41 protein-coding genes and 1 tRNA gene (1 of these 42 running past the window's edge) are annotated in these 54,133 nt (G+C 58.4%); 24 read left to right on the plus strand and 18 right to left on the minus strand.

Annotation, left to right across the window (positions count from 1 at the left end; genetic code table 11):
• The 3 genes in view from ABIQ96_RS18070 to thiS are tightly spaced (at most 21 nt apart) and all read left to right on the plus strand, a layout consistent with a single transcriptional unit that may run on beyond the window.
• Nucleotides 1-1,065 carry the 3' portion of a TIGR03790 family protein gene (locus ABIQ96_RS18070; protein ID WP_348216028.1) on the plus strand. The gene continues 513 nt to the left of window position 1, outside the view, so the window shows 1,065 of its 1,578 coding nt (coding positions 514-1,578); its start codon lies off the left edge, out of view; the stop codon is at nt 1,063-1,065.
• A 21-nt stretch (nt 1,066-1,086) separates the two neighbouring features.
• Nucleotides 1,087-2,460, plus strand: coding sequence for a DUF2851 family protein (locus ABIQ96_RS18075; protein WP_348216029.1), 1,374 nt, complete (start codon nt 1,087-1,089; stop codon nt 2,458-2,460).
• A gap of 12 nt (nt 2,461-2,472) precedes the next feature.
• A complete protein-coding gene (thiS, locus tag ABIQ96_RS18080) occupies nt 2,473-2,673 on the plus strand; it encodes a sulfur carrier protein ThiS (protein ID WP_348216030.1) in 201 nt (66 codons plus the stop codon).
• Here thiS and ABIQ96_RS18085 read toward each other — a convergent pair.
• The 3 genes from ABIQ96_RS18085 to ABIQ96_RS18095 are packed head-to-tail and all read right to left on the minus strand — an operon-like array spanning nt 2,670 to nt 5,764.
• The gene (locus tag ABIQ96_RS18085; RefSeq protein ID WP_348216031.1) at nt 2,670-3,242 is read right to left on the minus strand and encodes a nuclear transport factor 2 family protein; all 573 of its coding nucleotides are present in this window, start codon (nt 3,240-3,242) and stop codon (nt 2,670-2,672) included. The two genes, thiS and ABIQ96_RS18085, sit on opposite strands and share 4 nt — an antisense overlap.
• Before the next feature lie 31 nt (nt 3,243-3,273).
• Nucleotides 3,274-4,647, minus strand: coding sequence for a cytochrome P450 (locus ABIQ96_RS18090; protein ID WP_348216032.1), 1,374 nt, complete (start codon nt 4,645-4,647; stop codon nt 3,274-3,276).
• A 1-nt stretch (nt 4,648) separates the two neighbouring features.
• A complete protein-coding gene (locus tag ABIQ96_RS18095) occupies nt 4,649-5,764 on the minus strand; it encodes a sulfotransferase (RefSeq protein WP_348216033.1) in 1,116 nt (371 codons plus the stop codon).
• Nucleotides 5,765-5,935: 171 nt separating this feature from the next.
• Between ABIQ96_RS18095 and ABIQ96_RS18100 the strand changes: the two genes are divergently transcribed.
• Nucleotides 5,936-6,010 (plus strand) — tRNA-Asn (locus tag ABIQ96_RS18100).
• An 859-nt stretch (nt 6,011-6,869) separates the two neighbouring features.
• Here the strand turns inward: ABIQ96_RS18100 and ABIQ96_RS18105 are convergent.
• The 5 genes from ABIQ96_RS18105 to ABIQ96_RS18125 all read right to left on the minus strand — a co-directional run bounded on the left by ABIQ96_RS18105 (nt 6,870) and on the right by ABIQ96_RS18125 (nt 15,596).
• On the minus strand, nt 6,870-8,324 hold the full coding sequence (locus ABIQ96_RS18105) for a glycoside hydrolase family 125 protein (RefSeq protein ID WP_348216034.1): 1,455 nt from the start codon (nt 8,322-8,324) through the stop codon (nt 6,870-6,872).
• A 96-nt stretch (nt 8,325-8,420) separates the two neighbouring features.
• Nucleotides 8,421-10,715, minus strand: a complete 2,295-nt coding sequence (locus ABIQ96_RS18110; protein WP_348216035.1) for a GH92 family glycosyl hydrolase — start codon at nt 10,713-10,715, stop codon at nt 8,421-8,423.
• The gene (locus ABIQ96_RS18115; RefSeq protein WP_348216036.1) at nt 10,712-13,015 is read right to left on the minus strand and encodes a GH92 family glycosyl hydrolase; all 2,304 of its coding nucleotides are present in this window, start codon (nt 13,013-13,015) and stop codon (nt 10,712-10,714) included. The genes ABIQ96_RS18110 and ABIQ96_RS18115 overlap by 4 nt, the downstream gene beginning before the upstream one ends.
• A gap of 7 nt (nt 13,016-13,022) precedes the next feature.
• A complete protein-coding gene (locus tag ABIQ96_RS18120) occupies nt 13,023-14,129 on the minus strand; it encodes an ROK family protein (protein ID WP_348216037.1) in 1,107 nt (368 codons plus the stop codon).
• A 24-nt stretch (nt 14,130-14,153) separates the two neighbouring features.
• Nucleotides 14,154-15,596 carry a sugar MFS transporter gene (locus tag ABIQ96_RS18125; RefSeq protein ID WP_348216038.1) on the minus strand — a complete coding sequence of 481 codons (1,443 nt, stop codon included), beginning with the start codon at nt 15,594-15,596 and terminating at the stop codon, nt 14,154-14,156.
• A 396-nt stretch (nt 15,597-15,992) separates the two neighbouring features.
• Between ABIQ96_RS18125 and ABIQ96_RS18130 the strand changes: the two genes are divergently transcribed.
• Nucleotides 15,993-18,584, plus strand: coding sequence for a DUF4965 domain-containing protein (locus ABIQ96_RS18130; RefSeq protein ID WP_348216039.1), 2,592 nt, complete (start codon nt 15,993-15,995; stop codon nt 18,582-18,584).
• A gap of 54 nt (nt 18,585-18,638) precedes the next feature.
• Here ABIQ96_RS18130 and ABIQ96_RS18135 read toward each other — a convergent pair whose 3' ends face one another.
• Nucleotides 18,639-21,338: a glycosyl hydrolase gene (locus ABIQ96_RS18135; RefSeq protein WP_348216040.1), complete on the minus strand. Its 2,700-nt coding sequence runs from the start codon at nt 21,336-21,338 to the stop codon at nt 18,639-18,641.
• A gap of 136 nt (nt 21,339-21,474) precedes the next feature.
• Between ABIQ96_RS18135 and rhaM the strand changes: the two genes are divergently transcribed.
• The 13 genes from rhaM (at nt 21,475) to ABIQ96_RS18200 (ending at nt 34,480) form a co-directional block, all read left to right on the plus strand.
• The gene (rhaM, locus tag ABIQ96_RS18140; protein WP_348216041.1) at nt 21,475-21,789 is read left to right on the plus strand and encodes an L-rhamnose mutarotase; all 315 of its coding nucleotides are present in this window, start codon (nt 21,475-21,477) and stop codon (nt 21,787-21,789) included.
• A gap of 7 nt (nt 21,790-21,796) precedes the next feature.
• On the plus strand, nt 21,797-23,248 hold the full coding sequence (locus tag ABIQ96_RS18145) for a sulfatase (protein WP_348216042.1): 1,452 nt from the start codon (nt 21,797-21,799) through the stop codon (nt 23,246-23,248).
• A 25-nt stretch (nt 23,249-23,273) separates the two neighbouring features.
• A complete protein-coding gene (locus tag ABIQ96_RS18150; RefSeq protein ID WP_348216043.1) occupies nt 23,274-24,641 on the plus strand; it encodes a glycosyl hydrolase family 28 protein in 1,368 nt (455 codons plus the stop codon).
• A gap of 95 nt (nt 24,642-24,736) precedes the next feature.
• On the plus strand, nt 24,737-26,635 hold the full coding sequence (locus tag ABIQ96_RS18155) for a polysaccharide lyase family protein (RefSeq protein ID WP_348216044.1): 1,899 nt from the start codon (nt 24,737-24,739) through the stop codon (nt 26,633-26,635).
• Nucleotides 26,636-26,910: 275 nt separating this feature from the next.
• Nucleotides 26,911-27,798 (plus strand): NAD(P)-dependent oxidoreductase, encoded by an 888-nt coding sequence (locus ABIQ96_RS18160; protein WP_348216045.1) that lies wholly within the window; start codon nt 26,911-26,913, stop codon nt 27,796-27,798.
• Nucleotides 27,799-27,810: 12 nt separating this feature from the next.
• A complete protein-coding gene (locus ABIQ96_RS18165) occupies nt 27,811-28,542 on the plus strand; it encodes an alpha/beta fold hydrolase (protein WP_348216046.1) in 732 nt (243 codons plus the stop codon).
• 302 nt (nt 28,543-28,844) lie between these two features.
• Nucleotides 28,845-29,981: an ABC transporter substrate-binding protein gene (locus tag ABIQ96_RS18170; protein WP_348216047.1), complete on the plus strand. Its 1,137-nt coding sequence runs from the start codon at nt 28,845-28,847 to the stop codon at nt 29,979-29,981.
• 111 nt (nt 29,982-30,092) lie between these two features.
• A complete protein-coding gene (locus ABIQ96_RS18175) occupies nt 30,093-31,001 on the plus strand; it encodes a branched-chain amino acid ABC transporter permease (protein ID WP_348216048.1) in 909 nt (302 codons plus the stop codon).
• Nucleotides 31,001-31,924: a branched-chain amino acid ABC transporter permease gene (locus ABIQ96_RS18180; protein WP_348216049.1), complete on the plus strand. Its 924-nt coding sequence runs from the start codon at nt 31,001-31,003 to the stop codon at nt 31,922-31,924. Before ABIQ96_RS18175 ends, ABIQ96_RS18180 begins: the two co-directional genes overlap by 1 nt.
• Nucleotides 31,921-32,694: an ABC transporter ATP-binding protein gene (locus ABIQ96_RS18185; protein ID WP_348216050.1), complete on the plus strand. Its 774-nt coding sequence runs from the start codon at nt 31,921-31,923 to the stop codon at nt 32,692-32,694. The genes ABIQ96_RS18180 and ABIQ96_RS18185 overlap by 4 nt, the downstream gene beginning before the upstream one ends.
• A gap of 156 nt (nt 32,695-32,850) precedes the next feature.
• Nucleotides 32,851-33,258: a GxxExxY protein gene (locus tag ABIQ96_RS18190; protein WP_348216051.1), complete on the plus strand. Its 408-nt coding sequence runs from the start codon at nt 32,851-32,853 to the stop codon at nt 33,256-33,258.
• Between the two features lie 34 nt (nt 33,259-33,292).
• Nucleotides 33,293-33,997, plus strand: coding sequence for an ABC transporter ATP-binding protein (locus ABIQ96_RS18195; RefSeq protein ID WP_348216052.1), 705 nt, complete (start codon nt 33,293-33,295; stop codon nt 33,995-33,997).
• Between the two features lie 84 nt (nt 33,998-34,081).
• On the plus strand, nt 34,082-34,480 hold the full coding sequence (locus ABIQ96_RS18200) for a hypothetical protein (RefSeq protein ID WP_348216053.1): 399 nt from the start codon (nt 34,082-34,084) through the stop codon (nt 34,478-34,480).
• 8 nt (nt 34,481-34,488) lie between these two features.
• Here ABIQ96_RS18200 and ABIQ96_RS18205 read toward each other — a convergent pair whose 3' ends face one another.
• Both ABIQ96_RS18205 and ABIQ96_RS18210 read right to left on the minus strand, forming a co-directional pair.
• Entirely contained in the window at nt 34,489-36,864 is a 2,376-nt protein-coding gene (locus ABIQ96_RS18205) for an MMPL family transporter (protein WP_348216054.1), read from the minus strand.
• Nucleotides 36,865-37,019: 155 nt separating this feature from the next.
• Nucleotides 37,020-38,084 carry a TerC family protein gene (locus tag ABIQ96_RS18210; protein ID WP_348216055.1) on the minus strand — a complete coding sequence of 355 codons (1,065 nt, stop codon included), beginning with the start codon at nt 38,082-38,084 and terminating at the stop codon, nt 37,020-37,022.
• Between the two features lie 171 nt (nt 38,085-38,255).
• Between ABIQ96_RS18210 and ABIQ96_RS18215 the strand changes: the two genes are divergently transcribed.
• Nucleotides 38,256-40,298: an ATP-dependent helicase gene (locus ABIQ96_RS18215; protein ID WP_348216056.1), complete on the plus strand. Its 2,043-nt coding sequence runs from the start codon at nt 38,256-38,258 to the stop codon at nt 40,296-40,298.
• Between the two features lie 50 nt (nt 40,299-40,348).
• Here the strand turns inward: ABIQ96_RS18215 and ABIQ96_RS18220 are convergent, their stop codons facing one another.
• The 6 genes from ABIQ96_RS18220 to ABIQ96_RS18245 all read right to left on the minus strand — a co-directional run bounded on the left by ABIQ96_RS18220 (nt 40,349) and on the right by ABIQ96_RS18245 (nt 43,670).
• Nucleotides 40,349-40,651, minus strand: a complete 303-nt coding sequence (locus ABIQ96_RS18220) for a type II toxin-antitoxin system RelE/ParE family toxin (RefSeq protein ID WP_348216057.1) — start codon at nt 40,649-40,651, stop codon at nt 40,349-40,351.
• A complete protein-coding gene (locus ABIQ96_RS18225) occupies nt 40,648-40,872 on the minus strand; it encodes an addiction module protein (RefSeq protein WP_348216058.1) in 225 nt (74 codons plus the stop codon). Before ABIQ96_RS18225 ends, ABIQ96_RS18220 begins: the two co-directional genes overlap by 4 nt.
• Nucleotides 40,873-40,954: 82 nt before the next feature.
• Nucleotides 40,955-41,350, minus strand: a complete 396-nt coding sequence (locus ABIQ96_RS18230) for a hypothetical protein (RefSeq protein ID WP_348216059.1) — start codon at nt 41,348-41,350, stop codon at nt 40,955-40,957.
• A gap of 290 nt (nt 41,351-41,640) precedes the next feature.
• Complete coding sequence (locus ABIQ96_RS18235; RefSeq protein WP_348216060.1) at nt 41,641-42,612, minus strand: hypothetical protein; 972 nt, start codon at nt 42,610-42,612, stop codon at nt 41,641-41,643.
• A 189-nt stretch (nt 42,613-42,801) separates the two neighbouring features.
• Nucleotides 42,802-43,371 (minus strand): PEP-CTERM sorting domain-containing protein, encoded by a 570-nt coding sequence (locus ABIQ96_RS18240; RefSeq protein ID WP_348216061.1) that lies wholly within the window; start codon nt 43,369-43,371, stop codon nt 42,802-42,804.
• A 95-nt stretch (nt 43,372-43,466) separates the two neighbouring features.
• Nucleotides 43,467-43,670: a PEP-CTERM sorting domain-containing protein gene (locus tag ABIQ96_RS18245; protein ID WP_348216062.1), complete on the minus strand. Its 204-nt coding sequence runs from the start codon at nt 43,668-43,670 to the stop codon at nt 43,467-43,469.
• A 181-nt stretch (nt 43,671-43,851) separates the two neighbouring features.
• On the opposite strand from ABIQ96_RS18245, the gene ABIQ96_RS18250 reads away from it, so the two are divergent.
• From ABIQ96_RS18250 to ABIQ96_RS18260, 3 genes are all read left to right on the plus strand, one after another.
• The gene (locus tag ABIQ96_RS18250; RefSeq protein ID WP_348216063.1) at nt 43,852-44,562 is read left to right on the plus strand and encodes a DUF1080 domain-containing protein; all 711 of its coding nucleotides are present in this window, start codon (nt 43,852-43,854) and stop codon (nt 44,560-44,562) included.
• Nucleotides 44,563-44,567: 5 nt separating this feature from the next.
• Nucleotides 44,568-45,620 carry a pectate lyase gene (gene pelA, locus ABIQ96_RS18255; protein ID WP_348216064.1) on the plus strand — a complete coding sequence of 351 codons (1,053 nt, stop codon included), beginning with the start codon at nt 44,568-44,570 and terminating at the stop codon, nt 45,618-45,620.
• Nucleotides 45,621-45,684: 64 nt separating this feature from the next.
• Complete coding sequence (locus ABIQ96_RS18260; RefSeq protein ID WP_348216065.1) at nt 45,685-46,743, plus strand: choice-of-anchor D domain-containing protein; 1,059 nt, start codon at nt 45,685-45,687, stop codon at nt 46,741-46,743.
• A 13-nt stretch (nt 46,744-46,756) separates the two neighbouring features.
• On the opposite strand, the gene ABIQ96_RS18265 is transcribed toward ABIQ96_RS18260, so the two are convergent.
• Nucleotides 46,757-48,901, minus strand: coding sequence for a UvrD-helicase domain-containing protein (locus tag ABIQ96_RS18265; protein ID WP_348216066.1), 2,145 nt, complete (start codon nt 48,899-48,901; stop codon nt 46,757-46,759).
• A 151-nt stretch (nt 48,902-49,052) separates the two neighbouring features.
• Between ABIQ96_RS18265 and ABIQ96_RS18270 the strand changes: the two genes are divergently transcribed.
• Complete coding sequence (locus ABIQ96_RS18270; protein ID WP_348216067.1) at nt 49,053-53,603, plus strand: autotransporter-associated beta strand repeat-containing protein; 4,551 nt, start codon at nt 49,053-49,055, stop codon at nt 53,601-53,603.
• A gap of 237 nt (nt 53,604-53,840) precedes the next feature.
• On the plus strand, nt 53,841-54,053 hold the full coding sequence (gene rpmI, locus ABIQ96_RS18275) for a 50S ribosomal protein L35 (protein WP_348216068.1): 213 nt from the start codon (nt 53,841-53,843) through the stop codon (nt 54,051-54,053).
• The last annotated feature ends 80 nt before the right edge of the window (nt 54,054-54,133 follow it).

Here is a 54,133-nt window from a genome sequence, read left to right on the forward strand (position 1 = left end):
GACAAGCCGATCGCCGATGCAAACGTGCCGTTCCTTGTGCTGACGGCGCGGATCGACGCGCCAACAGTGGCGATCTGCGAGCGGATGATCCGCGATGCGGTGGATGTGGAAAGCACGGGGCTGTGGGGCAGGGCGTATGTGGACATCGCCAACAAGTTTCCGCAGGGCGACCAGTGGCTGGAGGACGTGGTGAAGGCGGATCTCAATGCGGGAATTCCGACGGTCGTGGACCGTTTCAACGAGACCTATCCGCCGAACTATCCGATGACGGATTGCTCGATCTACTACGGCTGGTATGACTGGAATATCAGCGGGCCGTTTCTCAATACGAAGTTCCAGTTCCGCAAGGGAGCGGTGGCGATGCACCTGCATTCGTTCAGTGCGGAGCAGCTAACGGATGGATCGAAGAACTGGTCCGGCGGTCTGCTGGCGCGTGGTGCCGCGGTGACGATAGGGAATGTTTATGAGCCGTATCTGCACCTGACGCACGACTTCGGCATCATCCAACAGAAGCTGCTGGCGGGCTACACCTGGGGTGAGGCCTGCTGGATGGCGATGCCGGTGACGTCGTGGCAGGGAGTGGTGTTAGGCGATCCGCTTTACCGGCCGTTCCGCTGTTTGGATGGCGGCGGCATGAAGCAGGAGTCGGACATCGATTTCCGCGCGCTGCGGGCGGCGGCGGTGGAATGGAAGGAAAGTCCGGGGGAACGGCAACGGCAGGTGGAAAAGGCATCGGAGCGGATGAAGAGCGGTATTTTGGCGGAAGCGCTGGGGCTTGAAATGGTAGAGAGTAAGGATCCCATCGGCGCGGCGAACCTTTTCCGCACGGCGAAGACGCTCTATGTGAAACAAGAGGACCAACTGCGCCAGGATCTGAATCTCATTTCGCTGGAGCGCACGGCGAATCACAAGGACATCGCGATCCGCTCGCTGCATGACGCGGAGCTGCACTATGGATCGATGCCGGAAGCGGAAGCGCTGAAGGCGTTGCTGGTTCTGTTGGACCCGCCGCCACCCGCGCCAGCGCCTGTGGGAGAGCCGGGGAAAAAGCCGGTGAAGAACTAACGGAATCATCGGGACACAGTAATGACTTACGGATTTCTATTGGAATCGATCTGGCATCCGCCGCTGGCATTTGAGGAGACCTCGGCGATGGCGCTGCCGCCGGAGCTGGAGTTGCAGGCGTTGTGGTTCGCCGGGGCGTTCGGCAGGAATTTTCGCACGACGACGGGGAAATCCGTTAGCATCGTGCAGTTCGGCGAGTGGAACCGCGGGGCGGGACCGGATTTCATCCAGACGGCGGTGGAGATCGACGGCGAATTGCGGACAGGACCGCTGGAATTGGATCCGTGCGCGGGGGATTGGGAGGCGCATGGCCATGCGGAGAACCCGGCGTTCCGCGAGGTGGTGTTGCATGTGGTGTTTCAACCGGATGCCCGCCGGATTTTCACGCGGGCGCTGGACCATCAGGAAATCCCGCAGGTGGTCATTTCGGAAATGCAGCTCTCGGACGCGCTCAACCGCCCGCAACGCGAGGTGGCGATCGCCCATCCGGGCCGCTGCGTGAACCCGCTGCGGAACCTTCCGGCAGGAGCGATCGGACGGCTGCTAGAAGAAGCGGCGCTCCACCGGGCGGGTGCGAAAGCAGCACGCTGGCTGCGCATGGCGGACGCCCACGGGCGTGATGCTGCGCTGTTCCAATCGACCGCGGAGACGCTGGGCTACCGGGGAAACGCGCTGGCGATGCGGTTGCTGGCACAACGCGCGCCGCTGTCGCTGCTCAAGGCGGAAGGGGAGGCCGCAGAGTCGATTCTTTTCGGCACGGCGGGATTTCTATCAGCCGATCAGCACGAGCTGGCTCCTTCCGATACGAAGGACTATCTCCGCAGCTTGTGGGATAACTGGTGGAAGAACCGGGCGCGCTTCGAGACCGCGGACGACCGGCGGATTCCGTGGAAGACCCATGGCCAGCGGCCGGCGAACCATCCTCATCGGCGGACAGGAGCGCTCGCGGTGTTAGCCGATGTGTGGCCGCAATACCGGAAGCTGGCGTTGGCGCGGCCGTTTGCTGCGAAGCCGCTGATCGATTTTCTGCAATCTTTGGAGCACGAGTTCTGGTCGCACCGGCACACGCTGGAGTCCTCGCCGTCGTCGCAGCGGATCGCGCTGTTTGGTCGGTCGCAGGCGCTGGAGCTCGTCGCAAACCATCTCGCACCGCTGGCGATGCATGAAGACGGGATGTCCTGGAAGGCTTACCATCAGCTACGGAACTCGGCACCGAACGACAAGGTGAAGCGCTGCTCCTTGCGGCTCTTCGGATCCATCCAGGCGGCGCAGCCGTGGCTCCGGCGGGTGGCTCATCATCAGGCTTTGCTGCAGATCTATCACGATTTCTGTCTGGAGGATTTCTCGGACTGCAAGGACTGTCCGTTTCCCGAACAACTCGCGCAGTGGCGCTGACTTTTCTCCATCATGAACATCCAGCTCAATGGCACTCTCCACGAAATCGCCGCCGCCATGTCGGTGGCGGACCTGCTCGCCAGCATCGGTCTCGGAGGCAAGCCGGTGGTGGTGGAACTTGATGAACAGGCGGTGTTTCCGCGCGACTATCCGCAGCTCATGGTCGGCGAGGGAGCACGTGTCGAGGTGGTGATGCTGGCGGCGGGTGGTTAGGCATTCCTGCGTTTGCCAAGGATGACGCCGATGGCGATGCCGACAGCCAGCGCGATGCCGGCGGCGGCGTAGAGCGCGTTTTTCGCGGTGTTCAACAGGGGATTATCGAGGACGTTCATGGAAATGTGATAGGCGGCGAGCAGCCATTTCCCATCCACTTTCACCAGGGTGGCCGTCCAACGGCTTTTCAGCTCGTAGTCTTTTCCGAGGAGCTTGTAGTTGGCCACCGTCTCGCCGAAGGAAATGCCGGTGTCGCCGCCATGCAGGATGGTTAGTTCGTCCGGTGTTGGCGGGACCTTGTAGCCTTTGAAGGAATCCCGGCCGGTTTTTTCGAAGAAGTCCTTCAATCCCTGGCGACCGCGGCAGACTTCGGAGTTTTGCCACGTCACCACGACGTCCGGGTGGACGTGCTGGATCACGCTGTCGATGTCGCCCTTGACGATGGCGTCGATGACTTCCGTCCTGAGAGCCCGCAGTTCCGCATGCGCCAGATCTTCCGCCGCGCGCGCGGTGGACAACGCGAGAAGCCCGGCGAGGATGACAAACATCCGGTGGAGGTGTGGGATCATGATCGGATTGTTTGGAAAATCAGCGGGCGCATCAAGAGGGAAGATCGGAGTTTCGCCGCGGATGGAGGGTCATCATCATGCCGTGCCGTGACCGCAGGGTGATGTCGGGCATGGGCTCGACGGGATGGCCTGGCACCATGCGCAGTTGGTAGGCCTGCATGACCATGACGGTGATCAACCGGGCCTCTAACATGGCGAATTCATGCCCGATGCAAAACCTCGGACCAGCGCCGAAGGGAATGTAGGCCTCGGGCGGGGGACTCTCGAATCTCGATGGATCGAAATCCTCGGGGCGCTCCCAAAAAGCGGGATGCCGGTGGAGCGCATAGGGCGAAATGACGACGGACGACCCGGCGGGGATGTGGAATCCGCCGATTTCATCCTCGTCGATGGCATGGCGCTCGATGATCCAGATCGGCGGATAGAGGCGCATGGACTCCTGGATCACGCGCTTGGTGTAGGTGAGTTTCGGCATGTCTTCGAGGACGGGTGTTCGGTCGCCGAGAACGCTGCGAATTTCATCTATCAGCTGGCGTTCGACCTCGGGGTGTTGGGAAAGAAGATGGAATGTCCAGGTGAGCGCGTTGGCGGTGGTCTCATGGCCGGCGAGCAGGAAGGTGATGGTTTCGTTACGAAGCTGAGTGTCGCTCAGGGCGGCTTCGGTTTCGGGATCGCGGGCCTGGATCAGCATGGCCAGCAGGTCGTTATCCGGCGTGCCGTTCTCCATTGCCTCGCGATGGCGGGCGATGATTTGATAGACGACACGATCCACTTCCGCCAGCGACTTGCGGAACCTGCGGTTTGCCGGGCTGGGAAACCAATCGGGGACTTGGACGATATGACCGAGGCGTTTGAAAACATGGGGCAGCATGACCCACATCGCTTGTTCGATTACTTCGGCGTCGGTGCCCGTGTCGAAGCTGAACAAGGTCCGGCCGACGATGGAATAAGTCAGCCGCGACATTTCAGAGGCGATGTCGATGGCGGATCCGGGTGGGGAATGGTTCTGCCAGCGGTCTAACATGTTTTCCGCCGCGTCCGTCATCTTGCGGGTGAATCCGGCGATCTGTTGATGGTGGAAAGCCGGCTGATCCATCCGCCGCTGCCGTTTCCAGAACTCGCCACTGGCCGTGAGCAGGCTTTCCCCGGAGATGGAACGGATGGTGTCCGAGCTGCGGGTCTGTTTGTCGTAGTTGGCGGAACGGCGCTGGAGCACGTGTTCGACGTGGTCCGGGTGATTGAGCAGGTGGATGACGTTCGGTCCCAGCCGACAGCGGACGATATCGCCGTATTCGGCGGCGGATTTCATGACCAGTCCGAGCACGTCGCTGCGGAAATCGCGCAGATTTCCTAGCAGGAAATTTCCGGGCGGGCCGGGTGCCTTTCGTTTCGATGGAGCTGACATGTCAGGTCGGATAGTGCCATTCATCAAAGCCGCGCTTCCAAGCGGCGGCGATCTTTTCCCGGGTGGGTTCGTCCAATGGATCGAAATGGTTTTTTCGATAGGATGAAATCGATTTGAGGTAGTGCCGGAGCTTCGTTTTGTATTCGGGGAAATGTCCCAAATGGAGCTTGCGGTAGAGTTTCCGCATCTCGTTGACGGGCTCGCGTTCGAGATCGTCGAAGCTGATTTCGTGAAAGCGGTCTTCAGGGATGAGTTCGCGTTCCTGAAAATAGGAATCATACATCTGCCGGTAGCGGCGGATGATCCCATCGTCGATGCCGGAAGGGTCGGGACGCTGCAGGTAGCTGTACCACGTCGCGGTGTCGTAGTAGTGACGGCACGATTGAAATACCTGATAGGGATTCCGGTGGATGTGGACGAAGCGAGCGTCGGGGAACATTTCCAACAGCAACCGGATTCGCGCGGTGTGGGGAGGGGACTTGAGAATCAGCGGCCGCTGGTATTTTAAAGTGACTTTCTTGAGAAACCAGATCAGCGCGCTTTTCCACTCGTCGATTTCATCCTGCGGGACGTTTTTGAATGTGAGGTAGCGCGAGTAGGCCTCGTCGTTGCGGGGAAAGCTGATGCCGAGGTAAAGCGAGCGCAAGCTCATCAGGCAGGGCGCGAATTCGTCTTCCTGGGGAGCTTGGAAATTCAACGCCATTTCGTCCATAGGCCTCGTCTTCGGGACCATCCAGGCGAAGCGGCGCGAGTTGACCTCTTCGGTGCAGAGAAACGTGTGGGGATTGACGGTCTGATAGGTATTCGGAAAAGCGAACCGCTCCGTGTCTTGGGCGAGAAGATTGTGCAGATGGGTCGTCCCCGAGCGCCAATGACCGAGGATGAAAAGCGGCGGACGAATGCGCGTGGCGGCGATTTGGTCGTGAAACTGGGACTCCTCCCTGCGCCGGTAGAACGAGTTGATGCCGCTGAGCAGCGTGACGAACGCCGCACGGTGCCAGTAGGCCGGATCCACCCCGAAGCGATTCTCACGAAGCAACCGGAGCCAGTCCCCGGTGGTAATGCCCGCGAGATAGTTGTTCCCGATGCTCCAGCGGTGTTTCAGTTCTGCGGGCATACGTTTCGGAACGCTGTCAAATCCGGCTTCCGGGCGCAATCCCGTGTCGTGAATTGGTTCCGCTGCTTGAAATTCCAGCGACAGCGTCATTTTTAGCGCAACGAAGTATTTTTCCCTTGCCACGGGACGGTCTGGAATCCCAAGGTCCGCCCGCGTCCGAAAGGAAGCAAATCCGGCGTAGCTCAGCGGCAGAGCGGGTGACTGTTAATCACTAGGTCCGTGGTTCGATCCCACGCGCCGGAGCCATTTTAAATCAGCAGGTTATGACTGAAGATGTCATGTAAAAGAACCAGGCTGAACACTTTTCAAGGTCTGCTCGCAACGGAACGGTTTCGACTCTGGCTCCGTCCCGCGGGGAGCGCCAGCCGACTGGGAAAGGAAACGGGGGAAGGCCGAGGTTCAGCTACGGGCGGAGAAATGCGGCATTGAACCGGACATCATGCGACACGGGCGATCGATTTTTCAGGGCGAAGGCTGAGCGGAGCCCCATGAGCAATTCATAGAAATCGAATTGATGCCCTGAATTGACTCGGGTTATTCTCCACCGACTTCCAAAAATGATGAAACCCCTATCCGTTGCGATCCTGGCCATCCTGCCATTCATATTTTCCGCCTGTTGCTCCAATGCTCAACCCAGGTTCTGGAAGGTCTGTGACACCACCGGAGGAGGTATGGCCTATACGGTTGACACGGTTGCAGTTCCCGCCAGTTCGCTCGTGCCACGTGACATCAGGTATGTGGATGCAGCGGGTAAATACGTCAACGTCCAGAACCCTAAGCTGGTTCGTGAGATGTCGGAGCAAGAGTGGAAGGATGCAACTTCCGGTGCGGGATACTCGCTCTTCTATTGTGGCCATAGAAGCGCTTGCTGGGCAAAAACCAAAGCGCGCTAGCTGCAGGGCGCTGTTCCATCAACGAAGCTGGAAGCTGGCTAGGTTTCCCTTTTTAAAATCGCGTGAAGCCCTGATTTCAGCGGAACTCGACGTTTTGTATCCGAGAAGACCGATAAGCAAAAAAACTGCCCGCGAAACTTTCTTAGCCCCCGGTTGGAGCGTCGGAAATACGGACGTCTGTTGTCCTTGATGTCAAATGTATCGGGATGGCCTCAATCCAGCAGCTTCGGATTCTTCTGATAGGTTGTCCAAAGCAGCTCGCCGAAGATGGTGTTCGCCCAAGCGAACCAGGAACGGGTGAACTTCTTCGGATCATCCTTGTGGAACGCCTCGTGCATGAAACCGGTGCCCGCGTGGTTTTTGCGGAGCGTCTCGATGCAGCCCTTCAGTTCGGCATCGTCGGTGGCGGTGAGCGCCTGCACGATCACCCCGAGCGGCCAAATCATATCAACGCCGACGTGCGGTCCGCCGAGGCCGTTCGCTGCCTTGCCGATGCACCAGTAAGGATTCTCGGCGGAAAGCAGCATCTTGCGGGTGTTTTGATAGATCGCGTCGCTGCTCTTCACCGCGCCGAGGTAGGGCAGTGAGAGAAGGTTCGGGATGTTGCCGTCGTCGGTGCAATAGTAGTTGCCGAAAGCATCGACCTCGAAGGCATAGACCTTGCCGGCCTTGGGATGATTGACGATAGCGTACTCGGTGAGGGCCTTTTCGACTTCATCGGCGAGGGCCCGGCACCCGGTGGCGAGTTCCGTGTCCTTGGAGATGGTTTCCACCATCTCCGCCGCCTGGCGCAGGCTGACAACCGCGAAAAAGTTAGATGGAACCAGAAAAGGGAAGATCGTGGCGTCATCACTGGGACGGAACATTGAGTGAATCAACCCGACCGGTTTGGCGGGGTTGCCGTAGCCCTTGCCTGGAACGGAATCCGTCGCCCACTCGGTTTTTCGCATGAAGTGATAGGGCCCTTTGCCGTCCTTCCGCTGCTGCTCACGGAAGGTTTTCAAAGTCAGCTTGATGGCGTCATGCCATTTCTCATCAAATGGAGAAACGTCGCCGCAGGTTTTCCAATACTCATGGGCCAGACGGATCGGATAACAGAGGGAATCGATTTCCCACTTCCGCTCGTGGATGCCCGGCTTCATGTCGGTGATGTCGTCCTTCCAGTCTCCCACTTTAGTGTCGTCGCCGTAGAAAGCGTTCGCATAGGGATCCTTGAGAACGCAGCGGGTTTGGCGGTTGATGACCCCGGCGATGAGTTGCTGGAGCGGCTTGTCCTCCTTGATGAAATGGAGATATGGATAGACCTGCGCCGAGCTGTCACGCAGCCACATCGCGTCGATGTCGCCGGTGATGACGTAGGTGTCGGGTCTGCCGTCAACCATCTTGAACTCGACGGTAGTATCCAGCGTGTTAGGGAAACAGTTTTCAAACAACCAGCCGAGTTCCTTGTTGCCGACCGAGGACTTGAACTTTTCGATCGCGGCATCGATGGCCGCGCTCTTGAACTTGCGCTTGTCAACCGGCGTGCGGACCACGGGGAATGCCGCATCAGCGGCATGGGCCGATGGAGCCAAGGCCAGTGCGGATGCCGCCAATGCGGTTCTCTGCATAAAATTCCGGCGGTTCCATGTGGATTGCTGACTGTCAGGTTGCGTGTCTGGATTCATTTCGATAAGGTTTTTTAAATGTGATTTGTGAAACGGCCAGGGGAATGGCCAATTTCAGGGAGCCGTAAAAACTCCCCATTTGCGGAGTTGATCGGGCTATTTAGCAGGCTTTGCGAGTTCTGTCATTCCGCCGGTCGGCAAACCTTCCGGCGCGGTCGCCCACTTATGGTCGGTGGTGGAACGCATGTCGAAGGTCAGCTCGCCTCCTTTAACAATTTCCTCGTGCTTCAGATAGGTGCGGTCGAACGATTTGCCGTTGAGCAATCCATCGCCGATGTATGGCCGCTGCGGGCCGTTGTTCTTGGTGTTGATGACGAATTTCTTGCCATCTGGCAGCGTGATCGTCGCCTTGTCAAACAGCGGGCTGCCGATCAGATACTCGTCGGTACCCGGGCACATCGGATAGAAGCCCATCGCGCTGAAGACATACCAGGCGGACATCTGCCCGGTGTCCTCGTCGCCGCAGAAACCGTCGGGCGTGGACTGATAGAGCCGGGCCATCACCTCGCGGGCGCGGGCTTGGGTCTTCCATGGCTGGCCGACGTAGTTGTAGAGATAGATCATGTGCTGGATCGGCTGGTTGCCGTGAGCATATTGGCCCATGTTTGCGGAGACCATTTCGGTCATTTCGTGGATCATCTGGCCGTAGGTGCCGACCTTCACGTCCGGTGGCGTGTAGAAGACTCCATCGAGCTTTTCACCAAACGCCTTGTCGCCGCCGAGTTTCTTGACCAGGCCGGGAATGTCTTGAAAAACACTCCAGGTCCAATGCCACGAATTGCCTTCGGTGAAGGGCCCGCCCCATTCGGTTGGATCGAAGTTATCACACCATCCGCCATCCGACTTTCGTCCGCGGACGAAGCCGATTTTCTCATCGAGCACGTTGGTGTAGTTCATTGCGCTCTTGGCAAACGCTGCCTGTTCGGTGGTTTTGCCGAGGCTCTTGGCCATCACTGCCGCGCAGAAATCGTCGTAGGCATACTCCAGTGTTTTGGCGGTCGATTCCTTGATCTCCGGATAGGGAGCATAACCGATTTTCTTGTAGAACTCCGCACCGTCGCGGCCGATCGCCTTACAATTTTCCGGAGCTTGCGTGTTCGCATCGTGGACCATCGCTGCCAGCGCCTTTTCACCGTCGAAATTCCGGATACCCTTCACCCACGCGTCGGCTAACAGCGAGAAAGCGTGATTGCCAATCATGCAATCGCGGTGTCCCGGGCTCAACCACGACGGCAGGTAGCCGCTCTGATCATAGGCATTGAGAATGCCCTGCATGATCTGCCCGCTGATTTCGGGGAAGAGAAGATTATACAACGGATGCGAAGCGCGGAAGGTGTCCCAATACCCAGTGTCCGTGTAGAAGTAGCCTTCGTGCACCTTGCCATCGAACGGACTGAAATAAACCGGCTTGTTCTTCGCATCATATTCAAAGAACCGGTGCGGGAAAATCACGCTGCGGTAGAAGGCGCTGTAGAATGTCCGCTGTTGTTCGAGCGTTCCGCCTTCCACCTTGATGCGGTTTAAAGTCTCGTTCCACTTGGCCGCGGCCTGTTTGTGGACTGTATCGAAATCCGCCTGGCCGATCTCGCGGTCGAGTGTGAGCAGGGCCTGCTCCGGGCTGATGTAGGAGGATGCCACCTTGCAGCTAACCGACTTGCTGCCGCTGGTGTCGAATTTCAGATAGGCTCCGACGTGCTTGTCCGCCAGCTTGGCTTCTCCTTCGTGAGTGGCCTCCGGTGTCCAGGTGCCGTAGGTGGTGAATGGCCGGTCGAAGACGATCACGAAGTGGTTCGCGAAATTCTCAGGCACGCCGCCGTTGTTGTTGCGGCAGATTCCGACAATCTTGTTTTCGGAGGGAATGATTTCCACCGATGAATTGTTAGCGAATGCGTCTAGGACGACATACGAGTCGCCGGCTTCATCGAAGGTGAATCGGAAGCTCGCACCACGCTCGGTGGGAGTGACTTCGGCAGTGGCCTTCGCGGTATCGAGATGGACGCTGTAGTAACCCGGATTGGCGATTTCCGCTTCATGTCGGAATGTCGATGCCCGGTCATCTTCCTTCACCGCGAGTTTGCCGGAAACAGGCATCAGCGAGAAGTTTGCATAGTCAGCGATCCACGGGCTCGGCTGGTGCGTCTGGCGGATGCCGCGGATCTTGTTCTGGCGGTAGTTGTAGTAGAACGGGTTCTTCGCCGGTTCGGTGTAGGGAGCCCAGACGTTCATCGGAAACGGCAGGGCGATGGCGGGGAACGTGTTGCCGTGCGAGTAGCCTCCGGTGGAATCGGTGCCTTGCAACGGGTTGGCAAGATCGACCACGGCGGGTTCCGCCGCCGATGCGGCGATCATGCCGCAGAGCGAGAGGGCGGATAAGATCAGGGTGGGTTTCATGGTTTGGTGGAGTTATCGATTAGAGTGCTTGCAGTGCCCCAGGATTTGTTGGGCTGCGGACCCATGGTGAAGACGATGCTTCCACCATCGGCGATTTCGCGGTGGGGGAGGAATACGCTGTTCCATGGTTTTTCATTCACGAGAACGGATTGGATATAGACATTTTCGTCGGCGAAGTTTTCCGATTTGATCGTCAGTTCCTTGCCATTTGAGAGTCGCATGACGGCATGTTTCACGGCAGGGCTGCCGATAACATAATAGTCGCTACCCGGGCAGACCGGATAGAATCCGAGTGAGGTGAAGATATACCAGGCGGACATTTGGCCGCAATCGTCGTTCCCGGTGAGCGAATCAGGCTTGTTGCCATATTGCGTCTTTAGGACGTGGCGGAGTTTTTCCTGAGCCTTCCAAGGTTGCCCGGCGTAGCAGTAGAGGTAAATCACGTGATGGGCCGGCTCGTTGCCGTGCCAGTATTCGCCGATGCGGCCCTGGATGTCGTCGAGTCCCTGGCTTGCGTTCGCACCAAAGGTGAATAGTTCGTCGAGCTTCGCCGAAAATTTCTCCTTGCCGCCCATCAGCGAAATCAGCCCCGGCACATCCTGCGGGACATACCAGGTGTATTGCCAACTGGTGCCTTCCGTGATATCGCCGCCTTGTTCGAAGAGGTGAGGATCGAAGGGCGTCCGCCATTCGCCTTTGGAGTTCTTGCCGCGCATCAGGCCGGTGGTCGGATCGTATAGATTCTTATAACTGGCGGCCCGTTTCATGAAATGGGCGTAGTCGTCGTTCTTGCCGAGCGACTTCGCCATTTGGGCGACACAATAGTCGTCGAAGGCATACTCCAATGTCTTGGAAACCGACTCATTCTCCTGATCAAAAGGCACCCAGCCGAGCTTGTCGTAGGTTGCCACGCCGTCGTGGTCCGGATTCATCGCGGTGGTTTTGATCGCTTCGTAGGCGCGCTCTTTGTCGAAGCCTTTGACGCCCTTCAGATAGGCATCCACGATGACCGGCACCGAGTGATAGCCAACCATGCACCAGGTCTCGTTGCCTTGCAGCGACCATACCGGCAGCAGGTGGTCAGCGCTCTGGTCATAGTGAGCCAGCATCGAGTTAATCATGTCAGCATCCTTGTCTGCCTGGATCAAGGTGAAGAGCGGATGCGTCGCACGATAGGTGTCCCACAGCGAGAACACGGCGTGATTTTGAAAGCCTTCCGCGTTGTGGATGTTGGAATCGAGCCCACGATACTCGCCGGTGACATCCTGATAGAGATTCGGAGCCTGGAAGCAATGATACATCGCCGTGTAGAACGTCTCCTTTTGCTCCGGTGTTCCTTCCACCAGTTGGATCCGGCCCATCTCTTTGTCCCACTTGGCGCGGGTTTGCTCGCGCAAGCCGTCGAAGTCCCATGTGGGAATCTCGGCATCCAGGTTTTTCAACGCGTTCGCCGCGCTGATCGCGGAGACCGCCATCTTCACGGTGATCGCCTCATCGGCATGAGTCTTATATTCCGCTAGAAACTGGAGGTTCGTTCCCGCCGCTTCGTTGCGGCTGCGGAAGCGGTAATTTTTGAAACTATCATAAACGACCTCCTTGCCGTCGCTCATGATCTTGTGGCTGTCGAACGGCCGTGAATAACGGGCCGCGTAGTAGAGATAGCGTTCCTTGCCCCAGCCGTTGATCAGGTGGAATCCGGTCACCGTGGAGCTGTCCTCGACCCGCACGTGGGACCAGATGAGCTTGAACTTCGCGCCGTTCAGGAAATGCTGCAGGTCCGTCATGATGCAGGCCTTGTCCGTCTCCGGAAAGGTGAAGCGCATCATCCCCGCGCGCTCACCGGCGGTTAGTTCCGCAGTGACGTTGCGATCCAACAGCTTCACCTTGTAGTAGCCGGTCGAGGCCTGTTCCTGATCGTGTGAGAAGGGTGCCCGGTAGCCGGCTTCCGGATGATCCTTTGGCCCGGCCACCAATTTCGGCTCGCCGACCTGTGGCATGAACAGAAAATCCCCGAGATCCGGAATCCCTGTGCCTGATAGATGGGACAGGGAAAAGCCCATGATCGAGGTGTCCGAGTATTCGTAACCCGAAGCCGTGTCCCACAACTCGCGGTCCGTGTCCGGGCTCAGTTGCACCATGCCGAACGGTGCGGCAGGGCCGGGATAGGTGTTGCCCTCGCCTTTGGTTCCGACGAAGGGGCGGATGAAATCCGAGAGGCGAGCCGGGGTTTGTGCGGATCCCGCCAGCGAACCGGCCAGCATCAGGAGGGTGAGTCTAGCGAATAGGATTTGTGGTTTCATGCGACAATCACTTCAGTTGATGCAACGCGTAGGCATAAGCACCGATCGCCACGGCCTCGCTGGTCCCGAGCCGCGACATACCGACGCCGACACGCGGCATCGGATCGTAGATCAGTTTCTCGCCTGTTCCCGGCACGGTGATTTCCCGCTTGTCGCCTTGGAGGAAGGTGGCGAGTTGGTCCGGGTCTTCGAGGTTGAAGGCCTTCTGCGCCAAGCGGCGGAACTTTTCGCCCTTGGGGCTGGTATAGGTGCCGTTCATTTCATCGACGATGGCCGGGAGAAACAACGGCCATGCACCCGAGACACCGCCGCCGATGACGGTTAGACCGTCTAGCAAAGTGGTGGCAAGCGAGATGACGTCACCGACGGTTTCGCCGAGCCGGCGGAAGGCCTCCACGGCGGCGGACTGGTTTCCAGCAGCATTGCCGGTGCCGATATCGAAGATGGTTTTCGGGTCGGGTGATTGTTCGAACAACGTATTCGTTAGTTCGGCATAGGTTCGTTTGACGGCGCGGATGCAGGCGCCTTCCTCGGCATTCATTCCCGGGTGGAGTTTGTGGCGCATGAGCCAGATCTCACCGGCGCAGATGTTGTCACCGCCGAAGAGTTCACCATCGCGGACGATGCCGCCACCGAGGCCGGTTCCGAGCGTGACGCCGAAGAGGTTCTTGTAACGCTTAGGACTGCCGGCCTTTTCCAACAGTGAATTGACATGCGGCAGGAATCCGGCGATCGCTTCGCCATAGACGAAGAGGTCACCGTCGTTGTTGATGAAAACCGGGATGCCGAATTTCGCCTCCAGCATCGGTCCCAAAGCAATCCCCCCGCGGAAACACGGAAGATTTCCCAAATCACCAATGATGCCGCGGGCGTAGTCGGTGGGGCCGGGAAATGAGAAGCTGATCGCCACCGGTGCGTCCGGCAGAGATTTCCTCACCCGTTCGAATCCGTCTACCAGCGTCGCCAGGCAGCGGTCGAGGTTGTCCGCGTTCGATGGCACCGAGAACGGTTCGGTGACCGCCTCGTTGCCGCGGATCGCGGAGAATTTGAAATTCGTCCCACCCGCATCGAGCGTCATCACGATGCGGGAATCGTCTGCGAGCTTCGTCGTCATGTCGGATGGAGTCGCTCGCTTGAATCAATGGCCGCCGCCAACGCGGACCGCATCACCTTCGCTGCCCTTCGCCTTGGGAGCGAAGAAGCCGAAGAAAATCAGATAGACGTAGCCGAACAACACGATGCCCAACGAGGCACGGATGCCGTAGGTGTCGGTCAGCCAACCCTGCGCGAGAGGCATCAACGCACCACCGACGATCATCATCACCAGCAGCGAACTGCCTTGGCTCGTATCCTTGCCAAGTCCTCGGATCGAAAGACTGAAGATGTTTGACCACATGATCGAGTTGAAGAGGCCGATGCCGAGGATCGACCACAGTGCATACTCGCCATGGGTGCTCATCGAGAAAATCGTCAGCGCAGCCGCGACAAGGGCGAACAAACCGACCATCCGGCCGGCGCTGGATCTTCCGATGTAAAAGAACACGAAGCTCATGGCGACCAGGCCGATGAAGGGCATGATATCCATTGGATGGATGTGCTGGCCGGTCGTGAGATACTCCTTGCCGCTCGCGCAGGCATAGATGATCGCAGTGGAGACAGCCGCCGCAAGAATCATGTAGGGTAGCTTTCTCGACGGTTTGGCATCGCCCAGCGATATGGCTCCCATCAGGCGTCCGATCATCAGTCCGCCCCAGCAGAACGACAGGTATTTGGACGATTGGCTCTCCGCCAGCCCCATGACACCCGGATCCTTGAGGTAGTTGATCAAAATACTGCCGATGGTCACCTCACTGCCGACATAGAAAAAAATGGCCAGCCAGCCCCAGACGAAATGCTTGTGTTTGAAGGCGGTGACGCCGCGTTCGACTTTGCCTTCTTGCGTGAAGTTCGGTAGGGAGATCATCTTGAAGATCACGGCAATGACGATGAACAGGACGCCCAGGCTCACATATGGCATCTTCAGCGAGTCGAGACCCACCTTGTTAGCACCTTTGAAAACGTCCGATCCGAAAATCAGGATCCCGCCGATGAATGGGGCGATCACATAACCCAGCGAGCAGAAACCCTGGGCGAGGTTCAACCGGGACGACCCGCTTTCTTCCGGGCCAAGGATGGTCACGTAGGGATTCGCGGCGATCTGGATGACCGTGATCCCGGCGGCAAGCACGCACAGCGCGCCGAGGAACAGATAGTAAAGATGGAACTCTGCTGCCGGATAGAAAAGGAAACATCCCACTCCGGCGATCACCAGTCCGAGCACCAGCCCGTTTTTGTAGCCGATCTTGTTGATCGGATCGCCCTTGGCCGCGGAAATGAGGAAATAGATGAGTGAGATGACGAAATAAGCTCCGAAGAACGCGAATTGCACGAGGTTCGCCTGGGTCTGGTTCAGGTTGAAGTCCGCCTTGAATTTCGGAATCAGAAGGTCGTTCAAACACGTCATGAAGCCCCACATGAAGAACAGGGCGGTGACGGCGATGAAGGCGAATCGATTGTTGGATCGAGCGGGCGTGGTGGTCATGAGTTGTGGATCAGGGTTTTTGCAATTCTGTGGAACGCGGCCATTCAATCAGCCAATCCGGCTTTGTGAAGCGATTTAGAATCCGAATGTCGGGCGTCAATCCCACATTAGGGGGATTTTGGGTATGCGAAATGGTGCCAATCATTGAGGCGTTGCCTAGCCCGTTTCGGCAATGAATCATTGGTTCTCCAAGAAACGATGCCTGCAAAATAAGGGATGGTCCGGCCTCCGGGGGTTGCCGGTAGCCACTGTCGCCGCGCATTTTCTGAATATCCACATGTGGATCGGAGGTCGAATTTGACGTTTACTCGACTGGATCGGCCCCATCACTCTGGCGGTCCGCCCGTGATCCACGGGTATTCTTGGAATTTCCCCACGAAACCCACCATCCTGCCCATGAAGCCAAAACGATTGATCCGATCCGCCACTCTGTTGATGACGGCAACCCACCTCTTCAGCGCTTCCGCCTTCGGGCGCGAAAAGCCCGCCAACGAGAACGACCTGATCCCGCCGTCCACGCCGCTTGTGGCTTGCGATCCGTATTTCAGCATCTGGTCTCCGGGCGACAACCTCACCGATGTCGAGACCACTCACTGGACCGGGAAAAAGCAGCCGCTGACGAGTCTGGTCCGTATCGACGGGCAGGCCCACCGCGTGATGGGAGCCTCACCGAATTCGATTCCCGCGCTGACGCAGAAAAGTCTAACGGTCCTGCCGACGCGCAGCATTTACACCTTCGAAGGCTCGGGCGTTTCGCTGAGCCTCACCTTCACCACTCCGTCGCTGCCGGGGGACATGGCGGTGCTCTCGCGGCCGGTCACGTATCTAACGTATGATTTTCACGCCACCGACGGCAAGGAGCACGAGGTGTCGGTTTATTTCGGAGCTGGGGGCGAACTCGTCGTCAACAATCCAGACCAGAACATTTCCTGGAGCGAGGAAAGCGGTGGCGGCTTGAGTGTCGTGAAAATGGGTTCCGTCTCCCAGCGCGTCCTCATGTCGAAGGGAGATGACCATCGCATTGACTGGGGTTATGCCTATGTGGCCGCTCCTTCCGCGGCCACCGCCGGGACCAACTTCGATCGGCCCGAAAAATTCGCCGCTTCGTTCGCTTCGGCAGGAGTGAAGGCGGAGTCAGGCCGGGCGGATCAATCGGGGATGGGCATCGAGCTGAAGCCTCTCAAGGTTGGGGCCAAGCCGGTTTCCACTTGGATGATGATCGCCTATGACGACCTCTATTCGATCCAATACAATCACGAGAATCTCCGCCCGTATTGGCGCAAGAACGGTTGGGAAGCCAAGGATCTTCTCGCCGCTTCCGCGAAGGAATACGACTCGCTGATGAAGCGCTGCGCCGAGTTCGACGCCACCCTGATGGCGGACATGAAGGAGATCGGCGGCGAGCAATATGCCAAGATCACCGCGCTGGCCTACCGCCAGTGCTTCGCCGCCGGCAAGTTTGTCGCCGACAAAAACGGCCAGCCGCTTTCTTTCTGTAAGGAAAACCACTCCAACGGCTGCATCGCCACCTCGGATGTTTTCTATCCGATGGCACCGCAGTTCCTGCTGTGCGGACCTACCGTCGCTAAGTCGTTCATCGTGCCATTCATGAACTACGCGAAGAGCGACCGCTGGAAGTTCCCGTTCGCACCGCACGACCTCGGCACCTATCCGCTCGCCAACGGCCAGGTCTATGGCGGCGGCGAGAAGACGGTGGAAAACCAGATGCCTGTCGAGGAAAGCGGAAACATGGTGATCCTGATGGCCGCGGTGGCGCAGATGGAAGGCAACGCTGATTTCGCCGGGCTTTACTGGGATCGCCTCGTGCAATGGGCCGCGTATCTCAAGGACAAGGGCTTCGACCCCGAGAACCAGCTCTGCACCGACGATTTCTCCGGTCACCTTGCCCACAACGTGAACCTCAGTGTCAAAGCGATTTGCGGCCTCGGAGCTTTCTCCAAATTGTGTGAAATGCGCGGCGAAAAGGCGATGGCTGCGGAATACTCGAAGACCGCCAAGGAATACGCCCAACGCTGGGTGAAGGAAGGCAAGGATGGCGACCACTATCGTCTCGCCTTCGACCGGGCCGGCACTTGGAGCCAGAAATACAATCTCATCTGGGACAAGATCCTCGGACTGAATCTTTTCCCCGCCGATGTCTATCGCACGGAAATGGATTTCTATCTGAAAACCCAGAACACCTACGGACTGCCGCTGGACAACCGTGCGACCTACACCAAGCTCGACTGGACACTCTGGTCCGCAACGCTAACAGACAGGAAGGATTTCGAATCCCTCGTCACGCCGGTATTCCGTTTCCTCAACGAAACCCCGGACCGCTCGCCGATGACCGATTGGTATGAAACCAAGACCGCGAAGAAAGTCGGATTCACCGCGCGCCCTGTCGTTGGCGGTGTGTTCGCCAAGGCGCTTTACGATGCGAAGGTCTGGAAAAAATACGCAAGCCTCGATACCACCAAGGCGAAGAACTGGGCGCCAATGCCTGACTACGTCGCTCCAATCATCAAACAGCTCACTCCGACGGCACTCGACAATGACAACGTGGTGTGGAGCTACACCTTCACCGGCCAAGGGAATGATTGGATGAAGTCCGACTTCGATGCCTCGGGCTGGCGCAACGGGCCTGCCGGATTCGGCACCCGCAACACGCCCAACGTCCACGTTCGGACGGAGTGGAATTCCAACGACATCTGGATGCGCCGCACGGTGACTCTTCCCGCGACACTTCCTTCCACCATCGCCATTTCCTCGCACCACGATGAGGACGTCGAAGTCTATGTGAACGGTGTGCTTGCCGCCACCGCCACCGGCTTCAACGAAGATTACGAGGTTCTTCCCTTCACCTCCGAAGGCAAAGCCGCTTTGAAACCTGGTGACAACGTGATCGCCGTTCATTGCCACCAAACCAGCGGCGGACAATACATCGATATCGGAATCTCCGAGATCCAGCCCGGCAAGAAGAAGTAAGCTTCACCGGAGTTTTCAAAGGCCTGTCGTGCGAGCTTCGCCCGGCAGGCCTTTTCATTTACGGGCTTCATCCGGGGAAACCAACAGTTTTACCGGGCCTATCAGACCTGATTCGAGAGCGGGCCATGCGGAGGCGTCGAAGGGTTTGTAATCGATGTTCACGAAGTTGATCTCATGGAATTGTTTCCATGAAACCTTGCGGCGGTCGAGATCGGCGATCCGGTTGGATGCGAGGTTGGTGACTTCGACTTCGAGTTGGTTTCTCCCGGTTTTGAGGAACGGGCCGACATTGATAATGTGAGGTGCGCACCACGAAATACCGACGGGTTTGCCATTCAAGGTGACCCGGGCGGTGTTGGCGACACGGCCGAGATCGAGCCGGCAGGAAGCGGTTAGGGGGGGATTGAAATCGAAGGTGGTGGTGTAGCGGGCGGTGCCGGAAAAGTTCGCGACATCCGGGTCGGGCCGTGTGGTCCATGTGCCTAACTTGATGGCTTCCGTCGGTGTGGGAAGGATCGGGCCGCCTTCGATGAACTCGATTTTCCACGGGCTCTCAATGGCAACGATGGTTGGATCGACTGGTGGATTGATCCACGCATCGCCTTTGATCATCTGATCGGTGAACGTGCGGATGATGATGGATTGGCCGGGTTCGAGGCGAAGTGCGATTCCTTGTTGGCCGTTGGAAATTTGCGGCAAGGACGTTCCCGAACTGGAGGGATTCCATGGATCAAGCACGACAGCGCACTTGAACGGAACGGCGAGCGGCAGGATGGCATCGAAGGGGGTGCTGCTGCGGTTTGCGATGAAGTAATGGAATCCCTTCGCATGCGTCCTGCGGACGAAACGCAGGCCCGCGGCGGTCATGGTTTCGCGGACAACGCCCAGTGAGGCGAGCGCCGGGAGAATCTCGGTTGCCTGAGTGACGTTGTTCCTGATTTTTTTTTCGGAATCTAACAACTCATCGCGCCGCTCGTTCGAACGGTTGAAGCCCGGGACTTCGTTCGGCCAGCCGTCCTGGACGACGAGGCTGGCTCCTTGGGCGGAAAGACCGGCGATTTTGTCCATGATTTCCGGAGGCATGCGTTTCACTCCGGGCAGGACGAGCGCGTTGTAAGCATGGCCACCGAGGACGAGCTTGCCATCCCTAACGGTAGCGCGTGAAAGCATGTTGCCGCTGGCATAGTCGAAGGAGATCCCGTTGTTCCAAAGCTCCATCGAAGTCTTGTAAAGACCGGTGGGCTTCAGCCACGCATCTTGGTTGTGCATGGTGAAAAGCGGCAGTTTTTCCTGGTTGTTGTACCAGATGTCGTGGATGGGGAAATAAAGCAGGACGTCGGATGACGCCTGTCCCTGCTGGAGGATGGACTGGCACCGTTGGAGATAGCCGGTGAACGCAGAGAGGTCGCGCCAAAGACCGCCGTTAGGTCCCATGTTCGTCGAAGCGTAGAACAGCCAACCGGGCCATTTCGCATCTTCGGGCGAGTAGGGGATGCCGTGGAAAAGGATGTGGTTTACTCCGCCGAGGAAGACGAAGTCGGCGGCGTCCTTGAGTTTTTCCGGCGTGACCTGGAAGTGCTCGCCGAGCCAGGTGAAGGTTTCCGAGCTGACCAGTTCGTCGCCTTTCGAGTGGGCGGCCGACGCGGCGATCCGGATCATCGGGATCTGGCTCTCTTCGACGTCCTTGAAGATTTCCGTCTCGGGAATCTCCGAGACCGCGTAGTGGTCCAACAGATTTCCCGGCGAGCCGTGGGCCTGGTTGCGGGTGATTTCGCCATGGGATTTCGCCCAGTCGTGCCAGCGCTGGAGATAGGCGAGGTGAAGCTCGCTGAGCGTTTCCCGATAGTCTGCCCGGACGCGGGAGACGGTGTCCGCATCACCCACTCCGGCGAAGGCGGGAAGCTGGTCGCGCAGGTCATAGCCGCAGGCGCCGTGGAACTTTTCAAGAAACGCGGGTGTCCATTCCGCAGCGTAATACTCGAACGAATCGTGGAACTGCGCCCGTGGCATCGGTGCGGTGAATTTTGCGAACGCTTTGTCGAACGCGGCGAGATAGCCGGTCATTGCGTCCGGGGAAAACGGGTCCAGCACGTTGCCCTCGCCGCCGGGTGCCGCGCGTTTGACTTTCTGAATGGGAGACTGTGACACCAGCCCGACGATGTTCCATTTGCCCGCTGGAGGTTGCCAATCGAGTTTTCCATCCTTCACCGAACCTGCTAGATCGACAAAGGGCCCGGATTCGGGAAACGCCCGCAAGCATTGGAGGTTTCCCTTGGGAAGGGTGAGGGTGATAGCTTTTCCATCAGCGGCTTTTTCACGAATCATTGTTAGTCCGACGGATGCGATCTCCGGCGTGACTTGTGGTCCTCCGAATGGCCAGCCGGTGCCGGTGGTCATGTCCACGCCGAGTCCGAGGCGTTTTGCTTCGGTTGTGGTGTGCGCCAGCATGTCCATCCATCCGGGTGATAGAAATTTCAGGAAACGATCTTCGGCTCCGACCGCGCCGTAGATCGGGCAGATTTCCACACCGCCCAGTCCGGTCTTTGCGAAATCTTCGAGTTCGTGAGTGAGATTCGGCTTGTCCACCGCGCTGCCGAGCCACCACCAGCGGGTCCAGGGTTTGTTGATGGAGGTCACGGCAGGCCAGCCCATCGGGTCCTCCGGAAAATCCCCGGCAATCGCGAAATTTCCGAGCCATCCCGTGGCCAGGAGAGAGGTGGCGAGGCAGGTTTTTCGGAACAAGTCGGGAGCCATGCCTCAAGGGTCCGAAGTTTGTGGCGACGATGCACGTGAATTTCCGCAACCCGGATGGGTTATCTTCACGTTGCGGATTTTTTCCGTATGAAGGTGCGGGGGCGATTTCCCTGCGATGAATCCAAGTGAAAAACCGATGAGACGGAACGCATTCAGAATGAAACTCAAACCCGGCTTCGAAGCGGAGTACAAGAAACGGCACGACGAAATCTGGCCGGAGCTCTCGAAGGCACTCACCGATGCCGGAGTATCCGACTATTCCATTTTTCTCGATGATGAAACACTGGCGCTTTTTGCCGTGCAGAAGCTGGCGGACGGCCACACCGCCGATTTCCTCCCATCCAATCCAATCGTGCGGAAGTGGTGGAATTACATGGCCGACATCATGGAGACGAATCCGGACCATTCGCCGGTCTGTGTTCCGTTATCCGAAGTTTTTCACGCACCCTAACAAATCAATGAAACAAGTCCCGACTTTCCTGATCGCGGTCCTCCTGATGATTCAGGCCCGTGCCGCCGAGAAGATGAACGTGCTGCTCATCATTTCCGATGACATGCGGACCGAACTCGGCTGCTATGCGAGCACCCTCGCCAAAACGCCGAACCTCGACAAACTGGCGACGACCGGCGTCAAATTCGACCGCGCGTATTGCCAGTTTCCGCTGTGCGGACCCTCCCGGGCATCGATGCTAACAGGACGTCGGCCGGGCACCACCGGCGTGCTCGGCAATCGCACCTGGTTCGGTGACGCGCATCCGGATTTCGTCAGTATGCCGAAGTATTTTAAAGACAACGGCTACACTTCCATTCGCATCGGGAAGATTTTCCATGGCGGCATCGACGACACCGAGGCCTGGAGCGTCGATGGTCAGATCCGCACTCTGGCTGGTGTTCCCAAGGATCGCCCGGCAAAGCCTAAAAATGCCGAGACGGATCCCGATGATGAAGTCGTCGAAGTCGCACCTGATGTCCGCGACCATAAATCCGACCAATGGGTGGTGCTCAAAGGCAACGGCGAGGAACACGGCGATTACAAAGCCGCCGACCGGGCGATCAAATATCTGCGGCAATACAAGGACCAGCAGTTCTTCATCGGCTGCGGATTCGTAAAACCCCACAGCCCGCCGGAAGCGCCGCAGTCGTTTTATGACATGTGGGATGTAAGCAAGATCCCGCTGCCCGCGGATTTCGCGCCGCGCCCGACGGTGCCTGCAGGATTTCCAGCGGGCTCGATTAGGCCGAAAAATGCGGATCTTTTCATCGGCCGCGATGCTTCGGAGGATGAGGCGCGCCTGATGATCCGCGGCTACCTGGCGTCGTCCGCATTCATGGATTGGAATGTGGGACGGGTGTTGGGCGAGCTTGACGCGCTGGGATTGCGGGAGAAGACGATCGTTGTTTTCTGGGGCGATCATGGCTATCAGTTAGGCGAGAAGGGCAAGTGGTCGAAGGCCGGTTCGCTTTGGGAGCAAGGCACGCGCACGCCGTTTTTCATCTGCGATCCGCGCGAACAAACGGCGGGAAAGACCTGTGCCCGGGTCGTCGAGATGATCGATCTCTATCCGACACTCGTTGAACTGTGCGGCATGGAGCAGCCGAAAGGACTCGAAGGCCGCAGCCTCGTGCCGCTGTTGAAAAATCCAACCCAAGAGTGGGATCACCCCGCCTACACGGTGTGGAGCGAGGATGGCAAAAATTTCACCGGCGTGATGGTCCGCACCGAACAATGGCGCTATGGCGAATTCTACGGACGTGGTGCCGGAGCGATGTTGTTGGATCCGGCGAAAGACCCGGTGGAACTCACCAACCTCGCGAACGATCCGAAGCATGCTGATGTTGTTGCTAAACTGAGCCCGCTTGTGAAAGAATACGCCAAAGGGCATCTGCCGCCGTCGGCCAACGCCAAATGAAAAAATTTCGTCCTAACCCGATTGGATGATCGCAGTGGCACGTTTCAACGTCGTAGTTTGTCCCGTGTTTCCTCAAAAACTCCTCCTCTTCATTTGCTTCACCTCGCTGGCCTGTGCCGCCGAGTTGAAACATTTCCCGATCTCCGAATTCGGCGCTGTCGCCGATGGGAAAACGATCAACACCGCCGCCATCCAGAAAGCCATCGACCAGGCCGCCGGCGCGGGCGGGGGAGTCGTGGAGATCCCGGCGGGAACTTTCCGCAGCGGATCGATCTTTCTGAAAGCCGGCGTCGAACTCAACCTTGCGGAAAATGCCGTTCTGCTCGGGTCCACTGACATCGAGGACTATCCGAAACGCGAAACCCGCATCGAAGGTCACTTCGAGCCATGGCGGATGGCGCTGGTGAACGCTGAGGAAATCGACCACGTTAGAATCGGCGGCAAGGGCGTCATCGACGGCAACGGCATCACCTTCTGGGCGAAGTTCTGGCAGCGGCGGCGGGAGAATCCGAAGTGCACCAATCTCGAAGTCGAGCGGCCGCGGCTGATGTTCATCGATCGTTGCAAGGACGTTCGCATCGAAGGCATTTCACTGCGTTACTCTGGATTCTGGAATCTTCACATCTACCGTTGCAGCGATGTGGTGGTGGAGAATCTAACGATCATCTCGCCGACCCGCCACACCCAGCACCGGAACTACATGACTCCGGAAATTCTCAAGGGCATGGACAAGGACGCGTCCGTCAGCAACCAGCCGCTCAAGGACAATATCCTCGGCCCCAGCACCGATGGCATCGACATCGACAGCTCGCAAAAGGTCACCGTTCGCAAATGTTATATTTCGGTGAACGACGACAATATCGCCCTCAAAGGCAGCAAGGGCCCGCTCGCCGATCAGGACAAGGACAGTCCGCCGGTCGAGGACATCCTCGTCGAGGACTGCGAGTTCGGCGATGGCAACGGCATGATCACCTGCGGCAGCGAGGCCACCCTCGTCCGCAACGTGACTGCTAGAAATTGCCGGATCACGGGCGATGCCACCATGCTCACCCTCAAGCTCCGCCCCGACACGCCGCAGCATTACGAGAATATTCTTATCGACGGCATCAAGCTGGAAGGAGGAAAAGGCCGCATGCTCAACGTCGCACCCTGGAGTCAGTTTTTCGACCTGAAAGGCCACGCTCCGCCGTCGCGCACGGTCAACAACATCACCATCCGCAACATTACAGGAGCGTTCTACACGCTCGGTTCGCTCGGCGGAAATCCCGGTGACACCCTGCGTGACATCACTCTGGAGAACATCGATCTCAAGCTGGAGGATCCCGGCTTCCAACCGAAGGACGTGAAGAACTTTGTTGCCAGGAATGTCTTGCTCAACGGCAAGCCCTATTGATGCTCGATTTCATGGGTAAAATCTTAACCCCATCGGGTTAAATCTGGGCTAGGGCGCTCGGGTGAACCGTGTTATACCGTGCAATCACCCTTCCGATGCGCGCGTTCGTTTTTACCATTGCCTGTTTGATCTTCGCCTCTCCGTTATCCCGCGGGGCGGATGTTTCCCTCTCCCAGGACGAGCGGTTTTTCAAGGTCTCCAACGGAAAGCTTGCAACGACGATCGACAAGAGTTCCGGGAAAATCACTTCGGTCGCGTTTGGTGGTCAGGAATTGTTGGGGGGAGGGACCGGCTATTGGTCCATGTCCGCGTCATCTGCTAGAAATCGGGTGGGAGGCTTGGGGCGGTCCAATGGACAGGCCGTATCGATCGACCCGGCTGCCAATGGCGGCGAACGGGCCGAAGTCGTCTGCCGGTTTCACGGGACCGGATCTGATGGAGCGTATCCCGGCGCATCGGAAATCCGTTACGCTATGGATCGCGAATCCACCACGATTTATGCGACCGCCGTCCTCGCGCACGGGCCGGGAGACGCGCAGTTCAGGATCGGCGAGGGGCGCTTCGTGATCAAACTCGACACCGGAATCTTCGAGCAGCTCACGGTGGACAAGGATCGTAACTGGATCATGCCGACCAGCGCCGATTGGGACGCCGGCAGTCCGTTGAACCTCAAGGAAGCCCGCCGCATGACCACCGGGATCCATGTCGGATGGGCCGAGCACAAATACAGTTACTCGGCGATTTTGGAAAAAGTTCCGGCTTACGGTTGGCTCGGAACGAAACGGAAATTCGGCGTTTGGATGATCAATCCCAGCGTCGAATACCTCGCAGGTGGCCCGACGAAAATGGAACTGACCGGGCACCTCGACGTCGGCGGCGACGCCCTGCCGACACTGCTCAACATGTGGCACGGCAGCCACTACGGCGGGACCGTGCTGTCGTTAGAAAAGGATGAAAAATGGTCGAAGGTGATTGGTCCGTTCGCGATCCATTTCAACGAAGGAGGCAGCCCCGACCAGCTTTGGAGTTCCGCGCTCGAACGCGCGAAAACCGAGCGCGCCGCCTGGCCGTATCCGTGGGTCAAACAGGACGACTATCCGGCCGCCGCCGCGCGCGGAGGTGTCTCGGGAAAAATCAGGATTGAGGATCCGGCGGGGCCTCCAACGCCGCTCGCAGGGATGTGGGTTGGTCTAACGGCTCCAGACTATGCAACACGCGACCGTTGGAATGACGGAACGGTTGGCTGGCAGCGCGACGGGAAATTCTATCAATACTGGACCCACGCCGGTGCGGACGGTTCGTTTTCCATCAAGGGGGTTCGACCGGGGACTTATGTTTTGCACGCGTTCACCAATGGAGTGTTCGGCGAATTCCAACAGTCCGGAGTGAAGGTGAATGCCGGCGGGATCGCTTCGGCGGGTGAGCTCGTCTGGACGCCGGAGCGGGCGGGACCGACGCTTTGGCAGATTGGAATTCCCGACCGCAGCGCCGCCGAGTTCCGCAACGGCGACCAATACTGGCATTGGGGAAACTATCTGAAATTTAAAACGGATTTTCCGGACGGGGTGAACTACATCGTCGGCAAGAGCGATTGGAAAAAGGACTGGAACATCTGCCAGCCGCTGGACCTGTCGCCCGAGTGCGAAGTGCTCGGTGACTCGGTGTGGACGGTTCGATTTCCGCTGGACACGGTGCCGGACGGCGGAACCCGGCTGCGGATTTCATTTTGCGGATCCCGCGAGGGTTCCAGCCTTTCCCTTTTGCTTAACGGAACCGAGGTGGGGAACACCGGTCCGCTTCCTGAGGACGGAGCCATGCACCGCGATTCCCACCGGGGCATGTCCTTCGAGCGATCGTTCAATTTTCCTCCGGCCCGCTTGAAAACAGGCGAGAACGTCCTTCAGTTCCGCTTGAAGGGAACGGCCTGGCATCAGGGCGTGCTTTATGACTGCATCCGGATGGAAGCGGTGCCGACGTTGGTCACGTCCTCGTGAAACTTGGGGACGGGCTGCAAATCCATGACGATTTATTGAGCTGCAAAGAGGAGAAAAATGGGCGCAAAAATCACAGTTTGCATCTGCCATATTCAAAGAGGGAATCAGGTGATGTCTGGGGATTGTTGCCGAATGGATCACATTTCGATCTCCTCCATCTCCATTTTTGCGTTTTCTTGATCCTTTTTGCGGCAAAAAATCTTCGGATGATGTGGATGCCGCTTCCCTGAAACTTGGGGTTGCACCGGTGGATGGATGCCGCCAAATTTTGCCCGATGAAAAAAGCGTCCATTGGATTTGTCGGAGTCGGGAGGATGGGTGCCAATATCGCCCGCCGCCTGGCGGATTTGGGATACCCGATCGCCGCGGTTTTCGATCATCACGAGAACACAGCGGCATCGCTGGCGGTTGAACTGGGGGCCACGGCGGCAGCCACGCTGCCCGAGGTGACCGCTGCCTCTGACGTGATCTTCACCGTCGTCACCGACGATGCTGCGATGCGCGGGATTTTCGCTGGCGAGGAGTCGCTGCTTAAAGGCGCGGAGGGGAAAATTTTCATCAACTGCGCCACCGTCAGCCCGGCCTCGCATGAAGCGGCCGAAGAGGCGGCGAAGGCTGCCGGAGCTTCCACGCTTGCGGCGAGCATGGCATCGAGCATCACCCAGGCGCGGCAGGGAACACTCTATCTGATGATCGGCGGCGATGCTGACGTATTTGAAAAAGCGGAACCGCTGCTCAAGGACATTTCCGTATCGCTAAGGCACGTCGGGCCGGTAGGCGATGCGGCGAAGATCAAGGCGCTCGTCAACATGGTGATGAACATCAACACCGCCGGACTTGCCGAAGGTCTCGGACTCGGAGCCGCGCTGGGACTGGATTTGCAGACGCTCAAGGAGGTTTTCTCACAGACCGGTGCGAACAGCCGCGTGCTGGAAACCGATGGCGACGACATGATCACGCGCGAGCATGATTGTTATTTTTCCTCCGCCCACGCGGCCAAGGACAGCGGCATTGCCAACGCCCTCGCCGATGCCGCCGGGGTGGGGGTTCCGCTTTCCCACGCGACTGAAGCCCAATACCGGAAAATGATCGACCTCGGTCTCGGCGAGCTCGATAAATCCGGCATCGCCGAGCTGACCTTTCCGGAGCGCGCCGGTGCCTAACTGATTTTTACCATGATGACCGACTGTGAAATCCGGAACCGCTCGGGCGAGCGAATCGACCATACCTTTCATCCCGGCACCCGTGCGGATGCTCTGGTGATTCTCGCCCACGGCGTGACCGGCAACAAGGACCGTCCGCACCTCGTCGCCCTTGCGGAGGGGCTCTCCGCACTCGGCTGGCCGTGTCTGCGGATTTCCTATTCGGGAAATGGCGGATCCGAGGGACGCTTCCAGGATTCCTGCATCACCAGGGAAATAGGCGACCTCCAGGCCGTTCTCGATGCCGTCCCCGACACCGCGCGCGCCGCCTACGTCGGCCACAGCATGGGCGGTGCGGTAGGGGTTCTAACCGCCGCGCGCGACCTCCGTATCCAAGCCTTGATTTCACTCGCGGGCATGACCCACACCGCGGATTTCGTGCGGCGCGAATTCGGTGACGTTACCCCGGGCGAAGGCTTTATGTGGGAGGATGAAAATTGCCCGCTTTCATCGACCTACGTCGACGATCTCCGCCTGATCGGCAACACCCTTTCCGCAGCGGAAGCCGTCACCCAACCATGGCTGCTGATCCACGGCGACGCCGATGATCTCGTTCCCATCCAGGACGGTCGCGACGCCTTCGAAGCCGCGATCTGTGAGAAGGAATTTCTAGCCATTCCCGGCGCTGGACATTCGTTTGACGAAGAAAGCTATCCGCAACTTGTCGAAGCGGTGGATGGGTGGCTCAAGGCTTCGTTCGGGTGAAGTGCATTGCCATCTTCATTTGGCGGTTTGATATTCGATGGATACACCGTCGTCGGAAGGCTCCTTTTTAAATACCCGCACGTTGCTTCCAAAAATTACGAGGATCTTGCTGTCGTTCGCCCAAGAGATTTTTGCAGCGCCGTTGTCGAAGTTGAATGCTCTCCCGGATTTTTCCGATGAAAGGGTGGGGTGCGACTGGCGAGGGTGAGTGCATTTCCACCGATCTTTAAGGCATGCAAAATGCTGTTGCGCTCATCAAGCTGGTTTCCTAATTTGCGGGCCACTTTCCACCTTGCCGCCGTATGAAATCCAAATTCCTCCTCCTCCCCGCCGTTGTCGTCCTCGCCACCGCCTTGATTGGCTGCAAATCCGGGGGCGGGGACTCGATCAAGGTCGGTGAATTCGCCTCGTTGACCGGGAAAGAAGCGACTTTCGGGACCTCCTCGCATGAAGGAACGCTCCTCGCTGTCGAGCAAATCAATGCGGCGGGCGGGGTGTTCGGGAAAAAACTCGAACTCCTCACGGAAGACGACCAAACGAAAGCCGGTGAGCCCGCCAACGCGGTCAACAAGCTGATTTCCAAGGACGGCGTTGTCGCGATCCTCGGTGAAGTGGCTTCCAGTCGCTCGCTTGAAGCCGCGCCGATCTGCCAGCAAAACAAGATCCCGATGATTTCGCCTGCCTCCACCAACCCGACGGTGACGAAGGAAGGCGACTACATTTTCCGCGTCTGCTTCAACGATACTTTCCAAGGCGGCGCGCTTGCCAACTTCGCCAGTGGCACCCTGAAGGCGAAAAAAGTTGCGATCCTCACCGACGTGAAGAGCGACTACAGCAAGGGCCTCGCCAAGAGCTTTAAGGAAAAATACCCGAGCAGCGGCGGCAAGATCGGCATCGAGCTCGACTTCAATGGCGGCGACAAGGATTTCAAAGGCCAGCTCACCGCCATCAAGAGCGATGCACCGGACGCCATCTTCCTTCCGGGATACTACAACGACGTCGCCCTCATTTGCATCCAGGCCAAACAGCTCGGCATGAACATCCCGATCTTCGGCGGCGACGGATGGGAAAGCGAAAGCCTGCTCACCATCGGCCAGGATGCGATGGAAGGTCACTATTTCTCCACCCATTGCTCGATCGAGCAGCCGACTCCGGAAATGACCTCGTTTGTGGATGCCTACAAGAAGCGTTTCAAAGGCAAGACACCCGATGCCATGGCCGTCCTCGGCTACGACTCCGCCCTCGTGTTGGCTGATGCCATGAAACGAGCCGGAACCACCGACGGGCCCAAGCTGCGTGACGCGATCGCCGCCACCAAGGATTTCGCCGGAGCGAGCGGAAAATTCTCCCTCAACGCGGATCGCGACGCGGTGAAAGCCCTCGTTTTCATCCAGATCAAGGGCGGCAAGTTCACCTATAACGCCACGGTGAATCCTTGAAGAAGTTGATGGTCACTGGTTGATAGTTGATAGCGAAGAAATGATCGTTCTCTCATCACGTCTCCTTCTTGCTCTTTCCATCAACCATCAACTCTCAACCATCAACTCTTAGTGGATTGGCTCCAGCAGATCATTAACGGACTCGGGCTGGGAGCCATTTACGCGCTCATCGCGCTGGGCTACACGATGGTGTATGGTGTCCTGCGTTTCATCAATTTCGCGCACAGCGACGTGCTGATGTTAGGCGCTTTCTCCGCGTTTTACATCGCGCCGAAGGTTGAGAAATTGATGGGTTCGCAGTCGGTGATCGGCTGCATCATGGTTTTCGTGATCGCGGCCGGCCTTTGCGCGTGCCTCGGCATGTTGATCGAGCGACTTGCCTATCGACCGTTGAGAAACCGCCCGAAGCTCACGGTGTTGATCACGGCCATCGGCGTTTCGCTGTTGATCGAATTCACCGCACAGAACGAAAAGGTCTTCGGTGCCTCGCCACAGCCCTTTCCTAAACTTCTGCCCGAGCACTCGATCCATTTTGGAAAACTCATCCTCTCCAGCAATGACCTTCTGACAGTTTCGGTTACCGCTGTCCTGCTGATCGGAATGTGGCTCATCGTTCAGAAAACCCGGATCGGCACCGCCATGCGCGCTGTTTCTTACAACCAACAAGCCGCCTCGCTGATGGGTGTTCCGGTCAACCGCATCATTTCATTCACCTTCGGACTCGGTTCCGCGCTCGCTGCCGTCGCCGGGATCCTTTATGCGATCAAGGCTCCTGGAATTGAGCCGTTGATGGGTGTGCAACCCGGCCTTCGCGCATTCGTCGCCGCAGTATTGGGTGGCATCGGAAATCTTCCGGGTGCCGTGCTGGGCGGAATCATCCTCGGGCTGTTGGAAACCATCGCAGGCGGCATTCCCGGTCTGTCGAACTACCGCGACGCCATCGCGTTCGGCATCCTCATCCTCATCCTCATCCTCAAACCCGCCGGTCTGTTGGGCCGCTCATCCGTCGAGAAAGTCTGATGCCGTTTCCCGGAGCAAAACGCTGGCTGCTGCTAGGGATCGCACTCGCGATCCTCGCCTCCTATTTCGCCCCTCAGTTCAACCGTTATTATCTCGGCGTCGTCATCGATGTCGGCATCGCAATCATCCTCGCGACCAGTTTGAACCTGATCAACGGCCATACCGGTCAGTTCAGCCTTGGCCACGCTGGTTTCATGGCTGTGGGGGGATTCTTCTCCGCTTGGCTTTCGCTGAAGGCCGGGGCAACGGCGGAAGCGTTCTGGTTTTTCCCTCTCGTTCTCATTGCCGGAGGTTTGTTGGCCGCTGCCGTAGGATTGTTAGTCGGTGTGCCGTCGCTTCGCTTGCGCGGTGACTACCTCGCTATTGTTACCCTCGGTTTCGGAGAAATCATCCGCGTCATCGCACAGAACACCGAAGCCATCGGCGCTGCCAGTGGACTGAAAGGGATTCCGAAACTCACCAACCTCGGATGGACTTTCGGTTTCGCGGCGATCACGATTTACGCCATCACCGCGCTGGTGAATTCCACCTACGGCCGTGGATTCATCGCCGTCCACGATGACGAAATCGCCGCCGAGTCGAACGGCATCGACACCACCCGCACCAAGGTCACTGCTTTCGTCACAGGCGCTTTCTTCGCCGGAATCGCCGGTGGTTTGTATGCCCATCACAAGCAGTTTCTTTCTCCTACCGGATTCGATTGGCTGAAGTCCATCGACATCGTCGTCATGGTTATTCTCGGCGGAATGGGCCGCACGATCGGTGTCATCGCCGCCGCCATCCTGCTCACGCTGATGCCGGAAGTGCTCCGTGATTTCTCGGAATACCGCATGATTATTTACGCGCTGCTCATCATCATGTTGATGCTGCTGCGTCCCGCCGGACTGTTTTCCTTCAACCTCAAACGCCGCAAACAATCATGAGCGCGCCGTTGCTGGAACTCGAAAAAGCCACCATCAAATTCGGCGGTCTCACCGCCGTTTCGGAACTGACTCTGTCGGTCGGGGAAGGGGAGCTTGTTGGCCTGATCGGTCCCAACGGCGCGGGCAAGACTACGGCGTTCAACATGATCACCGGTGTCTATCAGCCGACGTCGGGGCTCATCAAATTTGCCGGGAGGGATACCCGTGGCATCAAGCCAAACCGCCTCGCCGGATCCGGAATCGCCCGCACCTTCCAGAACATCCGTCTCTTCGCCAGCCTCAGCGTGCTCGACAACATTCGAGTCGCCGCCCGCCTTCACAATGGCGAAGGCTATTTTAGCGCCCTCTGGCGCGGCAAGGGCTGGAAAAACGCCGAAGCGGAAACCGAGAAGAACGCCATCGAACTTCTCGAAATCTTCGACCTCGCCCAGCAGCGTGACGAACTCGCGGTTTCGCTGCCATACGGCGATCAGCGTCGTCTCGAAATCGTCCGCGCCCTCGCCACCCGTCCGAAGCTCCTTCTGTTGGACGAGCCTGCCGCCGGGATGAATCCGTCCGAGAAAGACGACCTCATGCGGCTCATCCGCTTCGTCAAGGAGCGCTACAATCTCTCCGTCCTGCTCGTCGAACACGACATGAAGGTCGTCATGGGCATCTGCGAACGCATCGCCGTCCTCGAATACGGCATCAAGATCGCCGAAGGCACTCCGAAGGAAATCCAATGCCACCCGAAAGTGATCGAGGCCTACCTCGGCGCGGCGGCTGTTTGAAGAGGGAATGCACCGCGAATCTGGCGAATCGAGCGAATCTTTAAGAATTGAAGACATGCAAAATCCCAAATCTCTTTATCCTCTTAAAAAGATTCGCAGGATTCGCCAGATTCGCGGTGCCTCAATCTTAAATCCTACAAGCAGAAAACCTGATTCATGGACCTGATCTATCGAGAAGAGGTTTTCGCTGTGATAGGTGCTTGTTTCGAAGTTTACAACGAAATGAGTTCCGGTTTTTTGGAAGATGTTTACCAAGAGGCCCTGGAACGTGAACTCTCTGCTCGCTGCATCCCGTTTGATTCGAAACCTAAGTTGGAAATCTTTTACAAAGGGAAACTCCTGACCAAAAAGTATGAACCCGATTTCGTCCTCCATTCCAAGATCATCATGGAGATCAAAGCCGTGAGAGTCCTCACCGACGAACACAGAGCGCAAGTCCACAATTATCTCAAGGCATCTTCTTTCCAAGTCGGACTACTCGTGAACTTCGGCAAGCCAGGAACCCTCGAATACGAAAGAATCGTCCGCACCAAATCCTCTCCAAAAGATTCGCTGGATTCGTAAGATTCGCGGTGCCATCCATCTTCTCGTAACAACCATGCTCAAAGTCGAAAATCTCCATGTTTCCTACGGTGCGATCAAAGCGCTTCACGGAGTTTCGCTCAACGTGCCGCAGGGCAGCATCGTCACGTTGATCGGGGCCAATGGCGCCGGGAAATCGACCACGCTGCGTGCTCTATCAGGTTTGGTGAAATCGACGGGTTCAATCCGCTACGACGGACAGGAAATTTCAAAGCTCGCCGCTAACAAAATTGTCGAGACCGGGCTTTGCCACGTCCCGGAAGGCCGCATGGTTTTCGCTAATCTCACGGTTCACGAAAATCTCAAAATGGGCGCATATCTCCAGCGCGACAAGAAGTGGATCTCCTCGCAGACCGACTACGTTTTCAGCCTTTTTCCCCGGCTCAAGGAGCGCGAGAGCCAGTCTGCCGGGACACTCTCCGGTGGTGAGCAGCAGATGCTCGCCATCGGTCGGGCGCTGCTGAGCAAGCCGAGATTTCTGATGCTCGACGAGCCGTCGCTCGGAATCGCGCCTTTGCTGGTGAAAACGATTTTCGAACGCATTGTCGAGATCAACCGCGAGCAAGGACTGACCATTCTCCTCGTTGAGCAAAATGCGAACCTCGCGCTCGACGTCTCCAGCTACGCCTACGTTTTGGAAACCGGGAAAATCCTGCTCGAAGGTCCCTCGGCCCAACTCAAGGCGGATCCCAAGGTGCAGGAATGCTATCTCGGCGCGTGAGCTGGCGGGTCTTCATAGACCTACAAGAAATCGAGCCGCTTGCGTCTTGATTTCAAAGCCGATCCTGATAGTTATCCTTTTTCAATGAGTCCGGACCAAGTGCGAGTCATTTTCGAACGCGTCGCCTACCGCATGGTTTTGGCTGGCTGGTTGAAAGGCTACCGTTTCACCGCTGGAATCGGTCATGAGCTGATCTGGCGCACGGAGGGGGCTCAAAACGCATTGTTGCTCAAGGATCTGAGTGAGAAATACCGCCTCACCGACGATGATCAGTCACCGCTTTATTTCCAGATGGCCTGCAAGGGAATGAGTCTGCCGGACGGCATCTCGTTTCCGGTCATCGACATCGAGGTCTCCGAATTCTGGCAGCTGTGTGTCGGCGAACTCGGCCTTGAAGGCGACAACGATGGGTTGCTCGCGATGGTTCATATCGTTACCAGTTGGGGGCCTGAGTCGGATGCCTCCACTCGAGCCGACGGTTGAGCGTAGGATTACTCCACCTCGCGATGACGCCATCCGGGAAGCAGGAAAATCGATGTCGCCATGCTCAGGATGATGCCGATTACGGCGACGGTGCCCAGGCTGACGAGTGCGTCACTCGACGAGAAAACCAGCGATCCGAAGCCGATCACATTCGACGCACCGCAGAACAGCAGCGCCTTGCCGGTGCCTTGCCAGAGGTCCTTGAAATCACCACCCGTGCGGCGGAGACTGAGCGTCACGTGGATGGCGTAGTCGATGCCAGTTCCTAGCAGAAGAGGCGTGGCCATCAGGTTGACGAAATTCCATTTCAATCCGGTGAGGCTCATGATGGCGAGCAGAAGCAAGGTGCTGATCGCCATTGCGAACATGGCCAGAGCCACGTCCCCGGCACGGCGGAAGATCGCGATCATCATGCCGACGAGCAGGACGAACATCGGGACCAGCATCCGTGTCATGTCATCCGCGACCAGTTTCGCGATCGCCGGTTTGAAAAGCCCCCAGCCGCTCAGCCAGATGCCGCCGCCGGTCATAGCGCGGAATTTCTCATAGTCCTCTCCCGCGGGATCGATGCCTTTCTCATGTTCCAGCGATCCTAGCAGATAGCCGCCGCCACCGTCCTTGCGGGAAATGAACAGACGCATCACTTCACGGGCGGATGCGGATTGCGGGAAAACCAAATCCTGCCCCGCGGTTTGTTTCGCGATGGCTTCCAACACCGCGCGTCCGAGAGCCAATCCTTCGTCGGTGAAGCCGGCGGCATCGGCCTCGCGCAATAAGCGGTCACGATCGGCCGCAAGCGCTGCCAGCACCGGGCGGTTCTCTTTTTGAAGATTGGCATCGGGCCACCAGCCGACAGGGAGAATCGCTTGCCGGACAAAACCGGATTTCCTCGCGGTCTCGATCCGCTGGCGGGCTTCGGCGAGGCGCTCCAACATGGCGGCGTCCGATTTCGCCTCGACGACGATACCGAGCGATTCACCGCTGTAGGCCGGAAACGCCTGCTGGACGTGTTCGAAGGTTTCCATCGCCTCGCTGTTGCGGGGGCGCATGATTTTGGAACTGAACTCCGCGCCAGGCAGACCGTGAACTGCTAGAATCACGATGGCCGCCAGCGAAAGCCCGCCGGTGATCGTCCACGACAGCCTGCTGCGCGGCAGGATCTTTCCACTCCCTCGCGCGGGTTCGCGGTTCACTCCGAATTTCGCGACGAACGGTAGGTAAACTACCAGCATCAGGATGGCCGCTGCCATCAGGCCGAAGGCGACGATGCTGCCGAGTTGGGCCATTCCCGGAAGCCCGCCGAGATTCAACGCGAGGAAAACCACCGTCGTCGTCAGGGCCCCGAAAAACACCGGCTTGCCACTGGCTGCCAGAAGCTCCTTGCGGTCATGTCCGGCGACTTTCGCTTCCTGGCAGATCACCAGTCCGTAGTCCACCGCAAGGCCTATCAGAATTTCAATCGAACTCAGCGCCATGATGCTGAGCTCTCCATAGAGCCAGCCTGCGATGCCGAGAGCCACTGCGAAAACGATCACCAGAATTCCGGTGAGACCGAGTAACAGACTGAAGCGCCGCTGCATCCACCAGAACAGAATTCCTATCAGACCCAGCGTGATGCTGATCGAGCCGCTGAGATCGTTTTCCATCGCGACGCCGATTTCCGAGGAAAACGCCGGCTCACCGGTGAGGCGAACTTTCAGTCCGGCCCCATCGCCTTTTTTCCAATCTTCGACGGATTTCCTCAGCTTCTTCAACCAGACATCCGCCTCGCGATAGCTGGAGATCGGGGTGGGGGAATCCGCGAACAACAGATGTGTCCGCCCGTCCTCGCTCTCAAATGCTTCGCCACCCTGACCCGAGGAATTCATCAACGTCGTGACTGCCGGGTGATTGAGAAAGCCGAACGGGTCGTGGGCCAGCATCACCATGTCGATGCCCTCCATCGAGGTCGCGACCTTGGCCAGTGAATCCTTCACCGCTGCTTGGGAGTTTGCCGGAGAGAGTCTGTTAGCTTGGGCGCGTGTTACCGCTGGATCGCCATTGAGCCAGAGATACGCGAGCAACTCGGCGATGCCTTCCGGCTCCTCGTTCCAGCGCGGTTTCCAGCGGGCGTGTTTCACCACGCCGTCGGCTTCGAGTTTTTTCACCAATGATTCCGCCGCCAGCGACAGGCTGCCGGCGTCGGCCTCGCCACCATCGATGACCAGGATCAGTTCGTCGTTGCGGGAAAATGCTTCGTGAAAGGCTTTCAGTCCCTTCACCTCCGGCAGCTCGCCGGGCAGCATCGAAAGGATGTCCGTGTCGAACCGCAGCCTCAACAAGCCGGACGATGCGGCAAGGATGGCGACGATGAGAATGATTGGGACGGCCAGGCGGCGCAGCATGCGGAGAATCAAGCGGGAATCTCCGGCGGCGGCAAGAAGCTTGCCGGGTTTCAATGTTCAGAAGACAGCGGAAATTCGAAAGCCATGCAATCCACGCATCACTTGTGAAATTACCCGCTGAAAACTGAACACTGAAAACCGACAAGCCTCATCGATCAACTGACGCTTTCCTTTCTCCCAACCATCAACGAGGTGATTACTCCGGTGGCGAGAATGCCGAGAATGACCGCGAGGATGACGAGATTGAACGAATCACCGAGCCAGAGTTTCAGCCATTTCGCGCTCAGCATTTTCATGCCCACCACCAGAAGAATCAGCGACAGCGCGGGCTTGAGATAGCGGAAATTCGCGATCATTCCCGCCAGCGCGAAATACAGCGAACGCAGCCCGAGGATGGCGAAGACGTTGCTGGTGAAAACGAGGAACGGATCCGCCGTGATCGCGAAGATCGCGGGGATTGAATCGACCGCGAAGATCACATCGGTTGTTTCTACCAGCGTCAGCGCCACCGCGGAGGGCGTGAGCAGCCATTTCCCAACAGGGGCCGCGTCCACCACCGCGTCGGCCATCGCGGGGGCACCCGGTTCCGCGGGTTCGCGGGATTCAGGGCTGCCGGCTTTCACCATGAAATGCTGGCCATGGAAGTTCTTGGTGATTGGAAAACGCCTGCCGATCCAGCGGACCAGCGGATTGTTTTCCGGATGTTCCTCCTTTTCCTTCATGAACAGCATTTTCAGCGCCGTGAGGATCAGGAACCCGCCGAACAGATAGAGCACCCAGTGGAAATGCTGCACCAGCGAAGCACCGATCCCGATCATGGCCCCGCGCATCAGCAGGGCCCCGAGAATTCCCCAGAACAACACCCGGTGCTGATAGCGCAACGGCACCGCCAGCGATGCGAACACCATCGCAATCACGAAAATGTTATCCACGCTCAGCGACTTCTCCACCACGTATCCGGTTAGATACTTCATCGCCGCGAGCCTGCCGTTGTTCATCAGCCCGTCCACCGCATCCGGCACCAGTCCCAGCCCGAACCAATGGCCTTCATACGCGGCGTAAACCAGCACCGAAAATGAGAGCCCCAGCGTGATCCATACCGCCGACCACCCCAGCGATTCCTTGAAGCCGACCACGTGCGATTTCCGATGAAACACTCCGAGGTCAAGTGCCAGCATCAGGAACACGAATCCAATGAAAATCACCCACGGCCAAATCATTCCGGAGTGTGGAAATGAAATGGGAGCTCCGCCCATTGGAATCTGGTTCCGATTTTCCACTCCACGTCACCAACCCGCCGATTTCCTATTTCATGAAGCCTCCGTCGCCGCTCGCCGGACACCTCAAGAGTATTGCCCCGCCCGCGGACCGGTGCCAATCTCCGGCCGCGCATGGCCCGTCAATACACCCTTCACCATTCCGCTCCGGCGCACGCTTCCGGCATCGACTACAAGGCGGCGCTCAATGAGGAGCAATATGCGGCCGTTTCCTCGCCGCCCGGTCGAGCGCTGGTCATCGCCGGGGCCGGATCGGGGAAAACCCGCACGCTCACCTACCGCGTGGCCTGGCTGCTCGATCACGCCATCGATGCCCGCGAAGTCCTGCTGCTCACGTTCACGAATAAGGCGTCCCGCGAAATGACCGAGCGCGTCCGGGAACTCGTCCCGCACGACACTTCCGCGCTGTGGGCCGGCACCTTCCACTCCATCGGCTCGCGCATTCTTCGCCGCCACGCCGAGGATCTCGGTTTCACCCGCTCCTTCTCCATCCTTGATCGCGACGACCAGAAATCCATCCTCAACGCCGTCGTCGGCTCGCTCGATATCGATACGAAGCAACGCCGTTTCCCCAAGGCCGACGTGCTCGCCTCGATCTTCTCCCTCATCGAAAACACCGACACCACGCTCGAGGAAGTCATCGCCGCCCGCTACGACCAGTTCTACGACTGGATGGAGAAAATCGAGGAAGTCCGCCTGGGCTACATCAAGAAAAAGCAGGCCACCAACTCGATGGATTTCGACGACCTGCTCGTCCTCACCGTCCGCCTTTTCGATGAACATCCCGACGTGCTCGAACTCTATCAAAAGCGCTTCAAACACGTCCTCGTCGATGAGTATCAGGACACCAACTGCGTCCAGGGCCGCATGATCGACCTGCTCGCCGGCGAAAATAACAGCCTGATGGCTGTCGGCGACGACGCGCAATCCATCTACTCCTGGCGTGGCGCGGACATGTCGCTCATTCTCGGTTTCCCCGTGCGTTATCCGGGTTCCAAGGTCCACATCATCGAGACCAACTACCGCAGCGTCCCCGAGATCCTCGATCTATCAAACGCCGCCATCAGTGCGAACACCGGCCGTTTCGAGAAAGACCTGCGCTCCTCCCGCGAGGCGTTAGGAACGCGGCCCGCGCTGGTCGCCCTGCAGGATCCGTCCAGCCAGGCCGCCTTTGTTGCCCAGCGCATGTTGGAATTGCGCGACGAGGGGATTCCGCTGGAGGAAATGGCCGTGCTCTATCGGGCGCATTTCCAGAGCCTGGAAATCCAAATGGAACTCACCGTCCGCGGCATTCCCTTTTCCATCACCAGCGGCCTGCGCTTCTTCGAGCAGGCCCACATCAAGGACGTCGCCGCCTTCATGCGCTTCGTCGTGAACCGCCGCGATGAAGTCAGTTTCCTCCGCATGGTCGCGCTTCTTCCCGGAATCGGTCCCGGATCCGCGGACAAACTCTGGAACGAATGGTTGAAATCCGGCTGGGCCGAAAAAGAGGACCTCCCGCCGAAATGGTCCGACCTTTTCCTCAAATTCAAGATCCCGAAAAAATCGGCCAAGCACTGGGAGCAACTCTGTTACACGCTCGACGAACTCACGCCCGACGGCGAATTCGCCCGGCCCTCGCAGATGATCTTCAGCATCCTCGAAGGCGTTTACAGTGACTACCTCAGCGCCTCCTTCGACAACGCGGAAAGCCGCCGCGCCGACATCGAGCAGCTTTCCCAATACGGCGGCAACTTCGACGACATCCTCGAGTTCCTCGCCCAGCTCTCGCTGATGAGCTCCACCGACGGCCAACCCACCGGCGACCAATCCGCGCCCGACGACGAAAAAGTCACCCTCTCCTCCATTCACCAGGCCAAGGGCCTCGAATGGAAAGTCGTCTTCCTCATCTGGCTCGTGAACGGCCAATTCCCCAACGGCCGCATCCTCGAAGCCGACGACGCCGACATGCTCGAAGAAGAACGCCGCCTCTTCTACGTCGCCCTAACCAGAGCCAAGGACGAACTCTACCTCACCTATCCGATGATGAACCCCAAGTCCTACAGTGGCGACATCATTTGCCGGCCGTCACAGTTCCTCGAGGATTTCCCGGCAGCCCTTGTCGAAGAATGGCAGGTAGGGAACTCCGATCCATGGGCGGATGATGAGCCGTTTTAAGCGTGGCGGCGGGTTTCAACCGCCATGCCCAACTCATTCCGTTCTTGTTTTCACTCCAACCCCTCTTCCCAGCGATCCGGTTGTCTCAGTTGATGAATCACCGAGACAATATGAACGGCCCGCATTTCCTCTATCACTTCAAACACGATCCGATAAGGAAAGGTTTCGCAGAGCACCCGCCGGTAAGGATTCTCGATGATCCGGAACAACAGCGGCATTTCCCGTGCTTTTTGGATTGCCTTATAAATCTCATCGAGAAAGCGCAACGCCAGTTCCGGATCGATCTCGCGATACCACCGCGCGGCGTCGGCCACCTCCCCGGCGACCTTGGGATGAACGATCAATCCCGTCATGATGACATCCGGGACGAAACTTCCTGTTGGAGTTGCTCCAGAGTCAACGGCTTCACCCGTCCCTCGCGGATCTCAGCAGAGCGGTTCTGGAACATCTTCAGTTCCTCCGTGCTGAAGGGTTCGTCGGTTTCGAGACTCTCCAGGAGTTTCTTAGCCAGAAACGAGCGTTCCGTTCTGGGGAGTTTAAGAACATCCGCCATGATTTCCGTGACCGCTGCCATGGGGTGATCCTAGTTCGGACAGTTTGATTTTCGAGCAATTTCTTCAGGTGCGCGCCCGATGCCGCCGGCCTGTGAGCGAATTTCAATCGAATTTCTCTTCCCGGACGTACTGGGTCACCTGGCCCTGCCGGTCGATGATCATTACCGCCGGCGGCGTGGGATCGCAAAGCTCGCAGGGATGGTTGGGATAAAGGGTCGATCGGTTCGCTTCCACCCGATAGCCGCCGTGGTTGATGCGTCGCACGCTGTAAAGCACTCCGTGAATGCTGCCGTCCTTGCTGCGCTGGTGTTGCGGCCAGCCCTCCCGCTTGGCGATCTCCGCTTGGGCGATCGCCAACGCCTGCGCATGCGTGATGGAGGTTGACGAACCATCGGCCGCCGTCTCCGCGGTCTTGCCTCCTTTGTCATGGAGAGGGGAGAACATGGCACATCCTCCGAGAAGGAACAGCGGCAGCAAGCGGATGAGTGAAAGTTTCATGATGGATTTGACCCTTGGGGCTGGGTCATCTAATAGACGCGTAAATTCTATCTGGCGATCCTTATCAGAACTGGAATAAAAGTCGTCTTCCTGATCTGGCTCGTGAACGGCCAGTTCCCAACGGTCGCATCCTCGAAGCTGACGACGGAATGTTCGAAGAAGAACGCCGCCTTTTCAACGGCGCGCTCACCAGAGCCAAGGATGTACCTCACCTAATGTCCCATGCAGTTCGTCCGCTGGCCGGTGGCCGCGCCGCCCTCCTCAGCCCCTCCTCATGCCATCTTGAAATTTCACCGAAGCGGCATTCGCAGCTTTGGGCGATTCCTGTTCGCATCCGGGTTCAGGTCCGTGGCGATGCGTTCCCCGCTTTTTTGGAGTGTGGAGGGGAGGATGTTCCAGTTCGTCGCGGCCCATGAGGTGTTGCCATTGGAAAACCGGATCTTGACCTTGAATTCGTGGGCTCCCGGAGATGGCTTTGGAGGGGCGAGCTGCCAGATCGCTCCGGGATTGTCTCCTTTCAACGTGCCGGAGCGGGATGTTTGGAGGTAGCGTTCGGTGACGTCTATTTCGTCGAGGAAGATTTTCTCGATCGTCACATCCGCCGGTTTCACCCCGTCGATGCGGATCGCCGGCTCGATGGTCTGGGATTGCAGGAAATCACCGGGCGCGGGCAGGATGCGGACGACCGGCACGAACAGCGAGTCATCCATGGCCACCTTGGTGATTTTGGCCTGGAGAGGGACCGGACCCATGATGGACAGGATGCACCAGTCGAAGGACTTGAGATCGGGAAACTTCGGAGGCAGCGCGGTGGAAGGAAGGGCGGTCGCGGTGAAGTCCGTTCCCTGGATGAACATCGTGTTGGCGGCCAACCAGGGATCCGGGCAAAGAATCTCCTCGGCCCCCACCACGTAGTCGTCCCATCCGGGGCTGCTTTCCGAGGCGTTGTAGTCGTTGGAGGTGGCGATGTAGTATCCTTTGGCGGGAGCGGCCTCCAAAGGGATGTTGGCGAGGTTCACGATCATTCCATATTTGGGGACCTTGAAGCGGTATTCGCCGAATTCCTCGGCGTCGTGAGAATCCTTCACTTCCGGATCGAAGGTGTATTTTCCCGTGATCAACGTCCCCGCCTTGAGCTGTTCCGCGAACCTGGGATTTTGGGTGCCTCCTTCGATTTTTGCCTCAAAGCTGACGGTAACGGTATTGGCCTCCAAGGCGGCCGCGGAAAGTGATAGGGCGAGCACGGGTAACAGGGAATTCATGATTTGCAGCAGTGGCTAGATCAACTGCCTGCTGATAGGTAGGGCCGCGTGGGAAGGCCAGAACAAATTCAAAGGTAGCGATTGCCGTTGTCCGCAATCCCTTTTGCCATTGGTTCTCCCCGGTCGTGGTGGAAAAGCAGATGTCTTCGGAGAATGGCAGTGCCGAGATCCAAGAACGGCAGGTTTTTGCTATTTCCTCCGTCGGCCCAGCAGAAACGGCGTGAGTCCGATTCCCAGGAGGACCGGTCCCGATGGCTCAGGGACAGTCTGAGTGCCGACGATGATTCCTCCGTCGGAGGACGCGCTTTCAGTGACCACGAGTTCGCCGCCGGAGACGGAAACCTTGGCCCAGCCGAATATGTCGTTGGCCTCCATGGTGGGGGATGCGAGCTTGCCGGTGCGTTGGCTCCAATAACCGATGTAGGCGTTTTGACCGCTGCCGATAGTGAGCGTATTGCCTGCGCCGAAACCCCCAAGCGTGGGCTTTGATGATGCGTTGAGGTAAGAGAGTTCTTCGCCGGACGTGACGCTGAAGAGTCCGTAGAATCCCGCGATGCCCCGATAGACGAACTCGAATTGGAAGGCGTTTGAGAGCTTGTTGATCTCTACCAGGACGAAGCCATTCGGTGATTGGCTCAAAGTGAACGATTGTCCAAAAGGGGGATAATCCAAAATCACCGCATCGTTGATATAAACAGCGGCCTCTGTTCCGGGTGTCATCAGGGCGCACAGGACGGGAAGCAGATGGGAGGGTTTCATAATGAAATGTTTCTGTCTGATGGAGATTACGACGGGGCGACGGTTAGGGTGATTTCGCCGGATGGCGAGGAGATTTTTCAAGAGCCCGCCAGCAGTTAGCATCTCCTCCGCACCAGCACGACCGATGCGAGCCCGATCGCCAGCAGCGTCGATCCGGAAGGTTCCGGAACCACGATAACGCTTGAGAATGCCAGAGTGTTGCTGGCCCAACTCGCTTGTGGTCCGGATGCGGGCGTGGCGGAGCCGAAGAGGGTGAGAAACGATTGATTCTTGATGACCAAGTCTCCGGTCGGTTTCATGGGGGGAGGATTTTCGGTGATGGAGTGGGTTTGAGAGAAATCCAGTTTTCAGGGAAGGGGAGGAATGTCCAGCAGTCAGTGAACTGGAATGGAGGGGCCGCCGATGCCGGCATTTCCTCCCCAAACAAGGAGGTGGACAGGCGTAAGAATCCGCCGCCAGATTGCGTTTCCGATTTTCCTCATGAAAACCATCCCCACACTCCTCGCGCTGGCTGCCAGCGTTACTCTCACTCAAGCGGCTGAAAAGAAGCTGTTTAACGGCAAGGATCTCACCGGTTGGAAAGGCCAGTCGGAATTCTGGAGCGTCAAGGACGGCGCCATCACCGGCACGACCACCAAGGCGGTGCCCGTGAAGGAAAACACTTTCCTGATCTGGGGCGGCGAAGTCGGCGATTTCGAGCTCCATTTCAAATACAAGATCGTCGATGAAAACGGCAAGGCCGATGGCTTCGGAAACTCCGGCGTGCAATACCGCAGCAAGGTGGTGAAGCCCGAGTATTCCGTCGTTTCCGGTTACCAGGCGGATTTCGAGGTCGGCAAGACCTACAGCGGCATTCTCTATGAGGAAAAGGCCCGCGGCATTCTCGCCCAGCGCGGCCAGAAGGTCGTCATCCACGAAGGTGATGCTCCGGACAAACCGAAAATCGAAGTCACCGGCGAGGTCGGCAAGTCCGATGAAATCCAGGCGGCGATCAAGCCTGCCGATTGGAATGAATACGTGATCATTGCGAAAGGCGGACATCTCCAACATTTCATCAACGGCAAGCAATCCGTCGATGTCACCGATGAGACCGCAGTCGGCGCGAAGACCGGGGTCCTCGCGCTTCAGCTTCATGCGGGCAATCCGATGACCGTCCAGTTCAAGGACATCGTCCTCAAGACCGACAAGTGAAATTCATGATCGCCCGGCTCTTCCTCCGTGCCAGCTTCGCGTGGATGGCGCTTTCGCCGCCAACCGCTCTGGCTGCCGGTGGCGGGGCTGCGGCGTATTTGAAAAAACCGGATGCGTGGTTTGCCGCGCCCGAAGCGAAAAAGATCGCCGCCAACATTCTGTCCTATCAGTCCGACCTCGGCGGCTGGCCGAAAAACACTGACACGGTTGATGTGATCTATCAGGGGCCGCGCGGAGATCTCCATCCGACCTTCGACAACGGCGCGACCACCGACGAACTGCGTTTCCTCGCCCGGTGTTTCAATGCGACCAAGGAGGAAATTTACGGCACTTCGTTCAATCGCGGGCTGGGTTACGTTCTTAAAGCGCAATATCCGACGGGTGGTTGGCCGCAGTTCTATCCGCCGAGCAAGCAATACCACCGGCACATCACCTTCAACGACGGCGCGATGGTCCGCCTGTTGGAATTTCTCCGCGAGGTCAAGAAATCCGCCGCCTACGATTTCGTCTCCGTCAAGGATCGCCAGGCTGCGGGGGAAGCCTTCGACAAGGGCATCGTTTGCATCCTAAAATGCCAGATTCGCGTCGATGGCAAACCGACTGTTTGGTGTGCCCAGCACGATGAGTTGGATTTCAGTCCGCGTCCGGCGCGGGCGTTCGAGCTGGCTTCATTCAGCGGTTCCGAGTCAGTCGGCATCACCCGGCTTCTCATGAGTTTGGAAAAGCCCGGTCCGGAAATCGTGGCTTCCGTCGATGGTGCTGTTGCTTGGTTTGAATCGGCGAAATTCACCGGCATCCGCATTGAGAACCGACCTGATCCTGCCGCGAAGAAAGGAACGAATCGTGTGGTGGTCGAGGATGCCTCGGCACCGCCGTTGTGGGCGCGCTTTTATGATTTGAAAACCGGAAAGCCGTTTTTCTGCGACCGCGACGGGATTCCCAAGTCATCGATTGCGGAGATTGGCGATGAGCGCAGGAATGGTTACGCGTGGTATGGCAACTGGCCGCAGGGGCTGTTGGAGAAGGAATATCCAGAGTGGAAAAAGCGGAATTGTTAGAGAGTTTCGGATGCCTCTTGACGGGATATCCACCGTTATTTCTAATCGCGGCAAGATGTCCAACATGAACATTCAAAAACCGTCACGGGCACTCGCCGGGATTCTCGTCGCCGGTCTCGCGTTTTCCTCCGCTGTTTTCGCGGATTTCAAGGGCGGTGACACGCTGAAGACGGTGATCGCCTCGAACTGGTATTATTCACCCGGCGGAGGCGGCACCTTCGAGAACGGAAATTCGCGGCTCGATTTTCTCGTGAAAACTCCCGCAACCAACAACTCAGCGTTTCTCACGTGGAAAGTGAACGAGGGCAGCCCCAGCCAGAACTGGTATGTCCAAGCGGACGCCTATCTGGATCTCATTCGGTTTCCGGTCAATGGCGACGGAATGGAGCTGGGACTTGGCATCGTGCCGAGTGAAAACAATGGTCCGCGTGGCCTCACACTTGCCTTGAATCGCAACCGGAACAACAACGCTGACGATGCGGGAATATCGGTGATCAATTCTCAGGTGAGCGAGTGGGAAGAGCGGACCACCGCGGGCGCCGCCCAGTTGCGCCTGCACTACGACAAGAACTCCCAAACCATCACGCCGAGTTGGAACGTCGGCAGCGGCTGGAAATATGGTGCTCCCCGGGATTTGGCCACCTGGGACATGAAGCCCTCGGAAACATTTCGGGCCTTTTTGTTCGCTAGGAGTGGAGTTGCCGGGAGGTGGAGCGCATGGATCGTTCCCGGCCAGGCCTATTTCAAAAACTTCAAGGTGGGCAACGCCGCGCCCGAGATTCTGGTGGCGAAAGGTGCATCCGAGCTTCAGGATAAAAAAGGGACTGTGTTGTTCGGTGCCGCGAAGACGGGTGTCGGAAAGGTCACCAAGACCTTCCGAATCCGGAATGACGGGACTGCGGTGCTAACGGGATTGAATCTATCGATTATCGGCGGGCAGGCAGGGGATTTCGCGTTTTCGAATATCGGTAAAAAAAGCCTGGCTCCTGGAGACTCCACGACTTTCAAGATCGCCTTCCAACCCAAGGCCTCGGAAGTTAGGAATGCCACGGTTTTTCTCACCAGCAATGATGCGGACGAATCCTCATTCGAAATCAAGGTGAGTGGTCGTGGCGTGAAGTGATCGGGCAACCTCTTCAGGTGTCGTCCAGCATTCCCTTGAGACCGCCGAAGAAATTTTCCAGTTCGTCGGTGCTTGGGGCCGCGCCGAGGATGTCGTCGTAGGTGGTGTGGAGCAGATGCTCGTCGTCGAGCTCGCCGATGAAACTGCTGGGCTGACAGCCGGTTTCCTGTCCATATTTGATACGGGTGGCGCAGTAAGTCATGGTAAGCTGATCCTGCGCGCGGGTGATGCCGACGTATAACAGGCGGCGTTCCTCGTCCTTGGTGCCTTCCGCGATGGAGCGGGTGTGGGGAAGGAAGCCCTCCTCCAGGCCGATGAGGAAAACGATGGGGAATTCGAGGCCCTTCGACGCGTGAAGCGTGATGAGGGTGGCACCCTGCTTTTTCTCAAGATCTTCTTCTTTTTCCGACGCGAGCGCACTGTGGTCGAGGAAGGATTGGATGGTCTTCTTGGGGCCTTTTTCGAGGTGCTTGCGGAGGCTGTCGATGACGCTGTAAATTCCTTCGCCGCGCTGCTGGCGCTCGCTGTCGGTTTTGCAGGCGCGCTCGATCCACGGGATGTATTCGATTTGCTTGATCAGCGAGTCGAGAACATCGGCGGGGTTTTCCTTCGCGATTTCGATCCGGTTTTTCGCGCCGGCGATGGTGGCGACGAACTCTTGGACGGCATTGGCCGCCTTGGGGCCTAACTGGTCGGTGAAATTCGGATCGCACAACGCCTGCCAGACGGATTCGTGGTGCTCGCGGCTCCAGTCGGTGGCGAGCACGGCGGTGGATTGGCCGATGCCACGGTTGGGCGCGTTGAGGACGCGGAGCAGCGGGACGTCGGCTTCGGGCGAGGCTAACAATTGAGCGTAGGCCAGCACGTCGCGAACTTCGCGGCGGTCGTAGAAACTTTGCGCGCCGACCATGCGGTAGGGGATCTTGCGCTCGCGGAAGGCGAGTTCGAGCTTGCGGCTCTGGCCATTGGTGCGGAACAGGATGGCGAAATCCTCCCACTCGCGGCCGACGGCGCCTTTCTCCGCGAGGATTTCCTCGGCGATGAATTCCGCTTCCTGGTCATCGCCGGGCATGGCGACGATGCGCACCGGATCGCCGTCCTTGCGGGTGGAGCGGAGGATTTTCTCGCGGCGGCCGATGTTGTGTTTGATCAGGCTGTTAGCGGTGTGCAGGACGGCATGGGTGGAGCGGTAGTTTTCCTCCAGCCGGATAATTTTCGGATCGGGGAAGAATTTCTCGAACTGGAGGATGTTCGCCACTTCCGCGCCGCGCCAGCCGTAGATCGACTGGTCGTCGTCGCCGACGACGCAGACATGATAGTTCGGCGGGCCGACGAGCTGTTGGAGAAGCTGCATCTGGAGCGCGTTGGTGTCCTGGAACTCGTCCACCGTGACGCGGGTGTAGCGCTGGCGGAACATGTCGCGGACGTCGGCATGCTCGCGCAGGATTTTTTCACCGAGGAGGAGAAGGTCGTCGAAATCCACGGCGTTCTGCGCCCGGAGCTCGTTCTGATAGGCGAAGGCGAGCGTGGAGAAGAAATCGTCCTCCATGTCCTGCGGTTCGACGCCTTTATTCTTTGCCTTGGAAATGGCGGAAAGCACTTCATCGGGTTTGACCTTGATGTCCGCGCCGCCCTTGCGGACGAGGAGCTGTTTCATCATGCCGGTCTGGTCGGAGTGCGAGCAGATGGAGAAATTCTTCTTATAACCGATTTTCTCGATGCCACCGCGCAGGATGCGGACGCAGAGCGAGTGGAAGGTGCATACGGTCATGTCTTCCGCCGCTTTTTTCGAAACCATGCCGCCGATCCGCTCGCGCATTTCACTGGCGGCCTTGTTGGTGAAGGTCACGGCGAGGATCTCGGAGGCCGGGATCCGCTTTTCCAACATGTGGGCGATCCGGCAGGTGACGGTGCGGGTTTTGCCCGTGCCCGCGCCGGCGAGCAGCATCACCGGGCCGTCGAGAGCGCCAACGGCTTCGCGCTGGGCTTGATTCAGGGAGTCGAAAGAAAACGAGGAAGCCATCGGCGCGCGGATGGAAGCGGGGAAGGGTGGCGATGGCAATACCGGGAATGTCGCGGCATCGCAAACACGTCGGATTTCGCGTCCCACCCGAATTGGGGAGGCGTAGATGCTGGCGGATCCGCGGGCAGTGTTCATGATCGGCAGTGATCCTTGGAGACTAGCTCCAAGTCCGAGTCATTTACGGGAAACTCCAGCGCTGGCCTTGCAATCTCTGCCCGACAGCACAAGTTTATAACTTGGAGGATCTTAACTCGTTCCCCGTCAAAACCCAACCCAGCGCAAACCCATGAAAACCCGATTCGCTTCCCGGCTCCTCACCAAGAGCATCTTCCCCTTACTCGCCCTCGGCGCGTGCGCCGACATCACGTATTCCCAGACCACACGCACGTGGGATGGCGGCGGCGTTGCAGGTACGAACATGGACGCGGCGGTCAACTGGAGTGGCGACGTCGTTCCCGGCAGTGGTGATACCGGGCAGTGGGATGGCACCGTTGGCGGGGCGCTCTCGCTGATCTACACTGCGACAGGCACCGGAGCGAGCCTCACTGCGGGCAGCGGATTTTTCCTGAACATCCTCGGCACGCAGACGGGTTCGCTGACGATCAACGAGGCGAGTGGCACAGTGGGGCTGCGACTCCAGAACCTCACCGTCGCCAGCGGCGCGGGTGCCCTCACTTTTGGCGGCACTGCGGGAGCGGATATCCTGACCTTGGGTGCCGCCGCCGTGCCGAACCACACGTGGACGAACAGCTCGTCGAACCCGGTCACCTTTGGTTCCGATGTCCAATTCGGTGCCGGTGGTGGCGTGACACACGGTCTGACCCTAACCGGCACCGGAACTTGGAACGTGAACACCAGTCTGATCCGGAACGGCTCGGGCACCATCAACGTGATCAAGGACGGCGCGGGTACGCTGAATCTTGGCAACGTCAATGCCCTCGGAAATGCGGCATTCACGATCCTTGCCGGGTCGCTCGATAGCCCGGGCGGTGCGCTGATAATGACCAACACGACGCAAAGCTGGAACGGTGATTTCACCTTCATTGGTACGAACAGCCTGAACTTGGGAACCGGCACGGTGGCGTTGAACGCAAGCCGTCAGGTGACCGTGACGGCCAATACGCTGACGGTGGGTGGTATTGTCAGCGGGACTGGCTTTGGTCTCACCAAGGCCGGCGCGGGCACCCTCACCTTCACGGGCGCGAACACCTACAGTGGTGGCACGGTCATCAATGGCGGCAAGTTGATTGGCACCGCCAACGGATTCAACGCGGGTTCCATTACCATCAATGCCAGCGGAACCTTGACCTTCACTGGCGCCAATCAGACCACCACCAGCACGCTTACGGGCTCCGGCGCGATTCTCAATGACACGGCCAACACCATCGTCATCACCGGCGACCATACCGGGTTCACCGGCACGTTTACCCATAGCGCGGGCGCTAACAACACCCAGTTCAACTCCGCGGTGGCGGGAAGCCAGAACGCTTCCTACTCCATGCTCGCCGGCGAGGCCATCCTCGCCGCCAACGGTGATTACACGGTGAAGTTCGGCTCGCTTTCCAGCAGCTTGGGCCAGATCACCCGTGGCGGCAACACAGCAACCGGAACAACCACCCTGGAAGTCGGCAATCTCGGGACCAGCACCACGCTCTCCGGGAGTCTGAACAACGGCGCGACGAAGGTGATTGCGTTGACCAAGGTGGGAGCCGGCACGCTGACCCTCAGCTCCTCGAACACTTACACTGGCGCGACAACGATTAACGGCGGAACGCTGCAAATCGGCAACGGTGGCTCCACCGGCGCACTGTCCGCCACCACCGCGATTGCCAACAACGCAGCGCTGGTGGTGAATCGTTTTGATGCGTTGACGATGGGCAATGCGATCTCCGGCACGGGCACCCTTACCAAACAGGGGGGGGACATCCTCACGCTCAGCGGTGCTAACAATTACAGCGGTCTGTCCACGATCAGCTCGGGCAACCTGACTTTTGTCGGTTCCTCCACCACTGGCAGCATTTCCGTGGAGGACTTCACTACTCTGGGTGTAAAGGTCACGAATGTCGGCAACAGCGTTCTAACAAGCACGAACAATCCCAGTGTGACTTTTGGGACGGCGGATGCCACCAGTTTTGTGGTCGACTTTAACAATCTCGCGAATCCGACCGTGGCGGTCGCTAACCTGGGCACCGGTGTGGTGACCTTGAACGGCGTGGTCGACGTCTCACTCGCGAATCCGAATGCGCTGACGACGACACCGAATAACACGACACTCAAGCTCGTCAGCTACGGCTCTAAGGTCGGTTCCGGCTCGTGGAACCTGACGACCCCTTCCGCCGGGCACACGACCTTTGCACTCAATCCAACGGCGACAGCCTTGTATTTGAACGTCACCGCCAATCCGGTGACGTGGACCGGCGCACTCAGCGAAGCTTGGGATGGCCAAACGTTGGGATCTCCGAAAAACTGGAAGCTGCCGAACAACTCGCCGACGGACTTCATCAGCGGTGACACAGTACAGTTCACCAACACCGCGAGCAGATTCACGGTGGACATCACGGGAGACGTCGCTCCGGGTATTGTGAACTTTTCCAACACCAGCAATGCTTACACGATCGGTAGTACCTCCGGCTTTGGCATCACGTCCGGCTTGATGAATCTGAATGGCAGCGGCACCGTGACGATCAACAACAGCAACAGCTACACGGGCGCGACTACGATCAACGGCGGCACCCTCACGCTGAATGGCTCGCTAACAGCCTCGGCGGTTACGCTCGCCGCCGGTACGCTCAATTTGAACAGCAACACCGCTCTCGGCAGCGGCGCGCTCACGATCAACAGCGGTACGCTCGACAGCACCGCCGCGGGCGTCGTCCTCTCGGCGAATACAGCCCAGAACTGGAACGGCGACTTCGCTTTCGCCGGGACCAACAACCTCGACATGGGCAGCGGCGTGGTAACCCTCGGCGGCACGGGCGATCGGACCGTCACCGTCGCGGGAACACTAACCGTCGGCGAGATCAAGAGCGGCGCCGCGCAGGGCCTCACCAAGCAGGGCTCGGGCACGCTCGTGGTGACCAGCGATGGCGCCAATACCGCGGGCAGTGTCGTCAACGGCGTCCTGAACGTCGCGGGCGGAACTTTGCAGATCAACCGCCCCAGTGGTGTCACCGGCGATTTTGTCGCAGCGGGTATCATCGGCGGCGGCAACATCACCAACGGTGCCGCCACGGGGCGCTGGATCTTTTCCAATGCAGCCGCCGGCACGTTCAACTTCTCCGGCACGCTTTCCAACGGAGCTGCGGGTATACTCGGCTTCAACAAAGCCGGTGCCAGCACCCAGACGCTCTCGGGCAACAACACCTACTCGGACACGACCACGGTCGGCGGCGGAACGCTCATCCTCACCGGCACGAACAGCCTCTCCGGTCCGACGAACATCACGAGCGGTACGCTCAGCATCACCGGGACGAACTCGGCCGGCGGGGCTGTCACCGCTACCGGCAGCATCGGCAACCCTGCGATTCTCAACCTGCAAAACAGCAACGCACTTGGCACCAGCGTTGTCACCGCCGCCACCCGCCATGGGGGCGTCCAGTTGCAGGGTAATATTGTCCTGCCGAGCACCGTCACCTTCATTACCAGCAACGACGGCACTACCAGCGCCGCCGTGCCCTACGCCATCGGTAATATCAGCGGCAACAACACCATCAACGGTACCATCACATTGACGAGCGGCGGAGGAGGTTCGATCATCCAATCTGATAGCGGCTCGCTGACGCTGGCGGGCAACATCACCATCGCCGCCGCGCAAACCTCGCGCGGCATCATCCTGCAGGGCGCATCCACCGCTGCGAACACGTTCAGCGGCGTGCTGTCCGATCTTAGCGGCGCCTCGGTCGCCAGCATCACCAAGAACGGCACCGGCACTTGGACGATCGCCGGTGCGAACACCTACTCCGGCGTTACCGCCGTGAATGCGGGAATGCTGATCGTCAGCGGAGATTCCCCTGCCGCCACCGGCACGGTGACCGTCGCTACTGGCGCGACCCTTGGCGGCAACGGTGACTTCGGCGGCGCGCTGGTGGTTTCCGCAGGCGCTCATCATGCGCTCGCCGTGGCCGCCACGCCGGGTGCTCAAGCTGTCCGTGAGGTGGCATCGCTCGATCTGAGTGCCGTCGGCGATATCCTCGACCTGACCGCCGCCGCCACGCCGGCGGCCGGCAGCTACACGCTCGTCCACACCACCAGCGGCACCATCACCGGCCAGACCGCTGGCACTCTCAATGACACCGTCGTCAATCTCACCGGTCTCAGCGGCACGGTCGCTGTCGTCGGCGGCGACTTGGTGCTCACCGTGGGCAGTGCCTCGCCCTTTGGCACTTGGATTGCCGGTTATCCGTCGATTCCAGTGGCCGACCGCGATCCGGGCGACGATCCGGATGGCGACGGCCATACCAACATGGTCGAGTTCGCTTTGGGTGGCACGCCGAACAACGGCGGTGACAATGCCAAGATCTACTCGATTGTGGCGGACAGCGACTTCGATGGGGACGCCCTCAAGGAACTGTTGCTGACCATCGCGGTCCGCACCGGCTCCGGAACCTTCACCGGTGCCACCTCGAAGAGCGCGCTTTCGGACGATCCCGCCTACGGCTACATCGTGGAAGGCAGCCTCAACCTGACCACCTTCGGCGAAACCGTGAACGTGGTTCCCACCGCGGTGCCGCCCGTCGGGGTCACGTTGCCCACCGATTACACCTGGAAAACTTTCAGTCTTAACGGCTCCAACGGAGTTGCTGACAAGGGCTTCCTGCGAGTGCTCGTGACTCACTGAAGCAGCGGTTGAGATCGAAAATTCCGGCCCCGTCCGCCCTCGCGCGGTCGGGGCCTTTTCGTGGCGATCCCGTCAAACGCCCCCCCCATCGCGGACCCGCCTCGGTGAAATGGATCTCATCCCGTTTTCCAAGGTCGGTCTCGGGCGCTATCCCCCTATTTTCCGCGCTCGCCCTCATTGTGAAATAACCCACTTTTGCCTTGCCAAGACGGGGTCGATCCCTAGTTTGCCCGTCCCATGCCAAGAGTCGGAGGAAAAGCAAAAACACGGAAAGCCGTTGCCAAGCGTTTCAAAGTCACTGGAACAGGGAAAATTCTACGTCGCAAACAAGGGGCCCGCCACTTGTTGCAAGGCAAGAACAGCAAGCGCAAGCGTCGTCTTGGGCAAGCTGCACTCGTCTCCGACGCTGACCTTAGAAACGTCAGAGAGAATCTTCCTTTTTCCCGTTAAACTGGAAATCGCAGCAACGAATAATAGTCCCGTCCGCTTATCGGACGGCCTTTACACAGCCTGATCCCGCGAGGGAGACA

Source organism: Luteolibacter sp., assembly GCF_039920825.1.
Lineage (GTDB): Bacteria > Verrucomicrobiota > Verrucomicrobiia > Verrucomicrobiales > Akkermansiaceae > Luteolibacter.

Excerpts from the sequence above, each read along its gene's own strand:
- ABIQ96_RS18240 (WP_348216061.1), bottom strand. The coding sequence starts at position 43,371 with ATGAAACCCTCCCATCTGCTTCCCGTCCTGTGCGCCCTGATGACACCC.
- ABIQ96_RS18195 (WP_348216052.1), top strand. The coding sequence starts at position 33,293 with ATGCTCAAAGTCGAAAATCTCCATGTTTCCTACGGTGCGATCAAAGCG.
- ABIQ96_RS18180 (WP_348216049.1), top strand. The coding sequence starts at position 31,001 with ATGCCGTTTCCCGGAGCAAAACGCTGGCTGCTGCTAGGGATCGCACTC.
- rhaM (WP_348216041.1), top strand. The coding sequence starts at position 21,475 with ATGAGACGGAACGCATTCAGAATGAAACTCAAACCCGGCTTCGAAGCG.
- ABIQ96_RS18265 (WP_348216066.1), bottom strand. The coding sequence starts at position 48,901 with ATGAACACTGCCCGCGGATCCGCCAGCATCTACGCCTCCCCAATTCGG.
- ABIQ96_RS18210 (WP_348216055.1), bottom strand. The coding sequence starts at position 38,084 with ATGATTTGGCCGTGGGTGATTTTCATTGGATTCGTGTTCCTGATGCTG.
- ABIQ96_RS18205 (WP_348216054.1), bottom strand. The coding sequence starts at position 36,864 with ATGCTGCGCCGCCTGGCCGTCCCAATCATTCTCATCGTCGCCATCCTT.
- ABIQ96_RS18160 (WP_348216045.1), top strand. The coding sequence starts at position 26,911 with ATGAAAAAAGCGTCCATTGGATTTGTCGGAGTCGGGAGGATGGGTGCC.
- ABIQ96_RS18155 (WP_348216044.1), top strand. The coding sequence starts at position 24,737 with ATGCGCGCGTTCGTTTTTACCATTGCCTGTTTGATCTTCGCCTCTCCG.
- ABIQ96_RS18260 (WP_348216065.1), top strand. The coding sequence starts at position 45,685 with ATGAACATTCAAAAACCGTCACGGGCACTCGCCGGGATTCTCGTCGCC.
- ABIQ96_RS18170 (WP_348216047.1), top strand. The coding sequence starts at position 28,845 with ATGAAATCCAAATTCCTCCTCCTCCCCGCCGTTGTCGTCCTCGCCACC.
- ABIQ96_RS18120 (WP_348216037.1), bottom strand. The coding sequence starts at position 14,129 with ATGACGACGAAGCTCGCAGACGATTCCCGCATCGTGATGACGCTCGAT.
- ABIQ96_RS18105 (WP_348216034.1), bottom strand. The coding sequence starts at position 8,324 with ATGAATCCAGACACGCAACCTGACAGTCAGCAATCCACATGGAACCGC.
- ABIQ96_RS18235 (WP_348216060.1), bottom strand. The coding sequence starts at position 42,612 with ATGAATTCCCTGTTACCCGTGCTCGCCCTATCACTTTCCGCGGCCGCC.
- ABIQ96_RS18085 (WP_348216031.1), bottom strand. The coding sequence starts at position 3,242 with ATGATCCCACACCTCCACCGGATGTTTGTCATCCTCGCCGGGCTTCTC.
- ABIQ96_RS18150 (WP_348216043.1), top strand. The coding sequence starts at position 23,274 with ATGATCGCAGTGGCACGTTTCAACGTCGTAGTTTGTCCCGTGTTTCCT.
- ABIQ96_RS18185 (WP_348216050.1), top strand. The coding sequence starts at position 31,921 with ATGAGCGCGCCGTTGCTGGAACTCGAAAAAGCCACCATCAAATTCGGC.
- ABIQ96_RS18270 (WP_348216067.1), top strand. The coding sequence starts at position 49,053 with ATGAAAACCCGATTCGCTTCCCGGCTCCTCACCAAGAGCATCTTCCCC.
- ABIQ96_RS18190 (WP_348216051.1), top strand. The coding sequence starts at position 32,851 with ATGGACCTGATCTATCGAGAAGAGGTTTTCGCTGTGATAGGTGCTTGT.
- rpmI (WP_348216068.1), top strand. The coding sequence starts at position 53,841 with ATGCCAAGAGTCGGAGGAAAAGCAAAAACACGGAAAGCCGTTGCCAAG.
- ABIQ96_RS18250 (WP_348216063.1), top strand. The coding sequence starts at position 43,852 with ATGAAAACCATCCCCACACTCCTCGCGCTGGCTGCCAGCGTTACTCTC.
- ABIQ96_RS18245 (WP_348216062.1), bottom strand. The coding sequence starts at position 43,670 with ATGAAACCGACCGGAGACTTGGTCATCAAGAATCAATCGTTTCTCACC.
- ABIQ96_RS18230 (WP_348216059.1), bottom strand. The coding sequence starts at position 41,350 with ATGAAACTTTCACTCATCCGCTTGCTGCCGCTGTTCCTTCTCGGAGGA.
- ABIQ96_RS18130 (WP_348216039.1), top strand. The coding sequence starts at position 15,993 with ATGAAGCCAAAACGATTGATCCGATCCGCCACTCTGTTGATGACGGCA.
- ABIQ96_RS18075 (WP_348216029.1), top strand. The coding sequence starts at position 1,087 with ATGACTTACGGATTTCTATTGGAATCGATCTGGCATCCGCCGCTGGCA.
- ABIQ96_RS18215 (WP_348216056.1), top strand. The coding sequence starts at position 38,256 with ATGGCCCGTCAATACACCCTTCACCATTCCGCTCCGGCGCACGCTTCC.
- ABIQ96_RS18220 (WP_348216057.1), bottom strand. The coding sequence starts at position 40,651 with ATGACGGGATTGATCGTTCATCCCAAGGTCGCCGGGGAGGTGGCCGAC.
- ABIQ96_RS18135 (WP_348216040.1), bottom strand. The coding sequence starts at position 21,338 with ATGGCTCCCGACTTGTTCCGAAAAACCTGCCTCGCCACCTCTCTCCTG.
- ABIQ96_RS18110 (WP_348216035.1), bottom strand. The coding sequence starts at position 10,715 with ATGAAACCCACCCTGATCTTATCCGCCCTCTCGCTCTGCGGCATGATC.
- ABIQ96_RS18225 (WP_348216058.1), bottom strand. The coding sequence starts at position 40,872 with ATGGCAGCGGTCACGGAAATCATGGCGGATGTTCTTAAACTCCCCAGA.
- ABIQ96_RS18115 (WP_348216036.1), bottom strand. The coding sequence starts at position 13,015 with ATGAAACCACAAATCCTATTCGCTAGACTCACCCTCCTGATGCTGGCC.
- ABIQ96_RS18125 (WP_348216038.1), bottom strand. The coding sequence starts at position 15,596 with ATGACCACCACGCCCGCTCGATCCAACAATCGATTCGCCTTCATCGCC.
- thiS (WP_348216030.1), top strand. The coding sequence starts at position 2,473 with ATGAACATCCAGCTCAATGGCACTCTCCACGAAATCGCCGCCGCCATG.
- ABIQ96_RS18145 (WP_348216042.1), top strand. The coding sequence starts at position 21,797 with ATGAAACAAGTCCCGACTTTCCTGATCGCGGTCCTCCTGATGATTCAG.
- ABIQ96_RS18090 (WP_348216032.1), bottom strand. The coding sequence starts at position 4,647 with ATGTCAGCTCCATCGAAACGAAAGGCACCCGGCCCGCCCGGAAATTTC.
- pelA (WP_348216064.1), top strand. The coding sequence starts at position 44,568 with ATGATCGCCCGGCTCTTCCTCCGTGCCAGCTTCGCGTGGATGGCGCTT.
- ABIQ96_RS18200 (WP_348216053.1), top strand. The coding sequence starts at position 34,082 with ATGAGTCCGGACCAAGTGCGAGTCATTTTCGAACGCGTCGCCTACCGC.
- ABIQ96_RS18095 (WP_348216033.1), bottom strand. The coding sequence starts at position 5,764 with ATGCCCGCAGAACTGAAACACCGCTGGAGCATCGGGAACAACTATCTC.
- ABIQ96_RS18165 (WP_348216046.1), top strand. The coding sequence starts at position 27,811 with ATGATGACCGACTGTGAAATCCGGAACCGCTCGGGCGAGCGAATCGAC.